This window comes from Phycicoccus sp., assembly GCF_035325325.1.
In the GTDB taxonomy this organism is placed as follows: Bacteria; Actinomycetota; Actinomycetes; order Actinomycetales; family Dermatophilaceae; genus Phycicoccus.
The window spans coordinates 1-54,379 of record NZ_DAOLAC010000027.1 but is presented as its reverse complement, the minus strand read 5'-3'; the positions used below and the strand labels follow the sequence as shown (position 1 = coordinate 54,379).

50 protein-coding genes and 2 riboswitches are annotated in these 54,379 nt (G+C 73.7%); of the genes, 34 read left to right on the top strand and 16 right to left on the bottom strand.

Annotation, left to right across the window (positions count from 1 at the left end; translation table 11 throughout):
• Positions 1-113: 113 nt before the first annotated feature.
• The gene (locus PKA89_RS14820) at positions 114-1,973 is read right to left on the bottom strand and encodes a DUF2075 domain-containing protein (protein WP_324420772.1); all 1,860 of its coding nucleotides are present in this window, start codon (positions 1,971-1,973) and stop codon (positions 114-116) included.
• Between the two features lie 138 nt (positions 1,974-2,111).
• Between PKA89_RS14820 and PKA89_RS14815 the strand changes: the two genes are divergently transcribed.
• On the top strand, positions 2,112-2,462 hold the full coding sequence (locus PKA89_RS14815; protein ID WP_324420770.1) for a nucleotide pyrophosphohydrolase: 351 nt from the start codon (positions 2,112-2,114) through the stop codon (positions 2,460-2,462).
• A 34-nt stretch (positions 2,463-2,496) separates the two neighbouring features.
• On the opposite strand, the gene PKA89_RS14810 is transcribed toward PKA89_RS14815, so the two are convergent.
• Positions 2,497-3,378, bottom strand: coding sequence for a nuclease-related domain-containing protein (locus PKA89_RS14810; RefSeq protein WP_324420768.1), 882 nt, complete (start codon positions 3,376-3,378; stop codon positions 2,497-2,499).
• Between the two features lie 448 nt (positions 3,379-3,826).
• On the opposite strand from PKA89_RS14810, the gene PKA89_RS14805 reads away from it, so the two are divergent.
• The 3 genes from PKA89_RS14805 to PKA89_RS14795 all read left to right on the top strand — a co-directional run bounded on the left by PKA89_RS14805 (position 3,827) and on the right by PKA89_RS14795 (position 5,869).
• Positions 3,827-4,597 carry a hypothetical protein gene (locus PKA89_RS14805; protein WP_324420766.1) on the top strand — a complete coding sequence of 257 codons (771 nt, stop codon included), beginning with the start codon at positions 3,827-3,829 and terminating at the stop codon, positions 4,595-4,597.
• Positions 4,594-5,061, top strand: coding sequence for a hypothetical protein (locus PKA89_RS14800; protein ID WP_324420764.1), 468 nt, complete (start codon positions 4,594-4,596; stop codon positions 5,059-5,061). The genes PKA89_RS14805 and PKA89_RS14800 overlap by 4 nt, the downstream gene beginning before the upstream one ends.
• A 145-nt stretch (positions 5,062-5,206) precedes the next feature.
• Complete coding sequence (locus tag PKA89_RS14795) at positions 5,207-5,869, top strand: hemerythrin domain-containing protein (RefSeq protein ID WP_324420762.1); 663 nt, start codon at positions 5,207-5,209, stop codon at positions 5,867-5,869.
• On the opposite strand, the gene PKA89_RS14790 is transcribed toward PKA89_RS14795, so the two are convergent.
• Positions 5,850-8,198 carry a helix-turn-helix domain-containing protein gene (locus PKA89_RS14790; protein WP_324420760.1) on the bottom strand — a complete coding sequence of 783 codons (2,349 nt, stop codon included), beginning with the start codon at positions 8,196-8,198 and terminating at the stop codon, positions 5,850-5,852. The genes PKA89_RS14795 and PKA89_RS14790 overlap by 20 nt on opposite strands.
• Before the next feature lie 137 nt (positions 8,199-8,335).
• On the opposite strand from PKA89_RS14790, the gene PKA89_RS14785 reads away from it, so the two are divergent.
• Complete coding sequence (locus tag PKA89_RS14785) at positions 8,336-8,728, top strand: DUF302 domain-containing protein (protein WP_324420758.1); 393 nt, start codon at positions 8,336-8,338, stop codon at positions 8,726-8,728.
• A gap of 59 nt (positions 8,729-8,787) precedes the next feature.
• Positions 8,788-10,467, top strand: a complete 1,680-nt coding sequence (locus tag PKA89_RS14780; RefSeq protein WP_324420756.1) for a long-chain-fatty-acid--CoA ligase — start codon at positions 8,788-8,790, stop codon at positions 10,465-10,467.
• On the opposite strand, the gene PKA89_RS14775 is transcribed toward PKA89_RS14780, so the two are convergent.
• From PKA89_RS14775 to PKA89_RS14760, 4 genes are all read right to left on the bottom strand, one after another.
• Positions 10,415-11,347: a CPBP family glutamic-type intramembrane protease gene (locus tag PKA89_RS14775; protein ID WP_324420755.1), complete on the bottom strand. Its 933-nt coding sequence runs from the start codon at positions 11,345-11,347 to the stop codon at positions 10,415-10,417. The genes PKA89_RS14780 and PKA89_RS14775 overlap by 53 nt on opposite strands.
• A 140-nt stretch (positions 11,348-11,487) precedes the next feature.
• Positions 11,488-12,177, bottom strand: a complete 690-nt coding sequence (locus tag PKA89_RS14770) for a response regulator transcription factor (protein ID WP_324420754.1) — start codon at positions 12,175-12,177, stop codon at positions 11,488-11,490.
• Positions 12,177-13,364: a histidine kinase gene (locus PKA89_RS14765; RefSeq protein ID WP_324420753.1), complete on the bottom strand. Its 1,188-nt coding sequence runs from the start codon at positions 13,362-13,364 to the stop codon at positions 12,177-12,179. The genes PKA89_RS14770 and PKA89_RS14765 overlap by 1 nt, the downstream gene beginning before the upstream one ends.
• A gap of 37 nt (positions 13,365-13,401) precedes the next feature.
• Positions 13,402-13,938, bottom strand: coding sequence for a hypothetical protein (locus tag PKA89_RS14760; protein WP_324420752.1), 537 nt, complete (start codon positions 13,936-13,938; stop codon positions 13,402-13,404).
• A gap of 186 nt (positions 13,939-14,124) precedes the next feature.
• Here PKA89_RS14760 and PKA89_RS14755 point away from each other — a divergent pair, with 186 nt between their 5' ends.
• Positions 14,125-15,135, top strand: a complete 1,011-nt coding sequence (locus PKA89_RS14755) for an aldo/keto reductase family protein (protein ID WP_324420751.1) — start codon at positions 14,125-14,127, stop codon at positions 15,133-15,135.
• Between the two features lie 32 nt (positions 15,136-15,167).
• Here PKA89_RS14755 and PKA89_RS14750 read toward each other — a convergent pair whose 3' ends face one another.
• The gene (locus PKA89_RS14750; RefSeq protein ID WP_324420750.1) at positions 15,168-16,145 is read right to left on the bottom strand and encodes a hypothetical protein; all 978 of its coding nucleotides are present in this window, start codon (positions 16,143-16,145) and stop codon (positions 15,168-15,170) included.
• A gap of 113 nt (positions 16,146-16,258) precedes the next feature.
• On the opposite strand from PKA89_RS14750, the gene PKA89_RS14745 reads away from it, so the two are divergent.
• The 3 genes from PKA89_RS14745 (at position 16,259) to PKA89_RS14735 (ending at position 18,251) form a co-directional block, all read left to right on the top strand.
• Positions 16,259-16,516 (top strand): type II toxin-antitoxin system VapB family antitoxin, encoded by a 258-nt coding sequence (locus tag PKA89_RS14745; protein WP_324420749.1) that lies wholly within the window; start codon positions 16,259-16,261, stop codon positions 16,514-16,516.
• A 163-nt stretch (positions 16,517-16,679) separates the two neighbouring features.
• Positions 16,680-16,964: a type II toxin-antitoxin system VapC family toxin gene (locus PKA89_RS14740; protein ID WP_324420748.1), complete on the top strand. Its 285-nt coding sequence runs from the start codon at positions 16,680-16,682 to the stop codon at positions 16,962-16,964.
• 45 nt (positions 16,965-17,009) lie between these two features.
• Complete coding sequence (locus PKA89_RS14735; RefSeq protein WP_324420747.1) at positions 17,010-18,251, top strand: DUF6880 family protein; 1,242 nt, start codon at positions 17,010-17,012, stop codon at positions 18,249-18,251.
• Between the two features lie 37 nt (positions 18,252-18,288).
• On the opposite strand, the gene PKA89_RS14730 is transcribed toward PKA89_RS14735, so the two are convergent.
• Positions 18,289-19,227 (bottom strand): hypothetical protein, encoded by a 939-nt coding sequence (locus tag PKA89_RS14730; RefSeq protein ID WP_324420746.1) that lies wholly within the window; start codon positions 19,225-19,227, stop codon positions 18,289-18,291.
• A 159-nt stretch (positions 19,228-19,386) separates the two neighbouring features.
• On the opposite strand from PKA89_RS14730, the gene PKA89_RS14725 reads away from it, so the two are divergent.
• Positions 19,387-20,946, top strand: a complete 1,560-nt coding sequence (locus PKA89_RS14725) for a DUF222 domain-containing protein (RefSeq protein WP_324420745.1) — start codon at positions 19,387-19,389, stop codon at positions 20,944-20,946.
• Between the two features lie 258 nt (positions 20,947-21,204).
• The gene (locus PKA89_RS14720; protein ID WP_324420744.1) at positions 21,205-21,939 is read left to right on the top strand and encodes an Ltp family lipoprotein; all 735 of its coding nucleotides are present in this window, start codon (positions 21,205-21,207) and stop codon (positions 21,937-21,939) included.
• Positions 21,940-22,049: 110 nt separating this feature from the next.
• Here the strand turns inward: PKA89_RS14720 and PKA89_RS14715 are convergent, their stop codons facing one another.
• Positions 22,050-22,637 carry a hypothetical protein gene (locus PKA89_RS14715; RefSeq protein ID WP_324420743.1) on the bottom strand — a complete coding sequence of 196 codons (588 nt, stop codon included), beginning with the start codon at positions 22,635-22,637 and terminating at the stop codon, positions 22,050-22,052.
• 171 nt (positions 22,638-22,808) lie between these two features.
• Between PKA89_RS14715 and PKA89_RS14710 the strand changes: the two genes are divergently transcribed.
• Positions 22,809-23,918, top strand: coding sequence for a nuclease-related domain-containing protein (locus PKA89_RS14710; protein WP_324420742.1), 1,110 nt, complete (start codon positions 22,809-22,811; stop codon positions 23,916-23,918).
• A gap of 32 nt (positions 23,919-23,950) precedes the next feature.
• Here the strand turns inward: PKA89_RS14710 and PKA89_RS14705 are convergent, their stop codons facing one another.
• Entirely contained in the window at positions 23,951-25,657 is a 1,707-nt protein-coding gene (locus tag PKA89_RS14705) for a SulP family inorganic anion transporter (protein WP_324420740.1), read from the bottom strand.
• Positions 25,658-25,906: 249 nt separating this feature from the next.
• Here PKA89_RS14705 and PKA89_RS14700 point away from each other — a divergent pair, with 249 nt between their 5' ends.
• From PKA89_RS14700 to PKA89_RS14690, 3 genes are all read left to right on the top strand, one after another.
• Complete coding sequence (locus PKA89_RS14700; protein ID WP_324420738.1) at positions 25,907-26,980, top strand: hypothetical protein; 1,074 nt, start codon at positions 25,907-25,909, stop codon at positions 26,978-26,980.
• Positions 26,980-27,330 (top strand): hypothetical protein, encoded by a 351-nt coding sequence (locus tag PKA89_RS14695; protein WP_324420736.1) that lies wholly within the window; start codon positions 26,980-26,982, stop codon positions 27,328-27,330. The genes PKA89_RS14700 and PKA89_RS14695 overlap by 1 nt, the downstream gene beginning before the upstream one ends.
• A gap of 1,166 nt (positions 27,331-28,496) precedes the next feature.
• Positions 28,497-29,003, top strand: coding sequence for a hypothetical protein (locus PKA89_RS14690; protein WP_324420734.1), 507 nt, complete (start codon positions 28,497-28,499; stop codon positions 29,001-29,003).
• Positions 29,004-29,048: 45 nt separating this feature from the next.
• Here the strand turns inward: PKA89_RS14690 and PKA89_RS14685 are convergent, their stop codons facing one another.
• Entirely contained in the window at positions 29,049-30,617 is a 1,569-nt protein-coding gene (locus tag PKA89_RS14685) for an OFA family MFS transporter (RefSeq protein WP_324420732.1), read from the bottom strand.
• A 286-nt stretch (positions 30,618-30,903) separates the two neighbouring features.
• Here PKA89_RS14685 and PKA89_RS14680 point away from each other — a divergent pair, with 286 nt between their 5' ends.
• The 4 genes from PKA89_RS14680 (at position 30,904) to rocD (ending at position 34,645) form a co-directional block, all read left to right on the top strand.
• Positions 30,904-31,632 (top strand): SprT-like domain-containing protein, encoded by a 729-nt coding sequence (locus PKA89_RS14680; RefSeq protein ID WP_324420730.1) that lies wholly within the window; start codon positions 30,904-30,906, stop codon positions 31,630-31,632.
• Positions 31,633-31,698: 66 nt separating this feature from the next.
• Complete coding sequence (locus PKA89_RS14675) at positions 31,699-32,856, top strand: patatin-like phospholipase family protein (protein ID WP_324420729.1); 1,158 nt, start codon at positions 31,699-31,701, stop codon at positions 32,854-32,856.
• A 103-nt stretch (positions 32,857-32,959) separates the two neighbouring features.
• Positions 32,960-33,343 (top strand): hypothetical protein, encoded by a 384-nt coding sequence (locus PKA89_RS14670; protein ID WP_324420727.1) that lies wholly within the window; start codon positions 32,960-32,962, stop codon positions 33,341-33,343.
• Positions 33,344-33,427: 84 nt separating this feature from the next.
• Entirely contained in the window at positions 33,428-34,645 is a 1,218-nt protein-coding gene (gene rocD / locus PKA89_RS14665; RefSeq protein ID WP_324420725.1) for an ornithine--oxo-acid transaminase, read from the top strand.
• Between the two features lie 58 nt (positions 34,646-34,703).
• Here rocD and PKA89_RS14660 read toward each other — a convergent pair whose 3' ends face one another.
• Positions 34,704-35,609, bottom strand: coding sequence for an alpha/beta fold hydrolase (locus tag PKA89_RS14660; RefSeq protein WP_324420723.1), 906 nt, complete (start codon positions 35,607-35,609; stop codon positions 34,704-34,706).
• 68 nt (positions 35,610-35,677) lie between these two features.
• Here PKA89_RS14660 and PKA89_RS14655 point away from each other — a divergent pair, with 68 nt between their 5' ends.
• Together PKA89_RS14655 and PKA89_RS14650 are read left to right on the top strand one after the other, a co-directional pair.
• Positions 35,678-36,040 (top strand): hypothetical protein, encoded by a 363-nt coding sequence (locus PKA89_RS14655; RefSeq protein ID WP_324420721.1) that lies wholly within the window; start codon positions 35,678-35,680, stop codon positions 36,038-36,040.
• Positions 36,033-36,530 (top strand): hypothetical protein, encoded by a 498-nt coding sequence (locus tag PKA89_RS14650; protein ID WP_324420719.1) that lies wholly within the window; start codon positions 36,033-36,035, stop codon positions 36,528-36,530. Before PKA89_RS14655 ends, PKA89_RS14650 begins: the two co-directional genes overlap by 8 nt.
• A 39-nt stretch (positions 36,531-36,569) precedes the next feature.
• Here PKA89_RS14650 and PKA89_RS14645 read toward each other — a convergent pair whose 3' ends face one another.
• Positions 36,570-37,004 (bottom strand): nitroreductase family deazaflavin-dependent oxidoreductase, encoded by a 435-nt coding sequence (locus tag PKA89_RS14645; protein WP_324420717.1) that lies wholly within the window; start codon positions 37,002-37,004, stop codon positions 36,570-36,572.
• A 13-nt stretch (positions 37,005-37,017) separates the two neighbouring features.
• Positions 37,018-38,067, bottom strand: coding sequence for an L-glyceraldehyde 3-phosphate reductase (gene mgrA, locus PKA89_RS14640; protein WP_324420715.1), 1,050 nt, complete (start codon positions 38,065-38,067; stop codon positions 37,018-37,020).
• A gap of 171 nt (positions 38,068-38,238) precedes the next feature.
• Positions 38,239-38,351: riboswitch (SAM riboswitch) on the top strand.
• An 83-nt stretch (positions 38,352-38,434) separates the two neighbouring features.
• Between mgrA and PKA89_RS14635 the strand changes: the two genes are divergently transcribed.
• The 6 genes from PKA89_RS14635 to PKA89_RS14610 all read left to right on the top strand — a co-directional run bounded on the left by PKA89_RS14635 (position 38,435) and on the right by PKA89_RS14610 (position 46,842).
• Positions 38,435-39,805 carry a bifunctional o-acetylhomoserine/o-acetylserine sulfhydrylase gene (locus PKA89_RS14635; protein ID WP_324420714.1) on the top strand — a complete coding sequence of 457 codons (1,371 nt, stop codon included), beginning with the start codon at positions 38,435-38,437 and terminating at the stop codon, positions 39,803-39,805.
• A 60-nt stretch (positions 39,806-39,865) separates the two neighbouring features.
• Positions 39,866-40,237, top strand: coding sequence for a nuclear transport factor 2 family protein (locus tag PKA89_RS14630; protein WP_324420712.1), 372 nt, complete (start codon positions 39,866-39,868; stop codon positions 40,235-40,237).
• A gap of 121 nt (positions 40,238-40,358) precedes the next feature.
• Positions 40,359-40,649, top strand: a complete 291-nt coding sequence (locus PKA89_RS14625; RefSeq protein ID WP_324420710.1) for a hypothetical protein — start codon at positions 40,359-40,361, stop codon at positions 40,647-40,649.
• A complete protein-coding gene (locus PKA89_RS14620) occupies positions 40,643-41,863 on the top strand; it encodes a putative T7SS-secreted protein (protein ID WP_324420709.1) in 1,221 nt (406 codons plus the stop codon). The genes PKA89_RS14625 and PKA89_RS14620 overlap by 7 nt, the downstream gene beginning before the upstream one ends.
• Before the next feature lie 21 nt (positions 41,864-41,884).
• Complete coding sequence (gene hrpA / locus PKA89_RS14615; RefSeq protein WP_324420707.1) at positions 41,885-45,742, top strand: ATP-dependent RNA helicase HrpA; 3,858 nt, start codon at positions 41,885-41,887, stop codon at positions 45,740-45,742.
• A 182-nt stretch (positions 45,743-45,924) separates the two neighbouring features.
• On the top strand, positions 45,925-46,842 hold the full coding sequence (locus PKA89_RS14610; RefSeq protein ID WP_324420705.1) for a PAC2 family protein: 918 nt from the start codon (positions 45,925-45,927) through the stop codon (positions 46,840-46,842).
• Positions 46,843-46,855: 13 nt separating this feature from the next.
• Here the strand turns inward: PKA89_RS14610 and PKA89_RS14605 are convergent, their stop codons facing one another.
• A complete protein-coding gene (locus tag PKA89_RS14605; protein WP_324420703.1) occupies positions 46,856-48,547 on the bottom strand; it encodes a DNA polymerase in 1,692 nt (563 codons plus the stop codon).
• A 138-nt stretch (positions 48,548-48,685) separates the two neighbouring features.
• Here PKA89_RS14605 and PKA89_RS14600 point away from each other — a divergent pair, with 138 nt between their 5' ends.
• The 6 genes from PKA89_RS14600 to PKA89_RS14575 all read left to right on the top strand — a co-directional run.
• Complete coding sequence (locus tag PKA89_RS14600; protein WP_324420701.1) at positions 48,686-49,423, top strand: EcsC family protein; 738 nt, start codon at positions 48,686-48,688, stop codon at positions 49,421-49,423.
• Between the two features lie 81 nt (positions 49,424-49,504).
• Complete coding sequence (locus PKA89_RS14595) at positions 49,505-49,885, top strand: YkvA family protein (protein ID WP_324420699.1); 381 nt, start codon at positions 49,505-49,507, stop codon at positions 49,883-49,885.
• 115 nt (positions 49,886-50,000) lie between these two features.
• Positions 50,001-51,077, top strand: a complete 1,077-nt coding sequence (locus tag PKA89_RS14590) for a DUF4192 domain-containing protein (protein ID WP_324420696.1) — start codon at positions 50,001-50,003, stop codon at positions 51,075-51,077.
• A 117-nt stretch (positions 51,078-51,194) separates the two neighbouring features.
• Positions 51,195-51,304, top strand: a riboswitch (SAM riboswitch).
• Between the two features lie 15 nt (positions 51,305-51,319).
• A complete protein-coding gene (locus tag PKA89_RS14585) occupies positions 51,320-52,477 on the top strand; it encodes a homoserine O-acetyltransferase (protein ID WP_324420694.1) in 1,158 nt (385 codons plus the stop codon).
• A gap of 29 nt (positions 52,478-52,506) precedes the next feature.
• Positions 52,507-52,896 carry a universal stress protein gene (locus PKA89_RS14580; RefSeq protein WP_324420692.1) on the top strand — a complete coding sequence of 130 codons (390 nt, stop codon included), beginning with the start codon at positions 52,507-52,509 and terminating at the stop codon, positions 52,894-52,896.
• A gap of 360 nt (positions 52,897-53,256) precedes the next feature.
• Positions 53,257-54,379: sigma-70 family RNA polymerase sigma factor (locus PKA89_RS14575; protein ID WP_324420690.1), on the top strand; the 1,123-nt coding region annotated here is incomplete at its 3' end.

The window sequence follows — 54,379 nt, the reverse complement described above, 5'->3', positions numbered from 1 at the left end:
CTCACGCGGCCTGAAACACCACACCGGAAGTGACAACCAGACCTTCAGCAGTCCCAAACCCGGGACTGCTGAAGGTTCCGTGTGATGTCTGCCGCGGTGTGCGGCGCTCGTTCCTAGATGAGGTCGTTGAGCCGTTCTTGCGTGCGGGGGTCGGTGGAGTAGAGGACAACGCCGCGCATGCCTCGCGTCAAGAGCACCTTGTAGACGTTGCGGACCAGCCGGTCGAAGTCGTCATCACTGACCTTGGTGCGGTTCCTGAAATCGGGATCCCTGTTGGCAGATCGGACCGAGACCCAGCGGTCGTCACGCCACACAAGGTCGGGGCCGATGATCACACCCGCGTAGTCGTACTCGAAGCCCTGCGCGGTGTAGATGCAGCCGACCTGACCAAAGCCCGCGGGGTCTGACGCCCACAGTGCGGCCGCCGGGGCGCCGCCTACGGATCGATCGCCCTTGAGGTTCCAGGGGCGGGCCCAATCACCGATGCGCACGTCCGGGACCAGAGTCCCGTCACTGTGTGGGTCGCTCCACGGCCAGCAGTAGCCGGCTGCCATCCGGGCCGAGTAGCCAGCCTCGAGTTTCAAGCGAAGGTAGGCCTCCATCTCATGCGGGTCGTCGGCGACCGAGACCTCAAAGTTGGGCTCGTTGCCCCAGGTGGTTGCGCCGCCGGGCTCGAGCTCGAGGAGCCGCTGGACCCACGTGACGTACTCCTGCGAACCGCCACAACGGAACTGAGCATCGAGGTTGATTTCGACCACGTCGATGCCTCTCGAAGCCGCGTGGCCGCGGATGTCCTCAACCGTGCCGAGCTCGCCCGGGCGGACGACTTGGTGCTGGTCGAGGAGAAAGATGGGGACCCTCGCGGCGTCGAGGAGCTCCTCGACCTGGGGACGGCCGGTGCGATGCTCGGCCCTCGTCCATCGGGACGCCGACGTCTCGCGGATGCGGTGTGCCTCGTCCAAGATCAGAGCGTCGAGGTCGTTGGGCACCGCGGCCATGAACGAGTTGAAGTACTGGAACATCTTCTGCACCCGCGGAGCCCGTCGTCCGGCGACCTTGCGCAGAGTCTGCGTGAACGAGCGCGACCCCGTGGCGTGCAGGACCGAGCGGCCCTGTCGAGAGAGCTCGCCCAACAGCGACAGCGCGATCACGCTCTTCCCGCTCCCCGGACCACCGGAGACGATGACGGCCGTCTTGGTGTTGCTCCGGCGTGCTCGCTCCACCGCGTGCAGGACGTAGTTGTAGGCGTCGCGCTGCTCGTCCAGCAGGGTGAACATCTCGCGCTGCTGGACCTCCTCCGCGGCGAGCGCCAGAAGCTGCTTCGACGGCGCGATTCGGCTGTTCATCAGATTGTCGGCGGCTTCCGCTCCGTTTGAGCGGGGGGCAAAGCGGCTCTTGAGGAAGTCCTGGAACTCGCCACGACGCTGCCCGGTGAACACCCGCCCGTGGGCGTCGCCCGGGAGGCGGAAGAGGTCGTCGACGCCCGAGTCGGTCGCGTTGTGGAGGTAGGCGGCTCCAGCAACCGAGCCCGGATCGTCCGCGAGGGTCGTGGTGAAGCCGAGCAGGTAGTCGCAGTAGTCCCTGACCTGGAGGGCAGGGTGCGTCACAGGCCGTCCGTAGTACTCCTCGATCGTGACCAGGGTGTCGCTGTCTTCGAACCGGGTTGCGTGGCTCCACTGCTTCATTTCGACGACGAGGTACGAGTACCCACCGGTCTCCGGGTGCTTCCCTGCGAGGACAACATCCGCGCGCTTGCTCGTGAGCGGGAGCTGGTATTCGATGAGCATCTCCACGCCGCCCAAGTCGGCATCCAGGAGATCGGCGCGAAGCGCGGGGAGGCTGCGCTCCCAGGACCGGCGCTCGGCCGGGCTGGGCGACTGTCCGGTGCGAATCGCCATCTGCTCAGCAAGCATCTCGCTCAGGCGGTGCTCGACCGCAGAGAAGCCGGTGACAGACGTCCGGTACAGCGTCACGAAGAAGAACCCCAGGCAGCACGAAGTAGACCGTGCGGGTGGGGGCTTGTCCTGACGCGGAAGCCCGTCGGGCCGCTGTTACGGGTGAGACTCTAACGGGCGCGTTGCGGATTCGGGGGAAGCGGCATACTCGCGGTCGTGTCAGACCTCCAGGCCATTCGCGATGCTGCCCGTGCGTTCCGTGAGGAGCGCGACTGGGAGAAGTTCCAGGACCCCAAGTCCGTGATGCTCGCGCTGGTGGGGGAGGTGGGTGAACTGGCCGAGCTCATGCAGTGGCTCCCGGCGGACGACGCGCGTGTGAGGCTGGGGGAGGAGCCGTTGCGAACTAAGGTGTCGGACGAGATGTCGGACGTGCTGATCTACCTTGTGACGCTTGCGGACAAGCTCGACGTGGATCTGGCAGCAGCCGCACTATCCAAGATCGAGAAGTCTGCGAAGAAGCACCCTTCCAGCGCTGTTCGTGGGGTCGCCCCGACCCACGTCACGTAGCCTCCGCCCAGCCGACGCAGTGCGACAGGGGGTGTCAAGTCATCGAGGGAAGCGTGGTGGAGATGATGCGCGCGACCTCGAGGCGGCGGGCGTCATCCAGCGGACCGTCGAGCGCGGACAGGGTCGACAGGCCCTTGAGCCCGCGGAGCCGCACCCCGTTGACGCGGCGGTTCCTCTCCCACATCGGAAGGATGCCGTCGACGAAGCAGAGCACCGGGATCACCGGGGTGCCCTCCGCAGGCGTACCGGCGAGGGCGTCGACGACGACGTCGCGCTGGCCGAGCATCGCGGTGATCAGGGCATCGCGCTTGCGGCCATTCACCTTGAGCGTCTCGACGCTCGGGCCGAACAGCCCTCCGGACCGCTCGACCGACACGTCGGCGTTCTTGTAGAACTTCGCGTCGATGACGAACACGCCGCTCGCCCCGACGAACAGTTGGTCGATGTTCGACCGCTTGCCCGGGACCCGCCGGTCGTGCAGGGCGAACCCGAGGCCGGACTCCGTGCACGTCAGGAGGGCTTGGGCCACCCGGGCCTCACCCGCCGCGCCGACCTTCCAGGCGTGCGTCGTCTGTCGCCCGTCCGGGTAGAAGAAGCCGTTGAGGGCACGCCAGATCGCGCTGCGTTGCTGCCGCGCCGCCTCGTCCTTGGCCTTGCGGCGCTCGTACTCCTTAAGGGCGGCGGCGCCGGCGGTCCCCACGTCGAGGGCGGGCTCGTCCGGCTGCGGGTCAGCCACCGGGAGTGCAGGCGGTGCGGGCAGTGCATCCCCACGCGCCGCCTCGTGGCACGGGAGGCACGTCACCGTCTTCGTGCTGCGGGTGTACGCGCCGCGCTCACCGGCTCCGACCGCGTTGCCGCACTGGCAGGTCGCGGCGTAGCGCAGGCGCATCACCTTCGTCTCGGGCGGGGCGGTCATGGTCCGTCTTCCTGGTGGTCGAGTGGAGCGGTCAGATGCCGGGCACGCACGGCCCGTTGCCGAGGACCGACAATGCCGCCGTGTCGGGGCGACCGCGGCTCGGTCGTGACGGCGCGATGCCGTCCGGGCTCCCAGGCGCGTGGGTCGTGGCGCGACGAGTGTCCGCCCGGCCAGAGCACCTGCTCCGGGTCCAGATTCGTCAGGTCGAGGCGGTCGAGCTCCTCGAGCTTGCGCAGCATCTCGGGCTGTCGACGACCCGGCCCACCCGTGAGCGCGTCCATCCGCGCGCGAAGTCCCCCGTTCGGCACGCGGTCAACCTAGGAGCCGACCAGTGCGCGTCTCCGCAGGTCAGGCGCCAAACCGGCCGAACGGCTGAATCTCGCCCCGGGGCTTGGAGCTTGTCGGACCTGCCCTCTAGCGTTCCGACGCAGTGTCACAGCGATGGGGGATGACGGTGGGAACCTTCCCGTTCGGCGCACCGGTGCGCGACCTGGCGATGGGTGTGCCTCTGCGAGAGGTGTCGACGATCGTCGTCGGCGCCTATCCGTCGGCGGTCCACGTCGAGTGGACACCACCCGAGGGGCGGGCCCGACGGGTCGTGGCGCTGCCGGTCGACAACGAGCCCTACCCGTTCTGGGACGGCTCAGGCATGGACCACTTCGTCGAGCGCTGGCGCAGCGAGTACTTCCGGGCCGAGTGGGGGTCGGTGCGCCCGTCGCGCCTCAACGGGTCGTCCGGGCGGCAGCTCCACGCCCGCTGGCTGGCACCTCTCGGTTTGGCTCCCGACGACTACTTCGTCACCGACTGCCTGCCCACCTCGATGATGAGCCATGGCGTCGAGGGGGTCGTCACGGGGGAGGGTGTCTATGCCGTGCTGGCCGAGGTGCTGGGTCTCCCGACCGTGGACATGGAGCCGCACCCCTCCGAGAATGCCATCGTCAGGGCGGCCGAGGGCCAGCACGACCGGCTCCGCCGGCAGGTCGAGGCGTCCGGGGCGTCGACCATCGTCACGCTCGGCAACGCGGCGGCCCGCGTGGTGGCGGCGCTCAGTGGTCAGCGCGGTGGCGCCCTGGACGGGGCTGGTTACGAGACACCTCGGTCGGCGACAATCGGCGGCCGCACACTGGTGTGGCATGCCCTCGTCCACCCGGCCGTCCGCGCCCCGTGGGTCGAGCGCCACGACAGCTGGGTCCGCGCCCGGACGAAGGAGACCGCATGAGCAACGCCCCGGCCGGCTGGTACACACAGCCGGATGGCACCCAGCGCTGGTGGACCGGCTCGTCCTGGTCCGAGGTGTCGGCACCCGGTACCGACACCGTGGTCCACGGCCAGGTGGTCCAGGCGTACGCCGGGCCTCCCGCCGGCCCGATGACCCATCCGGTGCAGCCCGGCCAGCCGGCACCCCTCGTCGCCGGACCATACGGCTACGCGCCCGCGGTCCGCGTCGCGCCGAAGAGCCCAGGCGTCGCCGTCATCGCCTCTTTCTTCCTGCCCGGCCTCGGCCAGTTCATCAACGGGCAGGCCGGCAAGGGCGTCGCGTTCCTGCTGACGTACCTCGTCAGCTTCGTCCTGCTCTTCGTCTTCATCGGGTTCATCACCCTGCCGGCGGTCTGGATCTGGTCGATGGTCGACGCCTACTCGAGCGCGCAGGCCTGGAACGCGCGGCACGGCATCCTCAGCTGAATCAGCGCCGCGCGGCTCGCCCGCGTGGTCTACGGCGACAGGTGCGCCCGAGCGTGGACGCAGCGTGGGGGTGCTGTGGGTGGGGCGCGGCGGCGCCGGTCGGGAGGCTGGGGGTACATCCAGCACCCCCCACCGAGGAGCCACCATGACCATCACGACCCACACCGACGAGCGCCCCTGGACCCAGGAGATGGTCGTCGTCCACCGCGCCTTCCGCCGGGAGTTCCCCGCGGCCGCCGCGATGGTGCGGCGCACCGCCGAGGGCGACACGAAGCGCGCGAAGGTCGTCGCCGACCACATCCGCCTCGGCCTGGCCGGGCTGCACATGCACCACACCGGCGAGGACGCCCTGCTCTGGCCGCTGCTGCTCGAGCGGGCCGCCCCGTCCACCGGCCTCGTCGAGACGATGCAGGCCCAGCACCACGGCGTCGACGAGCGCACCGAGGCCATGCTCCCGGCGCTCGACGCGTGGCAGGCCGCCCCGACGCGGGCCACCGGGGAGCACCTCGCCGGCCTCATCGACGGCTTCGCCGCAGCGCTGTTCGAGCACCTCGACCTCGAGGAGCGCGAGATCCTCCCGCTCGCGGCCCGGTACGTCACCGCCGCCGAGTGGAACCAGCTGGCCAACCACGGCAAGGACTCGATGAAGGGAAGCGAGCTGCCCATCATGTTCGGCCTCGTCCTCGAGGAGGCCACCCCCGAGGAGCGGGCGCGGCTGCTCGCCAACCTGCCGGTGCCGGTCCGGCTGATCCTGCGGACGGTCGGCGCGTGGCAGTTCGCGCGCTACGTCAAGCGCGTGCGCGGCTGAGGACGGCGGCCGCCCGGGCCCGGATCTCGGCGTCGCCAGCCACCCGGCCGAGCTCCCACTCGCGGGTGAACGACTCCTCGTCGAGCGCCTGCCGCGTGGCGTCGAGCCCACGGTCGGACAGGGCGCGCGAGACCGGGAAGGTGTGGGCGACGGCGTCGACCGCCGAGACGTCCGCCGCCGCGCCGAAGAGCCAGGCGGCGCTGGCCGGGTCACCCACCCGCAGCGCCAGCGCCGCCAGGGCCGGGAGGGTGTAGCCGAGCGGCCAGCTCAGCCGGCCCTCCAGGCCGAGGTCGAGCGCCTCGCCGAGCAGGGCGGCGGTCCCCGCCTCGTCCCCGAGCAGCTCGGTGAGGGTCGCCTGCAGGTTGAGCGAGGTGGCCAGCGAGAACGGGTTGCCGAGCGAGCGAGCCCCCTCGACGACCAGGTCGAGGAGGCCGGCGGCAGCCTCGAGGTCGCCCGACACCAGCGCGGCCTGGGCCTGCCCGAACCTCGCGTGCACCGCGACCCACGGGCGGCCGGCGGCGACACCCTGGTCCCACCCGCTCCGGAGCATTTCCTCGGCGGAGGCGGGGTCACCCGAGAAGACGGCGCCGAACCCCGCGAGGATGAGGGTCTCGGCGGTGAGGCCGGGGTCGTCGACCCGGCCCGCGAGGGTGACCGCCGGCCCCGACTCCGCGCGCAGCCGCGCCACGTCACCGGTGAACAGCAGGAGCCCGAGGCGACCGGTGAGCCCGACGAGGCGCGCCCCGTCGGAGGCGCCGTCGTCGACCCGCTCCAGCCAGGCGAGGCCCTCACGGGCGTGGCCGCGCAGCGCGAGGTAGAGCCACAGGCTGCCGGCCAGCTCCGCGGCGTCCCCGGCCCGGTCGAGCTCGAGGAGCCGTAGGTACGCCGAGCGCAGGTTGGCGTGGTCGGCCTCCAGCCGGTCGAGCGCGGCGACCAGCCCGGGCCCCTGGAGCACGACGTGCGCGGCCACCGCCCGCTCGTGGAAGTGCGCGGCGTGCCGGTCGGCGGTGGTCGTCGCCTCCCCGCGCGCGTGCAACCGGCGCATCGCGTACTGCCGCACCGGTTCGAGCAGCCGGAAGCGCGGCTGGTCATCCGGTGCGGGGACCCGCAGCACGAGCGACTGCTCGACCAGCACCCCGAGCGCCGGCACGACGTCCTCCCCGCCGACGACCGCCTCGACGGAGTCGAGCGAGAAGCCGCCGCTGAAGACCGCCAGCCGCTCGAACAGCCCGACCTCCTCCGGCTCGAGGAGGTCGGTGCTCCAGTCGAGCACCGCGCTCATCGTCCGGTGCCGCTCCGGCAGGTCGCGCGGCCCGGCACCGGGGCCGGATGCCTCCAGCCGCGCGAGCAGCGTCGTGGGGGAGAGGAGCCGCAGCCCCGGTGCCGCCAGCTCGAGGGCCAGCGGCAGCCCGTCGAGGTGGCGGGCGATGGCCGCTAGCGCCGGGGCGTCGGGGCCGGTGACGGCGGTCGGAGCCCCGGCCGCGGCAGCGCGGTCGAGGAGCAGCGCGACGGCGGGGGAGCCGGCCACGGCATCGACGTCGTCGGTGCTCGGCGTCGTGAGCGGGGCCAGCACCATCTCGTGCTCGGCCCGGACGCGCAGCGGCGCGCGGCTCGTGGCCACGACGACGAGGTCGGCGCAGCGCGCGACGAGCTCGGCGAGGACGGGGGCGGCGCCGGTGACCTGCTCCAGGTTGTCGAGCACGAGCAGCACCCGCAGCCCCTGGAGGTGGGCGACGAGGGCGTCGAGCGGGGCGGTCTCGACCGCCTCGGGCAGCCCCAGGGTGGCGATGACCTTGGGGACGACGAGGGCCGGCTCGCGCACCGCGGCGAGGTCGACGGCGTGGGCGCCACCGGGGAAGGAGGCCTCCTCGCGGTGCAGCAGCTCGATGGCCAGGCGGGTCTTGCCCACCCCTCCAGGCCCGGTGAGGGTGACCAGCCGCCGGGTGCCGGACCGGACGAGAGTGCGGAGCGCGTCGAGCTCGGTGTCGCGGCCGATGAGAAGGGTGGCCGGCACCGGGGGCGAGCCGGCCGGTGGCTCGACGCGCTCGGCGGGGGACGCCGGTGCCGGCAGGCGCGTCGAGGCGGTGGGCTCGCGCGGGGGCACCGCGGCGACGAGGGTGGCGCGGTCGTCTTCGCCCAGGCCGAGCCCGTCGGCGAGGGAGCGGACGGTGTGCGGGTAGGGGCGGCGCCGCTCCCCGCGCTCGAGGGCGCCGACGGCCTTGGCGGTCAACCCGGCCCGCTCGGCGAGCTCCTCCTGGGTCAGCGACCGAGCGTCCCGCAGCCGGCGCAGCACGGTGGCGAAGTCGCCCGGTGCCCTGCCCGCGTCCACGGGGCAGACGCTAGCCCGTCGGGTGGGCCGCGACGGCGCTCCCGCCCTGGCGCGCCGGGTGGGGGTGGCCCCTCGATACCCCTCCGGGTGTGTGAGACGGTGGAGGGACCGCAGCCCCCACCGACCGAGGAGGACCCATGACCTACACGATCACGGCATCCGTCGAGCGCCCCTTCGACGAGGTGCTCGAGGCCACCCGCGCCGCGCTCGCCGACCAAGGGTTCGGCGTGCTCACCGAGATCGACCTCGCGGCGACGCTCAAGGCCAAGATCGACGCCGACATCCCGGCGCAGGTCATCCTCGGCGCCTGCCGGCCGCCGCTCGCGCTCGCCGCGACCCGGGCGGAGCCGTCCATCGGGGTGCTGCTGCCCTGCAACGTCGTGGTCCGCGCGGGGGAGGGCGGCGCGACCCTGGTCGAGGCCATGGACCCGGACGCGATGGTCACCGTCACCGGCAACTCCGCTCTGCAGGATGTCGCCACGGACGCCGGCCGCCGGCTGCGCGCAGCCCTGGAGACCCTCGTCGGCTGAGGACTAGGGTCGGGAGTGGACCGGCTCCCGGCCGGGCCGTCACGAGGACGGTGCACCCGATGAGCGACCACGCCTGGACCGCGCGCTACGCCCCGGGGGTCGTCGCGACCGTCGAGGTGCCGGAGCACTCGCTCGTCGACCTGCTCGACGCCTCCGTCGAGCGGTTCGCCGACCACGTCGCCCTCGACTTCTACGGGGCGACCGTCACCTACGCCGAGCTCGGCGACCGGGTCGCTCGGGCAGCCCAGGCCCTCCGGGGGCTCGGGGTGGCCGCGGGCGACCGGGTGGCCCTGGTGCTGCCCAACTGCCCGCAGCACGTCGTCGCGTTCTACGCGGTCCTGCGGCTCGGGGCGGTGGTCGTCGAGCACAACCCGCTCTACACGCCCGAGGAGCTGCAGGTGCAGCTGGCCGACCACGGCGCGACGGTGGCGGTGGTGTGGGACAAGGCTGTTCCGACGGTCGAGCAGGTGGCGGCCCAGACCGCGGTACGCACCATCGTCGCGGTCGACCTGACGAGCGCGCTGCCCCGGCTCAAGCGCCTGCTCCTGCGGCTCCCGGTGCCCTCGGCCCGGGCCACCCGTGCGGCGATGAGCGCTCCCGCACCCGGCCACCCACGCTGGGAGGCCCTCGTCGACGCCGCCACGCCGCTGGAGCCGACCTGGCCGCGTCCGGCCCACACCGACGTCGCGCTCCTGCAGTACACCGGCGGCACGACGGGCACGCCGAAGGGGGCGATCCTCACCCACCGCAACCTGCTGGCCAACGCCCTCCAGGGCCGGGCGTGGGTCCCCGGGCTCGTCGACGGCGAGGAGACCATCTACGCGGTGCTGCCCCTCTTCCACGCCTACGGGCTCACCCTGTGCCTGACCTTCGCGATGGGCATCGGCGCCCGGCTCGTCCTCTTCCCGCGCTTCGACGTCGACCAGCTCCTCGAGGCGATGCGCCGGCAGCCGGCGACCTTCCTCCCGGCCGTGCCACCCATCTACCAGCAGCTGGCCACCGCCGCACGGGACCGCGGCGTGTCCCTGCGCAGCATCCGGTGCGGCATCTCGGGGGCGATGGCGCTCCCGCCGGAGACGGTCGAGCTGTGGGAGGAGGTCTCCGGCGGGCTGCTGGTCGAGGGCTACGGGATGACCGAGGCCTCACCGATCGCCCTCGGCAACCCGGTGTCGGCCGACCGCCGGCCGGGCACGGTCGGGGTCCCGTTCCCCTCGACCGAGATGCGCGTCGTCGACCCGGAGCAGCCGGACGTGGACCGCCCGCAGGGCGAGCGCGGCGAGCTGCTCGTGCGCGGCCCCCAGGTGTTCTCCGGCTACTGGAACCAGCCCGAGGAGACCGCGCGCGTGCTGCTGCCGGGTGGCTGGCTGCGGACCGGTGACGTGGTCGTCGTCGACGAGGACCACTTCGTCACCATCGTCGACCGGATCAAGGAGCTCATCATCACCGGCGGCTTCAACGTCTACCCCTCGGAGGTGGAGGCGGCGCTGCGCACGGTGCCGGGCGTGGCGGATGCCGCCGCGGTGGGGCTGCCGCTGGACGGCGGCGGCGAGGAGGTCGTGGCCGCCGTCGTCGCGGCGCCGGGCGTCGACCTCGACCCGGACGCCGTGCGCCAGGCCAGCCGCGAGCACCTGGCCGCGTACAAGGTGCCGCGGCGGGTGGTCCTCGTCGACGAGCTGCCGCGCTCGCTCATCGGGAAGGTGCTGCACCGGCAGGTGCGCGACGCGCTGCTCTTCCGGTGACTCCGGTGACTCCCCTGACCTCGGCGACCACGGCGACCACGGCGGCGGGCACGAGGGTGACGACGGCCGCCGTCCAGATGAGCGCGTGGTCGGGGCCGACGACCCCGGTGTAGGTCATCGTCGCGTTGAACGCCGCGTGGAAGACGGCGGCGACGAGCACCGTGCCGCGGGTGGCGTCGACGAAGGCGGTCATGAGGACGCGGGTCGGCACGATGAGCAGGAGGAACGCGGCGAACGGCAGACCGGCGTCCTTCTCGCCCGGCACATGGAGCAGCGGCAGGTGCCACAGCCCCCACACGAGCCCGAGCAGGACGCTCGCGGCCAGCGGCTGCAGCCGGGCCTGGAGGCGGGGGAGCAGCAGGCCGGTCGAGCCCGCCTCCGCGGTGAGGAGGAACAGGCCCACGGCGTAGACGAGGTAGACCAGGCACCCGCCGAGGCTCATCGTCTCGCCGAGGTGCAGCGGCCGGCCGAGGGCCACCGAGACGCCGACCGTCGCGGCACCGATGAGCAGCGGGACGAGGACCGCGACCGGGTACACCCACACCGGCCCGGGCCGGCGGACGATGCGCCGCACGAGGTCGGCGAGGCCGGCCCGGCCGCCGAGCGCCAGGGCGGCGACGACGACCGACGGCGTGAGCACCCACAGCGCGATGCCCTGCGGCAGGCGCCATCCGATGACGTCGTGGGCCTGCGCGATCGCCGAGCCCCAGACCAGCCAGGGCAGGAGGAACATCGCGACGGCCGCGACGAGCAGGTGGCGGGGGCGGGAGGTGGCGGTGACGACGCCGGTGACCGGCTCGGCGACGGGCTCGGCGACGGGCTCGGTGGGGGAGGGCAACGGCGTGGGCGACGGTGTGTGCGTGGGGCGGAGGGCGGTCATGACGGGCCTTTCGGCCGGGAGGGGTGGGGGAGCGCTGCGCTGCGTCCACTCTCGCCGTGTGCCGCCGCCGCGCCGTCGGCGCACGGGTTGAACCCGCCGCCACGGCGTCTCCACCCGGGGGTGGAGACGGCCGGGAGCCGTCAGTCCCGCGGCGCCATCCCGGTCCGGTAGGCGTAGGCGACGAGCGCGGCGCGGTCACGGCAGCCGGTCTTGGCGAGCAGGTGGTTGACGTGCGTCTTGACCGTCGCCTCCGAGACGAACAGCCGCTCGGCCACCTCGGTGTTGGACAGCCCGCGGGCGATCTCGGTGAGCACCTCGCGCTCCCGGGCGGTCAGCGACGGGTCGACGGCGGTGGCGTTCGACGCCACCCCCGATGCCGTGCCGGCGGGGCGTCCGGACGCCAGCGCCTCGAGGAGCCGGCGCTGCACGGACGGGTCGAGCTGCGCGTCACCGGCCGCCACCGACAGCACGGCCGCCCGGATGTCCTCCGCGCCGGCGTCCTTGGTGAGGTAGCCGCGCGCCCCGGCCTGCAGCGCCCCGAAGACCCACTCGTCGTCGGCGTACGTCGTGAGGACGACGACCCGGGCGCGGGCCCCGGCCGCCGTGAGCCGGCGGGTCGCCTCGACGCCGTCGACGGTCGGCATCCCGAGGTCCATGAGGACGACGTCGGGGTCGGTGGCCTCGACCTGGCGCACGGCGTCGGCGCCGTCGACCGCGCTGCCGACCACTTCGATGCCGTCGAGCAGCCCGAGCATCATCGTCAGCCCGTCGCGGACGACCTTCTGGTCGTCGGCGACGAGCACACGCACGGGTGCGCCCGGCTGGTCCATCAGGAGGTCCCTTCGTCGGTGTACGGCATGGTCAGGTGCACCCGCCAGCCGGTGTCGGCGGGCCCGGCCTCCAGCCGCCCGCCCGCGAGGGCCGCTCGCTCGGCGAGACCGGTCAGCCCGAAGCCGCCGGACGGCAGCCCCGTGGGCCGGCCGCCGGAGTCGACGACCTCCACCTCCGCCGCGCGCTCGCCCCACCGGAGGGTGACGGTGGTGGGCGCGCCCTGAGCGTGCTTGGCGACGTTGGCGAGGGCCTCCTGCGCCGCCCGGTAGACCGGCAGTCCACGCTCCGGCGCCAGCGGAACGGGTTCGCCCACAACGGTGTAGGTGACGGGGGCACCGGTGGCCAGGCGCGCCTGCTCGACGAGCTCGGGCACCTGCTCGGTTCCGGGCAGGGCCTCGCCGCGCAGCGTCGCCACGGCGCGCTTCGCTCCGGACATCCCGCTGCGCGCCAGCCCCTGGGCGTTGCCGATCTGCTCGACGAGCCGGGCGTCGGCGCCGGTGTGGGCCGCGAGCAGCCGGGCCCCCTCGAGCTGGACCGCGAGCCCGGAGAGGGTGTGGGCGAGAACGTCGTGCAGCTCGCGGGCGATCCGGCCGCGCTCGGCGAGGACGGCGGCCTCCTCGCGCGCCATCCGGGTCTCCTCCTGCAGGCGCAGCAGCTCGCGGGCCCGCTCGTGGGCGTCCCGGTTGGCCCCGGCGAACGCCGCGGCGGCGAGGAGGAACGCGCCGCCGATCGCCACGTCGAGCCCGGCGCTCGCCGGGGTCGCGGAGGTGCTCGCCTCGGCCCACGTCCCGGCGGCGATGACGACCGCACCGGCGAGGAGGGCCGTGCGGCGCGGGAGCCGCATCCCGAGCCCGGCCGCGGCCATGAACGGGAGGATGTAGGCCGGGCCGCTCGGGTCGAGCCGGTCGACGGCCGCCCCGAGCAGCCCGGCACCGACGAGCAGCGCGAGAAGGAGCCGCTCGTCGGTGACCCGGGTGCTCAGCGACCCGAGCCACAGCGCGAGGGCCAGGACGGTCATCAGGGCGACGGCGACGCCCCGGCCCCCGGGCGGCAGGCCGCCGACCAGGGTGGCGACGGCGACGAACGCGGCGGCCACCCATCCGGCGAGGACCATCACCCGGCGCAGGTCGGCCGGCCGGGCGTCGCCGACGGGGCGGGCGTCGGCGACGGGGTCGGATGGCGGCACGGCGCTCCTCGGACGGGCTCGACGGGACGGCGACGGCTCAACGGTAGAGCGTGACCGGGCCGGACGTGCTCGCCGCCGGCCGCTCCTCGGAGAGGCGCAGGGCGCGCAGCCCGGTGACGGCGAGCCGGGCGACGACCATGGCCAGCGCCATGAGGACGAACGCGGCGGTCCAGGCATCCGCCCCGGTGATGAGGTGGTCGCGCGAGAACTGCCCGATGGCGCGGGGGAACCAGTGGTCGGCGCCGTAGGCGAACAGCACGCGCCCCCCGATGACGACGAGCCACAGCGCGGCGAACGCGGCACCCGCGGTGGCGAGGACGCGGTCGCCCTCGCGGCGGACCCGGACGGTGAACGCGGCGAGCGCGCCGAGGGCGACGCCGACGGCGAGGCCGGCCAGCTCGAGCCGTCCGTCGTTGCCGAGGGTGGGCGCGTCCTTGAGGTAGCCCCAGCCCGCGACCGCGACGACGAACAGCGGCAGGGTGATCCGCCGGCGGGTCAGGGCGCGGGTGCCGAGGTTGCTCGAGAGGATCCAGGCGAGGAGGAGGAGGTTGAGGAGGTCCTGGCCGGTGGACATGGGGGGGGCTCCGGTGGGGTGGGGGGGAGTGGACGTCACCACTGTCCGGTCGGTGGCGCCCCGGCCGCGTCGAGCCCCGGGTTGATCATCCGCCGGAGCCGCCTCCACCCTGGGGTTGAGGCGGCCGCTCGGCCCGCCCCGACCCTGCCGGGTCCGGCGGTCGGCGGCGCGCCTACGGTGGGGGGGATGGACTACCGCTACCTCGGCAACAGTGGACTCAAGATCTCCGAGATCACCTACGGCAACTGGCTGACGCACGGTTCGCAGGTCGAGAACGACGTCGCGACCCAGTGCGTGCGTGCCGCGCTCGATGCGGGCATCAGCACCTTCGACACCGCCGACGTCTACGCCAACACCAAGGCGGAAACGGTTCTCGGAGAGGCGCTCAAGGGTGAGCGGCGCGAGAGCCTCGAGATCTTCACCAAGGTGTACTGGCCCACCGGCCCGGGCGGGAAGAACGACACCGGCCTGTCGCGCAAGCACATCATGGAGTCGATCAACGGCTCGCTGCAGCGCCTCCAGACCGACTACGTCGACCTCTACCAGGCCCACCGCTACGACACCGAGACCCCGCTCGAGGAGACGATGACGGCCTTCGCCGACGTCGTGCGCCAGGGCAAGGCGCTCTACATCGGCGTCAGCGAGTGGACCGCCGAGCAGATCCGCGAGGGCCACCGCCTCGCCAAGGAGCTCAACATCCAGCTCATCTCGAGCCAGCCGCAGTACTCGATGCTGTGGCGCGTCATCGAGGGCGAGGTCGTCCCGACGTGCGAGGAGCTCGGCATCAGCCAGATCGTGTGGAGCCCCATCGCGCAGGGCGTCCTCACCGGCAAGTACGTGCCCGGCCAGCAGCCGCCGGAGGGCTCGCGCGCCGCCGACGAGAAGGGCGGCGCCGACATGATCAAGCGGTTCATGAACGACGACGTCCTCGGGCGGGTGCAGGACCTCAAGCCGGTCGCCGACGACGCCGGCCTGACGATGGCGCAGCTCGCCGTCGCCTGGGTGCTGCAGAACGACAACGTCGCGGCGGCGCTCGTCGGGGCGTCGCGTCCGGACCAGGTCGGCGAGAACGTCAAGGCCGCCGGGGTCACGCTCGAGCCGGAGCTGATGCAGCGGATCGACGACGTGCTCGGTGACGTCGTGGAGCGCGACCCGGGCAAGACGGCCGAGACCGCGCCGAAGACCCGCGTCGCCTGACGCGGGAGCGGAGACGGAACGACGCGGCCGGGTCAGAGGGGTCGGAGGCGACGAAGGCCATCACGGCCGACCGGACGCGTCGCGGCCGGCGGCTCCCAGCCGAGGTCCCCGGCGCCGAGGTCCTCGGCGAACGGCGAGCGCCAGCAGAGGTGCCCGAGGGCCAGGATCGCGTACTGGTCGTCGGACATCCCGTAGTGACGCGCACGCCGGGAGATCTCACCGGCCAGCGCCTCGGGCATCCCGGTGATGGAGAAGCTCACGCACGCGCCGGCGCCCCAGGCGGCGGCATCGCGCAGGTGGTGGTCCTGGGCGCACTGCCGCACGGCGATGTAGTGCAGCTCGTCGAGCGGCCTCGTGGGGCGGCGCAGCAGGTCGGGGTCCTCGACCAGTGCGGTCGCGACGGCGGTCGTCAGGTCGTACGGCCGCTCGGCGAGGTCGTCCTCGGTCCACCACATCGGCGTGCGGTAGTGGCGGCTCAGGGCCCGCCGCACCGCACCCTCGTCCCGTGCCGTCAGGAGGTCGTCGTCCTCCACCGGTGACACCGCGACCCGTCCACCCGTCAGGGTGAGCGACACGAGCGACCCGGGTGGCAGCGCCGGCAGCCACCCCGGGGGTCCGACGATCGTGTCGTGGCCGAAGGCACCCTTGGCCAGCGGCTCGTTCGACGTGAGACAGAGACCCTCTGCGTCCATCCACGTCAGCAGCGGCGCGAGGGCGAGCGAGGTCCAGAGATCTCGCCGTGAGCCGTCGGAGTGGGCGATGCGGGCCGTGAGGACCGAGCCCTCGAGCAGGTCGACGAGCCGGATGACCGAGCCGTCGGGACGTCCGACGAGCAGGTGGCTGCGCTGGACGAGCATCTCGACGAGGCGGGCATCCACGGTGCGACTGCGGAACCGGCGCCGCATCCGGTTCGCCACCTCGTGAGCGGGGAGCGGGCCGTCGGCCAGGGCGAGCAGCGCCGTGCTCTCGAGGTCGCGGTCGGTGGGGGAGATGTCGGCGGGCTCGGTCATCGGGGGGTCCTCCAGTCTGGTGGTCTCCGTCCACCCTGCCCGTTTCCGACGCCCCGCGTTCCGCGTCATCCACAGGAGGGTAGACATCCACTGTCGGGGGGTAGAACGGCACCATGAGCCTCAACATCAAGAAGCCGCGGGTCCACGACCTGGCCCGTGAGGCCGCGCGGCGGACGGGGCTGTCGCAGACGAGCGTCATCGAAGTGGCGCTCGAGCAGTACCTCGAGTCGCTGACGAGCCCGGACGACGACGTGGCACGGCGCGTGCGCATCGACGCGATCCTCACCGACATCGACCGGTCACTCACGGACGAGGACCGCGAGGCCATCCGGAGCCTCGACCTGTACGACGAGCGCGGGCTGCCCGCGTGATCGTCGACACCTCGGCTCTCGTCGCCATCGTCACGAACGAGCCGGAGCGCGACGCCTTCGTGGCGGCTCTCGTCGGCGATGCGCACCCGCGCATCTCCGTGGCCACGCTCCTGGACACGCACATCGTCATCGACAGCCGCCGGTCACCCGTTGTGACCGCAGGGTGGATGACCTGGTCGCCCGCCTCGGGCTGGTCGTCGAGCCGGTCACTGCCGAGCAGGGTGCCATCGCGCGCGCGGCCCACCGCGACTACGGCAGGGGGAGCGGGCCTCCGGCGAGGCTGGATTTCGGTGACTGCTTCGCCCACGCGCTGGCCCGGGCGACGGGAGATCCGATCCTGTTCAAGGGTGATGACTTCGGCCGCACCGACCTGACCCCGCAGTGCCCACCGGCTGACACCCGGCGAGCCCACGCCACGACCACCCCGTCGGGCTGGGGCAGCAGTTGATGCGGACAGCTCCTTTCCCCGGTCGCCGGCTGAGACGATGGGACCGTGAGCGAGCTCGGCGACCGTGTCCTGCCCCTCATCCGCACGCGGACTGATCTGTCCCGCTACCGCGCCGCGAACGCCCATGGCGTGCAGATGCACGAGGCCGTCGACGTTCTCGAGAGGGCCGCCGAGACGGCCGATCCGGCCGAGGTGTTGTCGGTGACCGAGAAGGCCATCGCGTCGGCCCTGCGGGTCGTCATGCGGGCCGACGACTCGGCCGGCATCATCGGGGACACCTGCCGGCGCCTCGTCGACCTCCACCCGGTGGTCGCGACCACGGCCTCGGTGCCGTCGGAGCGGCTGGTGGAGTGGATGATCCGCTTCCAGTTCGCGCAGGAGTGCGACTTCTTCACCCTCGACCCGGTGGCCTACGCGTCGGCCCTCGGGGAGCTCGGGATGCGGAGGTACCGCGCCCGACTGGACGAGATCCGCGCCGGGTTGGGTGCCGAGCCGGGAGCTGGGGACTCGTGGCAGTCGCCGCACGCGGGCGAGTGGTTCACCCTGGCGTGGAACGCGCAGCGGCTCGCCGTCCACGACCGGGACGCGGAGGCCGTCATCCGCACTCACCTGCGCGACGGCGGGGTCCCCGCCTGGTACCACGAGACGGCCGAGGCCCTCGAGGAGATCGGCGACCATGCTCTGGCGCTCGACTACGTGCAGCAGGCGGTCGAGCACCCGATGGGCGGACACCAGGCCATCCAAGCGGCCGAGTACTGGTGCGAGCTGCTGGCCCGCCACGCCCCCCAGGGCCTGCCGGCCGCGAGGCTCGAGGTGTTCCGTCGCTGGCCCTCGTCGTCGACGGCGGCGCGGCTGCGCGCGGTCGCGGGCGAGGAATGGGCCGCGCTCGAGGGGGCCGTCATGGAACGGCTCTCGGCCTCGCCACGCGACGCCGTGCTCTTCGTGCTGCTCACCCTGGAGGACGTTCGGCGAGCCCGGGACCTCGCCGAGCAGCTGCTCCTCGACGATGCCGACGCGTGGGAACGCCTCGCCCGGGCGTACGAGAGGATCGACCCGCTCGCGGTGCTCCCGGTCCTCGCCCGGCTCGTCGACACCGAACTGGAGACCCCGGACGCTCAGCACTACCGCACTGCCGCCCGGCGTCTCGCGCGGATGCGACGCCTCGCCGCCGGCACCGAACGCGCGGGGGAGGTCGACGACGTGATCCGCGCGGTTCGGCACGAGCACCGCCGAAGGCCACGACTCCAGCTCGAGCTCGACCGTGCGGGACTGCCCCGCTCCGACTGAGACGGGGACGTCCGAGGGCGAGCCCGGGCGACCGGACTCACCGCATGCAGGGTCCGTTGCCGAGCCTCGCGAAGACGTAGCGGTCGCCGGGGCCGAGCTCCTGCTGACCCGAGGAGGCGTGCATCAGCTCGCCGCGGTCCTCGGCGTGCTGCGCTCCGATGACGTGGCCCAGCTCGTGCAGGACGACCGCGCGTGCCATTGCCCGGCCGCTCGCGGTGTCGAGCCGTGGCCCGAGCGCGGGGGTGTCGAGCTCGATCGCGCCGGTCACGTACGACCGGTTGCCGCCCTTGCGTCCGAAGGCGAGCGGGCCGCCGAGCCCGACGACGCCACCGGTCAGTCGCGGGGTCTCGGTGGGGTCGCTCCACGAGACGAGGACCGGCGCGAACCGCGCGGAGTACTGCGGGATGCTCATCGCGCGACCGGGGTTCGGCTTCTCGTCGGTGTAGCCGTCGAAGACGAACGCGAGGCCGCTCGCCTCCGACATGGCGATCGTGGCGTCGGCGACGACGTCGCGGCCGGCGTCCCCGAGCCCGGCCGGGTCGTGGATGACGTAGTGGATCGGCTGGCACGGGTCGAAGGTCACCGGCTCGCCGGTCGGCTGCGTCATCATGAAGCCGTAGTGGCGGGGGCCAGGGTCGTCGGGGACCGCGACGGCGGGCCGGATCCGCCCGCCCTTCGGAGGCTGGGCGGGGGCGGCGTCGACACCGGTGCGGAAACGCGGGTCGCCGTTGACGAGGTAGTCGACCCAGCCGGATGCGGTGGGCCACACCGCCTTCCCGCCGACGAGGACGGCGAGCAGGGCCAGCGTGATGCTGAGGTTGCGGCCGCTCGGCGACCGTGGTGGTCGGCTGCTGCGCAGGACTCGGGCCTCGGACCGGGAGGTCGGGGCGAGGTCCCCCATCCCGGCGACGAGGCGCGCGAACTCGCGCTCGTCGTGGGACGCATCGGCGTCGTCTCGGTTCCCCCCGGGCAGCACCCGCACACCGTAGGCGGCGGTCGGCCCGGCGTCCGGGGGTTCGGCGAGATCGCCGACCGAACGGGGGAGTCGGGTGGTCGTCGGCTGGGTGCCGGGGTGTCGGGTGCGCGCGTTTCCGCAGGTCGGAGGACTGTCGGGGGTCGCGTCTAGTGTCAGTGCATGGACCAGTCGACCACCCCTCTCGCGGAACGTCGTTCCGTGATGGAGCGTGCGTCCGACGCCCTGTCCGGAGTGGCAGACGTCCTCCACCAGGCATCCGGTGCCCAGCTGGCCGAGCTCATGACGCTCGTCGACGTCCTGGCGGCGCGGGCCGCGGCAGCGCGCGTGTCCGTCACGGCGGAGGCGCTCGTCCGGGGGGAGGTCGCCGAGAGCGGCGCGAACGCCCACGCCTGGGTCCTCGACCACGCGCCGTCCCTGCGCCAGGGTGGGGCCTCGCACGTGGCGGTGATGGCGACGCACCTCGCCGACGGGCGCAGGAGCGGGGTCGATCCGGTCACCCTCGACCCGGGCTCGCCACGCGGGATGGTCGCCGCCGGGGTCGTCGACGGCTCCGTGACGCCGGCGCTGGCCACCGCCGTGCTCCGCGAGGTCGAGCGCCTCGAGCCGCACCTCACCGAGGAAGCGGCGCCCACCGTGGCCGGGGCCCTGCTCGACCTCGGGGTGCAGTGGGGTCCGTCGATGATGCGGCGGCTGCGGCCCCGCCTCCTCGCGCAGTACGGACGTGCGGGCGTGCTCGACGACCTCCACGACCGGCTGGCGTCCTCGGCCCGGCTCTCGGCGCCGTCGGTCGAGTCCGGCGACCTCACCGAGTACCAGCTCCTGATGACGCCGGAACAGGCAGCGGCGCTCGAGGCGGCGATCGGTCCGCTCAGCGCGCCGGCCCCGAACGAGGAGACCGGTGAGCGCGACCTGCGCTCGGCCGGACAGCGTCGGGTCGAGGCGCTCACCGAGGTGTGTCGACGCTCGTCGGCCCTCGACGCCGACGGCCGCGGGTCCGAGGGCGCCGCGGCGAGCTCGGCGGCGCTGCACGTCACCGTCTCGCTCACCGACCTCGAGGCGCGCACCGGCTGTGGCGAGGTGATGGGCACCACCGCGTCCGGCACCGTCCTCTCGCCCGAGGTGCTGCGCCGCATCGCCTGCGAGGCCGCCCTCATCCCGTCCGTGCTCGGCACCGCGGGCGAGGAGGTCGACCTCGGCCGCGTGGTCCGGCTCTTCACCCGGGCGCAACGGCGCCGGCTCTGGCGGCGCGACGGAGGCTGTACCTACCCGGGATGCACCGCCCCGGCGGCGTGGTCGAAGGCGCACCACGTCGTGCACTGGGCCGACGGCGGCGTCACCGACGTCGACAACGCCGCCCTCCTGTGCCAGCGACATCACACGTACGTCCACCAGAGACGGCTGGTCGCCGAGGTGCGCCACCGCCCGGACGAGCGCGGTCGGTACGTCGTCTGGGACCTCACGTCCGGCAGCTACGACCGACATCTCGAGCGCCTGCGAGCCGAGCAGGCCCGGCACGACCCGCCACCCATGACCGACGAGCGGCTGCGTTCGCTGCTCGACGCCCTCATCGACGACGATCACGACGAACGCCGTTGGGCCGAGGCCGAGCTCGCCTGGTCGATGGACGACGAGCCCTGGTCCGAGGACCTGACGGGAGATGTGTACGGCGAGTTCTCCATCGACCCGACGGAGACGCTCGACCTCGCGCCCTCGGCCTGAGCGGCGGTCGTCGTCGCGGTCGTGGTGTGCCTGCGTCGGCAGCAGCCGATGGGCTCCACACCTCGCCGCTGGAGCAGTCACGGAATGGTGCACGCCGTTCGACGCGGGGGACATCGGTCGTTCGGTCGTGGTTCGTCCCGCTTGGACATCCACGAGGGCGAGCGGGTCATACGGTCGATGCGTCCGCGAGGGGGAAGCGAGTGGACGCCCGGCGGTGCCCTCTGCACGTCCGGGAGATCGCATCGAAGGAGCCAGAACATGACGAACTCACCAGCCGGCTGGTACCCACAGGACGACGGCCGACAGCGCTACTGGGACGGCCAGAAGTGGACCGAGCACTTCGCCCCCGGCGCCCCGCAGCAGACCTCGGGTCCGACCGTTCCCACCGCGGCGATGATGACCGCCGGCGGATCCGCGGCCCCGCGTCCGTGGTTCAAGAAGAAGCGCGTCATCATCCCGGCGGGTCTGGTGGGCCTCGTCATCTTCGCCTCCGCTCTGGGTGCGGCCGGCTCAGACGATCCGAAGACTCCCACGGCTCTCGACAAGCCGACGACGTCCTCCTCCGCCTCGACGCCGTCGACTGCATCACCAACTGCTGCAGCCACGTCCGCGGCTCCGTCGCCGTCCCAGACGTCCACGCCCACCCCGACGGTCAAGACCGCGGCGCCGAAGCCGACCGTCACCAAGCCTGCCGCACCGACGCTCACCGTGGCGCAGGAGAACGCCAAGGGCAGGGCCGAGTCGTACCTCGAGATGACCGGGTTCAGTCAGAAGGGCCTCATCGAGCAGCTGAAGTTCGAGGGGTATGCCACCAAGGACATCACCGCAGCACTGGCCACCATGACCGTGAACTGGAACGCGGAAGCGGCCGAGAAGGCGCGCAGCTACATGGACATGACCCACTTCTCGCGCAAGGGCCTCATCGAGCAGCTCGTCTTCGAGGGGTTCACCTCGAAGCAGGCCGCATACGGTGCCAAGGCCGTGGGCCTCTGAGAGGTCCCGGTCAGGTCGCGAGGCGGATCAACCCGACCATGCCGAGAGGCCCCGGTCCGTGAGGACCGGGGCCTTCGGGCGCTGACGTCGCGCGAGGGGGTGTAGCGGCGTCAGGCGGTCGCCGGGATCTTCTCGATCGCCGGAGCCTCGACCAGGCTGACCCGGCGGGCGTGCACCAGGCCGAGGGCGCCGAGGACGAACATCACCGCGGAGCCGATGAAGGCGGCGACGGCGGCGTACATCGCGATGGTGCCGAGGGTGGCGAAGGCGTAGGCGTTGAGGAGCATGCCCCGCAGCGTCGTGCCCATGAAGAGGGTCTGACGCAGCTGGCCGAGGTCCTGGGTGGCCTTCGCGGTCGGGTCGGCCTTGAGGGCGGCCATGTACTCACCGGAGACCTGCGAGTACGTCTTGCCGTTGGCCTGCTCGTCCATGTGAGCCTGGATGTAGTAGTCGGCGTAGGCCTTGGCCTGCGCACCGGTGGTCAGCTCCTGCCCGGCGTACTGGGTGAGCTGGGCCTTCATCTCGGGCGTGGTGAGCGCGGCCGCCGCGGGCATCGTGATCTGCTGCGCCGCGAGCTGGTCGTGCACGTTGGAGGTGGCGAACGACGAGGCCCAGGTGAGGAGCGCCCCGGCCACGAGGAGGACCAGCGCCACGATGAGTCCGGTCCAGGAGATGAGCTTGTCGAATGCCTTACGCATGGTCTTCGCGTCCTTCCGGTGGGCCGATCCTGTCGACCCGGGTTTTTGTCGGGTGGTCTTGCAACTCAGAAACTACTACTACGTGTAGTAGTTGAACAATCTCGGACGGTGTCTGCTGCGTCACGTTGACCGGACGGGGGATGACCTACGCCGTTCGCCGGACGACGCACGATGGGGGCGGTTAGCCTCGCGGTCGCGAGCGTGGGGGCGCCGCCGACAGCGGACGGAGGCAGCACGTTGGGGGAGTCGGGCGGGAGCGCCGAGCGCATGGCGCAGCGGCTGGCCGCAAGCGGGGACGCCGCGGCGGGAGCGTGGGCGGCGGGTGCCGCCGGGGAACGGCGGGTGGCTGCCGCCCTGGAGACCCTGCCGCCGGACCACCTCGTCCTCCACGACCGGCTGCTCCTGCCCGGCCTCTCGGAGTCCAACCTCGACCACGTGGTCGTCGGCCCCTCCGGGGTGCTGCTCGTGGACGCCAAGAACTGGGCCGGCAACGTGACCGAGTACCAGGGCGCCCTCATCCAGCACCGCCGGCAACCGGACGGGTCCTGGACGCACACCGCGAGGCACCGTGAGCTGGCCGCGGTCCACGGGATGAGCCGCACGATGGCCGGTCGGCTGGGGCTGCCGGTCACGCCGGTGCTCTGTCTGGCCGGCACACGGGCGCACCGGTTCGGCCCACCGCAGACCGTGCGCGGCATCTGGGTCGTCCCCCTGCCGTCGCTGGCCGGGTGGATCACTGCTCGCGCCCCCACGACGAGCACGCTGGAGCTCGAGTGGGCCAAGACCCTCGTCACCACCGAGTTCCCGTCGACGACGACCGACGAGCTGCTGCTCGCCGCGATCGGTCGCGACCTGCGCCAGCGCACCCGGACGACCCCCCACCGCCGACGCGTGGCCGTGCCGACCCGTCCCGCCGGCCGACCGTCGGCACCCACGGGCCCGCCGGCCCCTCCCGTCGCCCCGGCACCGTCGGTGACGCGCCGCCAGATGGGGGACGCACGACGGGCCGCGGACCGGCGTCGACGCAACCGACGGCTACGACGGCGTGGTGCCGCGCTGGTGCTCCTCGCCTCCGTGTCCCTCGGGATCTCGACCGGCGCCCTGGCGTCCTGGGGCGAGTCGGCGACCGGCTGGATCAATGGCAGCGCGGTGGTCGACCCGAGCGACGAGCCCGGCACCTCCCCGGCCCCGCACCCCTCGGCGACGCACCCGTCGGCGACGCACCCGTCGGCGACGCACCCGTCGGCGACGCATCCGTCGGCGACGCCGACCCGTCGCTGACCGTCCCGGTCGCACCACGGTTGCCCGTGCCCTCAGGCGGCCTCACCCTCGTTGCCGCCGTCACGCGCTGCCTTGACCCCAGCGGCGATGGAGTGCCACAGGTGCTGTGGCCCGAGCTCGTCGAGCACGCCGGCCCGCCGGAGCACCCGCCGCACGGCGGCGAGCACGCGGACGAGGTGGACGTCGACGCCGCGGCGGCGGAGCATCCGGACGAGGTGGCCGAGCCGGTCGCAGGTCGTGGAGTCCATCTGGTTGGTGGCCTCGAGGTCGAGGACGAGGGTCGTCCCACCGTCCCGGGCGAGCCGCGCGAGGGTCATCCGCTCGACCTCGGCGAGCACCGTGGAGGCGTTGGCCCAGAACAGCGGTCCATCGGGGCGGATCACGATGACCCCTGCGTAGGTGCGGCGGGTGGGGTCCGAGGTGAGCGAGCCCCACGCCGCCTTCTCGGTGTCGACCCGGCCCATCTCGTCGACGCGCACCTGCACCGAGCGGTAGACGAGGCCGAGGATGGACTGCGCGACCGCGACGAGGAGCCCGTTGAGCGGCCCGAACGCAAGGACCCCCACGAGCGCGACGACCGCGGCGACGAAGTCGTTGCGCCGCAGCCGGGAGTAGCGGCGGAACGCGGATGGCCGCACGAGCCCCCACACGGCGTGGACGACGATCGCCGAGAGCACGGTGCGCGGCAGGTCGGCGAGCAGCCCCGTCGCCGCGACGAGGAAGGCGAGCGTGACGACGGCGGCGGTGATGCCACTGACCTGGGTCCAGGCCCCGGCCCGGGCGTTCGCGGCCGTCTTCGACAGCGAGCCGCCGACCCCCATCCCGCCGAAGAGTCCGGAGGCCAGGTCGGCGGCGCCGTGGGCGACGAGCTCGCGGTCGTCGGTGCGCACGTCGACCTCCTCGGCCGAGAAGAGCCGGACGGCGGCCAGCCCCTCGGCGATGCCGACCGCCGCGATCGCCAGCCCTCCGGTGACGACGCCGCCGATGACGTGCAGGTCGACGGTCGGCAGCGCCGGGACGGGCAGCCCGCTCGGCACGACCCCGACGACGCTGACCCCGCGCCCGGCGAGGTCGGCCTGCGCGGCGAGGAGCACCCCGCCGACGAGGACGAGCAGCGACCACGGCACTCGCGGGGCGAGCCGCTGCCCGGCGAAGAGGACGACCAGGGCGCCGGCGCCGACCGACAGGGTGAGCGCATCGAAGTCGACGATGCTCCGCAGGAGGATGAGGAGGCGTTCGGGGAGGGAGCCGGTCGGTGACGGCAGCCCGGCCAGCGCCGGAACCTCGCCGACGACGATGAGGACGACGAGCCCCGCGACGAACCCGGTGACGATCGGCTCGCTGAGGAACTGGGCCACCCAGCCGAGCCGCATCAGGCCGGCTGCCACGAGGACGACGCCGGCGACGACGGCCAGGGCGGAGGTCAGCCCGACCGCGAGGGCGGGGTCGCCGCCGGAGAGCACCCGGACGATGGACCCCGAGAGCACGGACACCGTCGACACCGGCCCGACGAAGAGGACGCGGGAGGACCCGAAGAAGGCGTAGGCGAGCAGCGCCGGCGGGAGCGTGTAGAGGCCGACCTGGACCGGCACCCCGGCGACCGCCGCGTACCCGAGCGACTGCGGCACCGCGAGGGCGGCGACGAGCAGGCCGGCGAGGACGTCGCCGGAGAGATGGCGGCGTTGGTAGTGCCGCAGCGTCCGGAGGTTCTCCGGGACCACCGAGGGCGGGACGCGCACGGCCCCAGTCTGCTCCTGTCAGGACTCGGTCAAGAGCAGGTTCGGATCCCGTCGTCCGAACGGGTTCACGACCCCGGCCGAGCCGTCCATCGGGTGTCCGGTCAGCCGTCCTCGACCGTTCGGTGGAGCCTGACAACGGTGTCGGTAAAGGGTCCTGCCGACCTTGGTAAAGGGTTGGTCAAGTCGCCCGTCAACCCTCTTCTGCGTCAGTAATTTTCGAGCAGCAGCAGGGAGAGTCGGAGGAGTCAGGTGAGCACCACAGTCGACACCGCGTACGGTGCGAGCGTCCGCGTTCCGAGCCCGGCGTTCCGGGCGACGTTCGCGCCCAGGACGTCCGCGTCGACGAGCGCCGTGCCGACCCCGGGCGACCCCCTGGGTTCGGTCCTCGGCGGAGTGACCGAGTACGCCGCGCCCGTCGAGCGCCCGGTGGCGCGTCTCGCGTCCACCACCGCGACGGCGACCCAGGCCGCCCTCGCCGAGTCGATCCTCGATGCCGAGGACGCCCTCACCTCCGTCCACCGGGCGTGGTTCGCGCCCGCCCGCCGCCCGCAGGCCCCGCGCCCCGAGTGGGTCGACGAGACGACCATCCGCGCCCGCCACATCGAGGCGGCGCTGCGTGGGGTGCCGTGGTTCGACCTGCCGAACCGCCGTCGCGCCGCGAAGGCTGCGCAGCGTGCTGCGCACACCGACATCGACGTCGCCCGTCGTGCCGCCGAGGAGCGGGTGCAGGCCGAGGAGGCCCGCATCGACGCCTGGTGGAACAACCTGTGCGCCAACGACCCCCAGACGGTCACCGAGTACGTCAACGGCGTCTTCGCCGCCGACGCCGGTTCGCGGGCCACGGCCCTCGGGACGCGGGGAGCGGCCATCGAGGTCGCGGTCCTCGCGCCGGGCGAGCACGTCCTGCCCGCCGAGCAGGTCCGGATGGCCGCCGACCGGTCGCTGACGATCCGCCGCGCCTCCGCCTCGCACCGCGCCGAGCTCTACCGCCAGCACGTCGCCGGTCTCGTCGTGGCCACGGCCCGCCGCGCCCTCGCCGCGTCGCCGGGCGCCGACTCGGTGACCGTGCACGTCCTGCGCTCGACCTGCACCGGGCCGTTCGACGACGTGTCGCTGCTGGCCGTCGCCGACATCGCCCGCGACGACCTGCAGCGGGCCGACTTCGGCCTCGACGCGGTGTCGCTGCTCGGGCGGATCGGTCGTCGGGTGCGCCTCGGCGTGGCCGGCGCCGAGTCCGCGATGGAGCCGCTGCCCCTGGACGTCGTCCCGGGCCTCGCGCAGCGCCTCGAGCGCCGCTGCAGCACGCACCGCGCGTCCGCCTGATGCGGTTCGTCGCGCCCCCCACCTGGCCGCCGATGCCGGAGGGGTGGCTGCCCGACCCCGGATGGAAGCCGGAGCCGGGATGGCCCGCCGCGCCCCGGGGCTGGCAGTTCTGGCGCAACGACTACGGGGTCGCGGTGCCCGGGCCCGAGGGGCTCTACGGGACCAAGCCGCGACTCCTCACCGGCCACGGGATCGTCCTCGCCGTGGCCACCGGGCTCCTGGGCTTCTACGTCGGGGTGGGAGGGGGCTTCGGCGCACACGCCCAGGACACGGCCCCGGCGCGGACGGTCGTGTCCACGCCGGGGCCCACACCGAGTGCCTCGCCCTCGGTCAGCCCGTCGGCGCCGTAGCCCGCTCACGCGCGGGGCGGGTGGCCCCTGGTGGTTCTCGTGGTTCTCGTGGTGCGCCGTGGCCGGACCTGTGGACAACTCGGGTGGCGGTTCGGCGGGTTGTGGCTACGGTGATTCTGCGGGGTTGCCGAGGGGGCGCCCGGAGAGGGAGGCATGGCACGGGCGGTGCGGGTGACGCGGGCGGCGCGGGGCGTGCGGTGGACGGCCGTCATGGGGATGCTCGGCGCGGTCGCTCTCGCCGGGTGCGACTCCGGCGGCGACGACCCCGTCGTGTCCCCGACGCCCACAGCCTCGTCGACGAGCGCCTCGCCGTCGGCCAGCTCGAGTCCGTCGCCGACGCCCAGCTCCACCGGTCCCGACATCCCCGCCGCCGCCCGGGCGCACACTCCCGCCGGGGCTGAAGCGTTTCTTCGCTTCTACTTCGACCAGATCAACGTCGCTTACATGAAACCGCAACCGCGACTGCTCAGTTCCTTGAGCACGCCCGATTGCGAGTTTTGCAGGAGGTCCGAGGCGACAGCGGCAGAGTTGGCGAAGGCGCGCCAGCGTTACTCGACGAGACCCGTTTCCGTGAAGACGGCCAGCTCCTTTGGCGGAGCGCCGGCGGGCGGTCAGTACCTACATCTGGTGTTCGTTCAGCACGGGGCGAAGGTAGTCGACAGTGCCGGTGTCGTTGTCGACACGGACTCGAGGCTCACGGCGGAGGCGAACGCGGCTCTGCGTTGGGAGGCAGGGGCATGGAAGTTGCAGGGGATCGAAAAGGGATGAATCGTCGCGGCTGGATGTGGAGAGTCGCGCTTGTCGCGTTGCTGATATGTAGTGCGCCGTCAGCGTACGCAGACGGTGGCGACGGAATTTTTGGCAACTTGTCTGACGAGGGCACAGTCGTCCATACATTGTCCGCAAGCGAAATGGCGGACCTGTCGAAGAGCTACTTCAGAGAAGCTGCCGCCACTGGACCCTTCTATGATTTCGCCGCGGTTTCCGCATGCGGATCTGCCCGTCCCGGTGAGTTGGGTTCCGATGATCTTTGTCCGGCGTCCTGGGGCCTCTGCCGCATCGCCTCTGGCGGCGGCGACGGTCCAGCGCTCAACGTGTGGCGCAGGGAGGTCGAGAGAGATGGGACCCCTGTGGCAGGTGCTTCGGGAGAGTGGCAGCAGGTCGCGTTGACCTGCTACCCGGAACGGGTCCCGGGCAACAGCAACGCCCTGACCATGGCGATGATCCAGCACGTCTTCCACGACACCGACTTCACGGTGCCCACCGTGAACATCCAACCCGAGGGCGATGTCACGCTCGTCAACCTGCCCACCTACTTCCAGGTGCAGTTCCCGGAGGCGGGCTTCGGCCCCGACGAGGTCGACACGCCGGACCCGGCCCGGCTGCTCGGCCACCACATCGAGGTCCGACCACGCCTCAAGTCCGTCACCTACCACCTCGGGGAGCGGACCATCGGCCCGACGCAGGACCTCGGCGGCCCGTACCCGAACGGCACCGTCGTCCAGACCTACACCCGTCCCGGCTCCCACCAGGTGCGCGTCGACATCGTCTACACCGGCCAGTTCCGCGTCGGCGGCAGCGGCTGGATCGACATCCCCGGAGAGGTCGACCTCCAGGGGACGCCGGTCATCCTGACCGTCCGCGAGGCCAAGTCGCGCCTCTACACCGGCTGAGGGCGGGGCCGGACAACCCGACCCCGCCCCCGGGCACCGTGAGCCTCAGGCGAACAGCTTGGCCGCCGTGACGAGCGTCTGCCACACGCCGTAGGCGAGCAGCAGCAGCACCACGCCCCACGACAGGTAGACCCGCAGCGAGCCACCGCGTGCCACCGACCCCTCGGCCTCACCGTCGGCGAAGTCGCGCGCCGCCTCGGTGGCCCGTCCCTCGGGCTCGTGGAAGCGCGACGCGACCGGCTTGACGAGCAGGTTGGCCACGAACCCGACGACCAGCACCCCGACCATCGTGAACAGCGCCGGTCGGTAGTCCGCGGCCGTCAGCTTGCCCGGCGTGCCCGCGGCATCGAGGAAGCCGTTGATGATGAGCGGCCCGGCGACGCCCGCGGCCGACCACGCCGTGAGCAGCCGTCCGTGGATCGCCCCGACCTGGAAGGTGCCGAAGAGGTCGCGCAGGTAGGCCGGCACCGTCGCGAACCCACCGCCGTAGAAGCTGATGATGATCGCCGCGACGAGCACGAAGATCGCCGTCGACGTCGAACCGGCCAGTGCGAGAAGCAGATAGAGCACGATGCCGACGCCGAGGTAGACCATGTAGATCGGCTTGCGACCGATCCGGTCCGACGTCGACGACCACACGAACCGCCCCGCCATGTTGAAGAGCGACAGCAGTCCGACGAACCCGCCGGCCGCCGCGACCGCCACCGAGGACTTGCCGTCCGACCCGCGGAAGAAGTCCTGGATCATCGGGGCGGCCTGCTCGAGGATGCCGATGCCGGCGGTGACGTTGCAGAAGAGGACGACCCACAGCAGCCAGAACTGCGGCGTCCGGATGGCGTTGGCCGCGGACACGCTGCGGTCGGTGACGAGCGCCTTCTGCGAGACCGTCGACGGGTCGAAGCCGGCCGGCTTCCAGCCCGGCGCCGGCACGCGCACGTTGGTGACGCCGATCATCATGATGAGGAAGTAGATGACACCGAGGCTGACGAAGAGCATCGTCAGCGCGTGCCCAGTGGCGAGCGAGCTGGCGACGGACGGGTCGTAGTCCGGATCGTAGAACCTCAGGAGCTGCCGGGAGAGGGGTGAGGCGACCATCGCCCCGCCGCCGAAGCCCATGATCGCCATGCCGGTCGCGAGGCCGGGACGGTCCGGGAACCACTTGATGAGCGTCGAGACCGGCGAGATGTAGCCGATGCCCAGGCCGATGCCGCCGATGACGCCGTAGCCGAGGTAGACCAGCCACAGCTGCGAGGTGGCCATCCCGACGGCGCCGACGAAGAACCCCAGGGCCCAGGCGCACGCGGCCGCGAACATCGCCTTGCGCGGCCCGACGCGGTCGACCCACGTGCCGAGCACCGCTGCCGCCAGACCGAGCATGACGATGGCGATGGAGAACACGATGCCCACCGCGGTGAGCGAGCTGTCGAAGTGCGCGACCATCGAGGCCTTGTAGACGCTCGTCGCGTACACCTGCCCGATGCACAGGTGGATGGCGAGCGCCGCCGGCGGGATGAGCCACCGGTTGTAATTGTGCGGCGCGACGGTGTGGTGCCGGTCGAGGAGCGAGAGCAACCCGCCGGAGGGCGCGCCGCGTTCGTCGGTGGTGGTGGCCATGCTGTCCCCTTCGCAACGTCCCGGCGCCCCGTTGCGCCTCGGGTGCGCCCGTCGCCGGGCGCACCGGGTCAGAGAGTAGGCACGCCGACGAGCGCGCGGGGTCCGCGCGACCGAGGAATCCGGTGGGTGTCACGGCTGGTCGGGCGGGTGGATGTCCCGTCGTCCACAGGCGGCGACCGGCAGCGCGGTCGTCCACAGACGGCACGTCCGGCGCGGTGTGGTGCCGTCCAGCTGTCGGTGGCCCTGCCTAGGCTCGTCGTGACGAGATGAGCAGCAGGAGGTGGCGATGGAGGTCCAGCAGGCCCTGGCGATGGGACGTCGGCTGGTGCGCGAGCACGGTCTCGACGGATGGACCGTCGTTGCCGACAGCGCCAAGACGCGAGCCGGCGTCTGCCGTTTCGCGCGCCGCCAGATCGGCATCAGCGGCCCGCTGACGACGCTGCACTCCGAGTCCGAGGTCCGCGACACCCTGCTCCACGAGATCGCACACGCCCTCGTCGGCCCCGAGCACGGGCACGACGCGGTCTGGCGGGAGACGGCCGTCCGCATCGGGTGCTCGGGCGAGCGCTGCGTCCCCGCGGACGCACCCCGGGTCCCGGGCGACTGGGTCGGCCGGTGCCCCGCGGGCCACGAGCGCAGCCGGCACCGGGCGCCGACGCGGGTCATGTCGTGCGGCCGCTGCTCGCGCACCTTCGACCCGCAGCACCTGTTCTCGTGGACCTTCCGCGGCCGCCGGGCGTCACTGCCGCCCGCGTACCTCGCCGAGCTCGCCGTGCTACGGTCGTCGGGGTCGGGGTCGGGGTCGGGGTCGGTACCGGGGTCGATGTCGGTTCGAGCCACGGTGCGGCCGCCCGGGCTCGGTGAGCTCGTCGACATCGCGGCCGGTCCGTGGCAGGGGATGACGGGCGAGGTAGAGCTCGTCGGCGCCGTCCGGTGCCAGGTCCGTGTCGGCGACGAGCTGGTCAGCCTGCCGCTCGAGGCCATCCGGCCCGCGGAGGCCGGGCGGGTCGCCTGACGGCGATGAGGACGTCCACGGCACCCGCGCGTGACCCGCCCGGGAAGAGAGCCGACAATGGCGGTCGTGACCGAGCAGCATCCGGACGAAGCGGCCCCCACCGACGCCTCCGCCGACGACCAGCGCGACTTGGGCCCCGTGGTGGACGTCGGCCTCGACGACCAGCGCGACCTCGACCGCATGGTGGACGTCGGCCTCGACGACCAGGGCGACCTCGGCCCCGAGGTGGACGCCGGCCTCGACGACCAGGGCGACCTCGGCCCCGAGGTGGACGCCGGTCTCGGGGACCAGTCCGACGCCGACCTCAGCGCCGACCACGCGCTCGAGGGCAGCACCCGCGTCGCCGACCCGACGAGCGCCGTGTTCGCCGACTGGCAGGCACCGCACGAGGGCCTCGAACGAGCCCTCGTCCTGGCCGGCGGCGGCGCCACGGGCATCGCCTGGGAGGCCGGCATCATCCTCGGCCTGCGCGACGAGGGCGTCGACGTGCGCACCGCCGACACGATGGTCGGCACCTCGGCCGGGTCGATCGTCGCCGCCCACCTGCGGCTCGGCACCGACGAGGGCAACGCGTTCACCCGCATCCGGGAGGGCGCGCCGCTGTCGAGCTACGGCCGCCTCGGAGCCTCCGACGCCGGTCGCTACGTGCGCTCGCAGCTGGCGAACGACCGGCGGGGTGGCCGCGCCGTCGTCTCCCGGGCCGCCCTCGAGGCGATGACCCCGAGCGAGGAGGAGTGGCTGGAGACGGTGGGCCTGGGACTCGTCGGCAAGGACTGGCCGGCCGGGCGGCTGCTCGTCACCGCGGTCGACGCCGAGACCGGCACCTCGGTCGTGTTCGACGGCAGCGGGGGAGTGCCCCTCGACCGCGCCGTCGCCGCGAGCTGCGCCGTGCCGGGGGTCTTCCCGGCCGTCGAGGTCGCCGGGCGGCGCTACGTCGACGGCGGCCTGCGCACCATCGCCAACGCCGACCTGGCCCGCGGCCACCGGCGCGTCCTCGTGCTCTCCCCGTACCCCGTGGGCCCGCACCTGCGCGACCTGCCCCGGATGCAGCTGCGCGCGCTGCGCCCGGAGAGCCGCACGGCGCTCGTCGTCCCGGACGCCAAGGACCTCTGGGCGATGGGTGCCAACCCCCTCGACATGACCCGCGGCGCCGCGACCTTCGAGGCCGCGCGCACCCACGGGCGTCGGATCGCGCCGCGGATCAGTGAGGTCTGGGACGGCTGAGCGCCGCTCCGAGCGCTCACCCGCACGTATCAGCGGGACGAGCCCGCTCCTCCTTCCCGGGTGACGGTCACACCGGTCGTCCGCTCCCGCCCCGGAGGTCGCCGTGTCCGCGCTGCGCTCACTGCCCCTGCTGCACGTCCCCGAGTCCTGGCCACTGCCGGTCGTCGCCCTCGCGGCGATGGCGGTGCTCGCCGGGCTCGACCTGCTCGGTGCCGTCGCCGCCAAGCACTGGGCCGAGGACGGCAGCCTCGTCGCGCTCGGTGGCGGCCTCGCCTCCTTCGTCGTCCTCTTCTGGGTCTACGCCTCGTCCCTGCGCTACGCCGAGCTGGCGGTCGTGACGATGGGCTGGATCGTCATGCTCCAGGTCGGGATCCTCCTCGTCGACCGGATGCACTTCGGCTCGACGCTGCCGACCGGCAAGCTCGTCGCCGTCGTCATCGCGCTCGCCGCCCAGGCCTACCTCGTCCTCGCGCCGTCGGCGCCCTGACCGGGCGCGGGCGAGCGGACCCGACGCACCTCCCCGGGCGCGGGCCCGGCGCTCGGTAGTGTCACCGGCGAAGGAGGTTCGACGATGACGTCCGAGGAGCCCGTGCTCGACACCCGCGCCCACATCGCCCTGACCGAGCACTACGCCGCGCACAACTACCACCCGCTGCCCGTCGTGCTGAGCCACGGGGAGGGCGCTTGGGTCACCGACGTCGAGGGCCGTCGCTACCTCGACTGCCTCGCCGGCTACTCGGCCCTCAACTTCGGCCACGGCCACCCGCGGCTGCTGGCCCGGGCCCACGCCCAGCTCGACCGGCTCACGCTCACGAGCCGCGCCTTCCTCAACGACCAGCTCGGCCCGTTCGCCGAGGCCCTGGCCCGGCTCACCGGCCACGAGATGGTCCTCCCGATGAACACGGGCGCGGAGGCCGTCGAGACCGCCATCAAGGTCTCGCGCAAGTGGGGCTACCGGGTCAAGGGTGTGCCGGAGGACTCCGCGAGCATCGTCGTCATGGAGGGCAACTTCCACGGCCGCACGACGACCATCGTCAGCTTCTCGGACGACAAGGTCGCGCGGGACGAGTACGGCCCCTACACACCGGGGTTCCGCACCGTGCGCTACGGCGACGCCGACGCGCTGCGGGCCGCCGTCGACGACACGACGGTGGCCGTCCTCCTCGAGCCGATCCAGGGGGAGGGCGGCGTCCTCATCCCGCCCGACGGCTACCTGCGCGACGTCCGCGCCGTCTGCGACGAGGCCGGTGCCCTCATGGTCGCCGACGAGGTCCAGTCCGGGCTGGGCCGCACGGGGCGCACCTTCGCCTGCGAGCACGAGGACGTCCAGCCCGACGTCTACGTCCTCGGCAAGGCCCTCGGCGGCGGCCTCTACCCGGTCTCCGCCATCGCTGCCGACCACGCCGTCCTCGACGTCATCACCCCCGGCTCGCACGGATCGACCTTCGGTGGCAACCCGCTGGCAGCGGCCATCGGCCACGAAGTGGTCCAGATGCTCGAGGAGGGCGAGTTCCAGTCATGGGCAACTCGATCCGGAGCGCTGCTCGCGGACGGGCTGCGCCCTCTCGTCGGCCACGGGCTCGACGCCGTGCGGATCCGCGGGCTCTGGGCGGGGCTCGACGTCTCGCCCGGCGGGCCGAGCGGCCGCGAGCTGTGCGAGCGCCTGCTCGAGCGCGGCATCCTCGCCAAGGACACGCACGGCTCCACCATCCGGCTCGCCCCGCCACTCGTCGTCACCGACGACGAGGTGCGGATGCTCGTCGACGCCGTCACGGACGTCCTCGCCTGACCCCCAGCCCGCCGGGCCGCCGAGCCGACCGCAGACCGGCATCGGTCCGGACTGCGCCTCAGCCCTGCGCCGGCACCTCGGCCGCCCGCGCGGCGTTCTGCGCGATGGCGTCGACGATCTCCTCGCGGCGCGAGCGCGGCAGGTCGTGCCCCATGTCCGGGAACATGAGCAGCCGCGACCCCGGCACGGCGCGGGCGGTGGCGATGCCTCCGCTCGGCCCGACGAGGCGGTCCGCGAGGCCGTGCACGACGAGGGTCGGGACGCGCACCTCGCGCAGCCGCGCCGTGCGGTCCGGGCTCTCGAGGATGGCGAGCAGCTGGCGCACGGTGCCGATCGGGCTGACGCTGCGGCGCACCGCGGTCCGGACCATCGCCGTCATCTCGTCCTCGTCGAAGAGCGGGCCCGAGATGCGTCGCCACCCCTCGACCCCGAGCCGCACCGCCTCGTCCTCGTCGGAGGGTCGCGGCTGGGTCAGCGACAGCGCCATCGTCGGCAGCAGCGTCGGATGCACGCGCCCGTGCCGCCGGCTGCCGGTGTTCGACATGATCGAGGTGAGGCTGAGGACGCGCTCGGGGTGGTCGATGGTCAGCTGCTGGGCGATCATCCCGCCCATCGAGGCGCCGACGACGTGCGCGGCGGCGATGCCGAGGTGGTCGAGGAGTGCGCGGGCGTCCTCGGCCATGTCCGACAGGAGGTAGTCGGCGCCGCCGGAGCCGGGGCGCAGGAAGCTGCGGACGACCGCCGCGCGGGCCGGCGCGGGGCCGTCGGTGAAGCTGGAGAGCCCGATGTCGCGGTTGTCGTGCCGGACCACCCGGAAGCCGCGCTCGACGAGCGAGGCGACGAAGTCGGTCGGCCAGCCGACGAGCTGGGTGCCGAGGCCCATGACGAGCAGCATCGGGATGCCGTCGTCCGGGCCGTCGACCTCGTAGGCGATCTCCACGTCACCGAGCTGCGCCGTAGCCATGACCGCAGTGTCGCACCCGTCCACGCCCCGCCGGGGAGCGCCCACCGTGCGCGTCTAGCATGGCGGGCGTGATCGCACCGCTGACGTACGTCGTCGTGGGCCTCGCCGTGGTCCTGTGCGTCGCCGCGGTCTGGTACGCCGTCCGCGACCGGCTCATCGACGACCGGCTGCTCGTCGTCGCGGCCCTCGTCGAGGTCGGGCTGCTCGCCCTCCTCGTCGCGGGCCTCGCCGACCTCGGTCACATCACGGACGACGCCGAGAAGGCGACGTTCGTCGCGTACCTCGTCAGCCTGCCGGTCATCCCCGTCGGTACCTCGTTCCTCGCGATCAAGGAGAAGTCGCGCTGGGCGATGGGCTCGATCGCGGTCGGCGCGTTCGCCGTCGGGGTGATGGCCGCCCGCCTCGCGCAGATCTGGATGTCCTATGGCTGATTCCCGCCCCGACCGCAGCCCAGAGGCCCCCCGGGACCGCCGCGCGCTCGGCGGCCCCGGCGTGCTCCTCGTCGTCGTCTACGGGGTGCTGGCGCTCGCCGCCACCGGTCGCTCGGTCCTCCAGATCAGCGAGTACTTCGACCGGGCGCCCCTGGCCTACCTGCTGTCGGCGTTCGCCGCGGTCGTCTACGTCCTCGCCACCTGGTGCCTCGCCCGCGGCGGGTCGTGGGTGCGCGTCGGCATCGTCGCCTGTGCGGTCGAGCTCGTCGGCGTCCTCGTCGTCGGCCTCGCCTCCTACTTCGTGCCGTCGGCGTTCCCGGACAAGACCGTCTGGTCGCACCTCGGCGCGGGCTACGGCTACGTTCCGCTCGTCCTGCCGGTCCTCGGGCTGCTGTGGTTCCGGCGGGTCGAGCGCGGTGCCCGGGCCGTGCCGGCGACGCACCCGGCGCCGTCGTCCGGCGACGAGGGCACCGCCGCCTCGCCCGAGTGACGGACGGTCGTCCCGCACGGCGCGACGACGAGCCTGGGGTCAGCCGTCGCGACGCTCGAGGACCAGCACCGGGATGAGCCGGTCGGTCTTCTCCTGGTAGTCGGCGTAGGGCGGGTAGGCCGCCACGCAGCGCTCCCACCACTCCTCGCGCTCGGTGCCGGTGATCTCGCGGGCGCGGGCCGGCCACGACTCGGTGCCGTCCTGGAGGGTGATGTCGGGGTCGGCGAGCAGGTTGCCGTACCAGGCGGGGTGCTCGGGAGCGCCGCCCTTGCTCGCGACGGCCGCGTACGTGCCCTCGTGCTCGACCCGCATCAGGGGCACCTTGCGCAGCGCCCCGGTCTTCCGGCCGCGCATCGTCAGCATGACGACGGGGCGGTCCATGACCTTCACCGAGCGGGTGTCACCCGTCCTCTCGATCGTCTCGACCTGGTCGCGGACCCAGCCGGTGGGGGAGGGGATGTAGTTCTCGCTCATGCCAGGGTCCAACTCACTTGTCGCTCGAGGTCTTCCACAGGTTGATGCCGGCGTCCCGGGCGTGCTTGTCGATCTGCGCCAGCTCGTCCTTCGTGAACCGCAGCTTCTTCACCGCGTCGAGGCTGTCGTCGAGCTGGGCGACCGAGCTCGCGCCGACGAGGACCGAGGTCACCCGCGGGTCGCGCAGCGCCCACGCCAGCGCCATCTGGGCGAGCGACTGGCCGCGCGCCCTCGCCATCCGGTCGAGGGCCCGGACGTGCTTGAGCGCGGAGTCCGTGAGCAGCGACGGGTCGAGCGACTTGCCCTGTGCCGCACGCGAACCCTCGGGGATGCCCTTGAGGTACTTGTTCGTCAGCATCCCCTGGGCGAGCGGGGAGAACGCGATGCAGCCGACCCCGGTCTCGCCGAGCGCGTCGAGCAGGCCCTCCTCCTCGATCCACCGGTTGAGCATCGAGTACGAGGGCTGGTGGATGAGCAGCGGCGTGCCCATCGAGCGGAGGATCTCGACCGCCTCGCGCGTGCGCTGCGCCGAGTACGACGAGATGCCGACGTAGAGCGCCTTGCCCGCCCGGACGAGGGAGTCGAGGGCGCCCAGGGTCTCCTCGAGCGGAGTCGTCTCGTCGAAGCGGTGGCTGTAGAAGATGTCGACGTGGTCCAAGCCCATCCGCCGCAGCGACTGGTCGCACGACGCGGTGATGTACTTCCGGGAGCCGCCGCCCTGGCCGTACGGGCCGGGCCACATGTCGTAGCCGGCCTTGGAGCTGATGACGAGCTCGTCGCGGTACGGGCGGAAGTCGCGGGCGAAGAGCGTGCCGAAGTTGCGCTCGGCGGCTCCGTAGGGCGGCCCGTAGTTGTTCGCGAGGTCGAAGTGCGTCACACCGCGGTCGAAGGCGCGACGGAGGATGGCCTGCTGGCGCCCGAGCGGCACGTCGTCACCGAAGTTGTGCCACAGGCCGAGCGAGATCGCGGGCAGGTCGAGGCCGGAGCGGCCGGTGCGGCGGTAGGGCATCCCGGCGCGGTAACGGTTCGCGGCGGCCTTGTACTCGTCGGCGTGGAAGGTCATGGCCCCGATCCTTCCCGACTTCTTGCGAATCACCCACCTCCGGGCCCGCCCTTTCGGCCGCGGCGGGTGGGTTTTCCGCAATGGGTCGGGACAGGGCGGGGGTGCCCGGAGGATGAGACGGGGCGGGGGCGATGGTGGCCGGCGCCGGCCGGCGTGCCTATCCTGTCGGCAGGTCATGAGCGCCAGCGCCAAGCCCCGGCTCGCTGGCCGGCAACCCTCCTCCGCGGTGGGGTGCCCCGGGTGAGGACCTGGCGTGCGGCGCCCGTCGCACGCAAGCGCGGGAGCACCCCCGGTACCCCCGCCGAGTACACGTCCGCGTGCGCCCGGCCGAACGTCGGGCCCACCACCGAAAGTGGGAGCCAAGCAGATGACCGACCCGTCCCAGTGGGGATTCGAGACCCGACAGGTCCACTCCGGCCAGCAGCCGGACACCGCGACCGGGGCTCGTGCCCTGCCGATCTACCAGACCACGTCGTACGTCTTCAACGACACCGCGCACGCCGAGAACCTCTTCGCGCTGCGGGAGTTCGGCAACATCTACACGCGCATCATGAACCCGACCCAGGATGCCGTCGAGCAGCGCATCGCGGCGCTCGAGGGAGGTGTCGGCGCGCTGCTCGTGGCCTCCGGCCAGGCCGCTACCACCCTCGGCCTGCTCAACGTCGCCGAGGCCGGGGACCACATCGTCTCCAGCGCGGCCCTCTACGGCGGCACGGTCAACCTCCTGAAGTACACGTTCGCCAAGCTCGGCGTCGAGGTGACCTTCGTCGAGGACCACACCGACCCGCAGGCCTGGCGCGACGCCGTCCGTCCGAACACCAAGGCCTTCTTCGGCGAGACGATCGCCAACCCCAAGGCCGAGGTCCTCGACATCGAGGCGGTCGCCGCGGTCGCGCACGAGGCGGGGGTGCCACTCGTCGTCGACAACACGATCGCCACGCCGTACCTCGTCAACCCGCTGCAGTGGGGCGCCGACGTCGTCATCCACTCGGCGACCAAGTACCTCGGCGGGCACGGCACGTCGATCGCCGGCGTCATCGTCGACGGCGGCACCTTCGACTACACCCAGGACCCGGAGCGCTTCCCGAACTACAACACCCCGGACGAGAGCTACCACGGCCTGCGCTTCGGCCCGGACCTCGGCGTCGGCAGCCCGTTCGGCGCGAACCTGTCCTACATCCTCAAGGCCCGGGTGCAGCTGCTGCGCGACCTCGGGTCGGCGATCAGCCCGTTCAACGCCTTCCTCATCGGCCAGGGCCTCGAGACGCTCAGCCTGCGGGTCGAGCGGCACATCGAGAACGCCCGCGCCGTGGCGCAGTACCTCGAGCAGCACCCGCAGGTCGAGTCGGTCCGGTGGGCCTCGCTCGACTCCAGCCCGGGCAAGGCGCTCGCGGACAAGTACGCGCCCAAGGGCGCCGGTGCGGTGCTCGCGTTCGAGATCGCCGGCGGGGTGGAGGCCGGGCGACGCTTCGTCGAGGGCCTGTCACTGCACAGCCACGTCGCGAACATCGGCGACGTGCGCTCGCTGGCCATCCACCCGGCGTCGACCACCCACAGCCAGGGCGGCGACGCCGACCGGCTCGCCGCCGGCGTGACGCCCGGGCTGGTCCGGCTCGCGGTCGGCATCGAGACGATCGCCGACATCCTCGCCGACCTCGACGCCGGGTTCGCCGCCGCGCTGGGTTCCGGCGACGCGGGGGACGCCGCCCCCGAGCTGGTCGGCGCGACGCAGGCCTGACCTCGCAGCGGTCCGGCGCCGGGAGCCCCTCCCGGCGCCGGACCGGGCTACGGTCGAGCGATGGACGAGAGCCTGACCGAGACCCTGCTCGACCTCGAGCGCCGGGGGTGGGACTCCCTCTGCGACGGCACCGGGGCGAAGCTCTACGGCGACCTGATGACCGACGACGGCGTCATGGTGCTCGCGCACGGCGCCGTGCTCGACCGCGCGGAGGTCGTCGCCTCGCTCGCCGACGCCCCACCGTGGGACGACTACGCGATCGACGACGTGCGCGTCGTGGCGCTCGGCGCCGACGCGGCCTCGCTCGTCTACCGCGGGACCGCCCGGCGGGAGGGCGCGGACCCGTTCGTCGGCGCGATGACCAGCACGTACGTGCGGGTCGCCGGTGCGTGGCGCCTCGCGGTGTACACCCAGACCGTCGTCCCGGACTGACCCGACCGACCCGTCCAGACCGTCCCGACCGACCCGACCCGGCCGACCTGAGCGACCCGGCGGCGCGGGGGCCTGTGGAAAACCCGACGGCCGGATGCCCCGAGCGGCCTAGCGTCCAGGCATGACGAGCTACCGGGTCGACGCCGAGACGGTCCTCGAGGTGGGGGCCGGCCTCGTCGACCTCGCCGAGGGGCTGGCGACGATGGGCGACCCGCGCGCCGACCGCTGGGCGTTCGGGCCGGGCTCCTCCGGCGCCGCCGCCGAGGAGCTGCTCGGCGGGTGGCGCCTCGCCCGGCTGCGGCTCGCGGAGGCGCTCACCGTCCTCGGGGAGTCCGCGGCGCAGGCCGGCGGGGCGTACCTCGACACCGACGCCGGGGTCTCCCGGGGGCTCGGGGGTGGGCCCACGTGGTGATGCTGCTCCGGCCGGTCGAGGGCTCGGGGGAGGGGGTGCGCCGGGTCGCCGACGCCGTCGAGGCCACCGGTCGCCGCCTCGCCGACGCCGCCTCGACGCTCACCCGGCTGCGGGCCGGTGCGGTCTGGGACGGCCCGGCCGGGGAGGCCTTCTCGCAGCGGATGGCCTCGGCGCCGACCGTCCTCGACCGCGCCGCCGACCGCTTCCTCGGCGCGGCCCGGCCGATGCGCGAGCTCGCGGCCGTCCTCGACGACGCCCAGGCGGTGGCCCAGCAGGCCGTCGACGCGCACGACGAGGCCTGGGAGTGGTACCGCGTCCTCGAGGAGCGCGCCGTCGTGCTCGTCGGACGCGGCGTCGCCGAGACCTCGCCCGAGCTCCTCGCGGTGCGTCACGCCCAGCAGGAGCAGATGGCCGAGGTCGCCCGGGCCGAGGCGCGGCACGCCGCAGCGTTGGACGGGCTCCGGGCGGCCGACGCCCGGTGCACGGCCGCCCTGCGGGCGCTCGCCGACGACGACCTCGTCGACCCCTGGCTCTACCGCGGACTGCGCACCACCAGCTCGGTCGGCCACGGGGTGGGGTACCTCGCGATGCTGCCCGCCCGGGTCGCGCCGGAGTGCGCCGTCGCCGGGCTCGTCGGGGAGGGGGTCGGCACGCTCGCCGACGGTGCCCTGCTCGTCGGCTACGGCGAGGGCGGCTGGCGCGAGCTGGGGGTCTCGGCCGGGGCCTGGGCGCTCGGCGCCACCGGGCAGACGATGCGCCGGGGCGCGACGGCGGGTACGGTCCTGCGGGCCGACGGCGGCGTCGCCGCCCGCACCCTCACCACGCAGGAGCGCCTCTTGGCCGGCGCGGCCACCACCGCCCGCGAGCGGGTCGCCGCCGCCCGGGCCCGGTTCGCCCCCCTCCCGTCCGGCGGCACGCCGAGCGCCCTCGTCGGCGGCCCGGCGGTCCGTGCGCCCGGCTCGCGCGGGCTCACGGGGGCCGCGGGCGGTGGCGTGCGTGCCGTCCGCCGCCGGGTCGCGTCGGCCCGCACCGGCCTGCGGATGGTCGGGGCCGGCGGCCCGCAGACGGTCCGGATGTACGCGGCCGGTGTCAGCCTCGGCGCCGGCGGCCGGCTGCTGCCGCACGTCGTCCCCGAGCCGCCGGCCCTCCGGCCGCAGCGGCCGGCCTCCCTGACGGGAGCGGACCGGGTGGAAACGCGGACGACCTCGTGGTGAGCCCGACCTATCCTGTCGGCCATGCCCGCCCGACCCGACACCGCGACCGCGGCGCTCGACCCGGCGGAGCTGCACTACCCCGAGCACCTCCCGGTCGTCGCCCGCCGCGAGGACATCCTCGAGGCCCTGCGCGAGCACCAGGTCGTCGTCATCGCCGGCGAGACCGGGTCGGGCAAGACCACCCAGCTGCCGAAGATGTGCCTCGAGCTGGGCCGCGGCGCCGACGGCCGCCAGGTCGGGCACACCCAGCCCCGCCGCATCGCCGCGCGCTCGGTCGCCGAGCGGATCGCCGAGGAGATGCAGGTCGAGCTCGGCGGCCTCGTCGGGTACCAGGTGCGGTTCGGCGACCACAGCAGCGACGCCACCCGGGTCAAGGTGATGACCGACGGCATCCTCCTCTCGGAGCTGCAGCGCGACCGCGACCTGCGCCGCTACGACACGATCGTCATCGACGAGGCGCACGAGCGCAGCCTCAACATCGACTTCATCCTCGGCTACCTCAAGCAGCTGCTGCCCCGCCGGCCCGACCTCAAGGTCGTCGTCACCTCGGCGACCATCGACCCCGACCGCTTCGCCCGGCACTTCGCCACCGACGAACGCGGCGAGGTGGTCCGCGAGGTGCCGGTGCTCGAGGTCTCCGGGCGCACCTTCCCGGTCGAGGTCCGCTACCGCCCGCTCGTCACCCTCGACCCCGACGGCCGCCACGTCGTCGACGAGCGCGACCAGGTGACCGGTGTCGTCGAGGCCGTCGAGGAGCTGTGGACCGAGGAGCCACCGGCGCCGGACGCCACCGACATCCTCGTGTTCTTCTCCGGGGAGCGGGAGATCCGCGACGCCGCCGAGGCCCTCACCGCGCTTCGGCTGCCCGGCACCGAGGTGCTGCCGCTCTTCGCCCGGCTCTCCGCGGCCGAGCAGCACCGGGTCTTCCGGCGCACCGGCGGACGGCGCATCGTCCTCGCGACCAACGTCGCCGAGACCTCGCTCACCGTGCCCGGCATCGGCTACGTCGTCGACACCGGGACCGCCCGCATCTCCCGGTACAGCCAGCGCACGAAGGTGCAGCGGCTGCCCATCGAGCCGGTCAGCCGGGCCAGCGCCGCCCAGCGCGCCGGCCGCTGCGGCCGCGTGGCGCCGGGCGTCTGCATCCGGCTGTACTCGGAGGAGGACCTCGAGGCCCGCGACGAGTTCACCGAGCCGGAGATCCAGCGCACCTCGCTCGCGGCGGTCATCCTCCAGATGACTTCGCTCGGGCTCGGCGACGTCGCCCGCTTCCCGTTCGTCGACCCGCCGGACGCCCGCCAGGTCGCCGACGGCGTCCGGCTGCTCGAGGAGCTGGGCGCGTTCTCCGCCGAGGAGCGGGGCCCGGGCCGGCACCGCGGTCGCGGCCGGCGGCTGACCGGCACGGGGCGAACCCTCGCCCGGATGCCGCTCGACCCCCGACTCGCCCGGATGGTCGTCGAGGCCGGCCGGCTCGGCTGCACCCGCGAGGTGCTCGTCCTCGTCGCAGCGCTGTCCATCCAGGACCCGCGCGAGCGGCCGGTCGACAAGGAGGCCCAGGCCGACCAGCAGCACGCCCGCTTCACGGACGAGCGGTCCGACTTCGCCGCACTGCTCAACCTCTGGCGCTACCTCAAGCAGCAGCAGAAGGACCTGTCGCACAGCGCGTTCCGCCGGATGTGCAAGAACGAGTACCTGCACTACCTGCGCATCCGCGAGTGGCAGGACCTCCACGCGCAGCTGCGCCGAGCCGCCCGGCAGGCCCGGATCGACCCCGACCTCGCGACCGCCGTCAAGGACGCCGACCCCGACTGGGACACCGTGCACCGCGCCCTGCTCGCCGGTCTGCTGTCGCACGTCGGGGTCCGGGACGAGGTCAAGCGCGAGTACCTCGGGGCGCGCGGCGCCCGGTTCGGCATCAGCCCCGGCTCCACCCTGTTCCGGCGCCGGCCCGAGTACGTCATGGCCGCCGAGCTCGTCGAGACCTCCCGGCTCTGGGCGCGCACCGTCGCCTCGATCGAGCCGGAGTGGGCCGAGGAGGCCGGCGCGCACGTCGTCGCGCGCACGGTGAGCGAGCCCCGCTGGAGCCGCAGCGCGGGGGCCGCCGTCGCCACCGAGAGGGTGACCCTCTACGGGGTGCCGCTCGTCACCGACCGCACCGTGCAGTACGCCCGCATCGACCCGGTGGCCGCGCGCGAGATCTTCCTCCGGTCGGCCTTCGTCGAGGGCGACTGGGACCCGCGGCACGACTTCTGGCGGCGCAACCAGCGCACCCTCGAGCGGGTCGCCGAGCTCGAGGAGCGGGCCCGCCGGCGTGACATCGTCGTCGACGACGAGGTGGTGTTCGCGTTCTACGACAGCCGGATCCCGCCCGACGTCGTGACGGAACGGCACTTCGACCGGTGGTGGCGCGGCGAGCGACGGCGCCGTCCCGACCTCCTCGACCTCACCGAGGACGTGCTCACGTCCGAGGCGGGGGAAGGGGTGACCGCGAACGACTACCCGCGCACCTGGCGGCAGGGCGACCTCGAGCTCGACGTCACCTACCAGTTCGCGCCCGGCCAGGCCGCCGACGGAGTCACCGTCCACGTCCCGGTCGCCGTGCTCAACCGGGTCTCGGCCGACGGGTTCGACTGGCAGGTGCCCGGGCTGCGCGACGACCTCGCCGTCGCCCTCGTCCGGTCGCTGCCCAAGGCCACCCGGCGCCACTTCGTGCCCGCGCCCGACCACGCGGCCGCCGCCCTGCGCGAGATGGACCCGTCGCGCGGCCCGATGGTCGAGGAGCTCGCGCGGGCCCTCCACGCGCGCACCGGGGTCCGCGTCGACCCGTCCGAGTTCGACCTCGCCCGCGTCCCCGACCACCTGCGCGTCACCTTCGCCGTCGAGCGCCCCGGCCGCCGGGGCCCGCAGGTCGTCGCCTCGGGCAAGGACCTCGAGGCCCTGCGGGAACGGTCGGGCGGAGCGGTCCGCGAGGGGATGGCCCGCGCCGGGGCGTCGATCGAGCGCACCGGGCTGACCACCTGGGACGTCGGCACCGTGCCCGAGACCTTCGAGGGCCGGGCCGGCGGTCTCGCGGTCGTCGGCTTCCCGGCCCTCGTCGACGAGGGCACCTCGGTCGCGCTCCGGGTGCTCCCCGACGCCGGGTCGGCCGCCGCCGCCCACCGCGCCGGCGTGCGCCGTCTCCTCCTGCTCGGCACCACCGCGCCGTGGAAGCGGGTCCTCGCCCGGCTGACCAACGCCCAGAAGCTCGCGCTCGCCGACAACCCGCACGGGTCGGTGCCCGCGCTGCTCCAGGACTGCCTCGACGCCGCCGTCGACGACCTCGTCGCCGAGCACGTCACCGGCCCGGTCCGCACCCCGGAGGCCTTCGAGGCCGCGCTCGCCGCCGTGCGCACCCACGCGGCCACCCGGGTCCTCACCGTCGTCGAGGCCGTCGAGCCGGTGCTCGTCCTCGCGGCGCGGGTGCGGCGCACGCTCGAGGCGCTCGAGGGCGGGGCCGCGGCCCGGGCGACCGCCGCCGCGCGGGCGGACGTCCGTGCCCAGCTCGACGGGCTCGTCCGGCCCGGCTTCGTCGCCGCCACCGGGGTGCGCCGGCTGCGCGACCTCGAGCGCTACCTGCGGGCCGCCGAGCACCGGCTCGAGCGGGCGGCGACCAACCCCCGCGAGCCGGTCCTCCAGGAGCAGGTCGACGCCGTCGAGTCCGCCTACGCCGACCTCCTCGAGACCCTGCCGGCGGTGCGCCGCGGGGCGCCCGAGGTCGCCGACATCGCGTGGATGGTCGAGGAGCTGCGGGTCAGCCTCTTCGCCCAGACCCTCGGCACCAACGGCCCGATCTCCGAGAAGCGGGTGCGCCGGGCGATCGCCGAGGTCGCCGCCGGCTGAGGGCCCACGGCTCCCACCCGACCTCGTGCGACCTCGGTGCACGTCGCCAAGGCCGCGCCCACGTCGACGTGCCCGGAACCCGCACGACGTGGGGCCCGGCCGGGAATCCGGGGCCCGCGCCGGACGTTCCACCACATCGACGCACCATCGTCACGACGCACGACCCGTGAAAGGCTCCTCCCGTGCAGAACCCCACCGACCTCTACCGCCTCGAGACCCCCGTCGACGCCTCGCGTCCGGGCGTGCTCCTCGTGCTGCTCGGCGGGTTCATCGACGCCGGCCAGCTCCAGGAGACCCTCGGGACCCACCTCCTCGAGACCGGCGACCCCGAGGTGGTCGCGTCCTTCGACGTCGACCAGCTCCTCGACTACCGCGGCCGCCGGCCGGCCATGGTCTTCGACACGAGCCGCTGGGCCGAGTACGACGACCCCGCGATGCTCCTGCACCGGCTCACCGACCGCGACGGCCAGACCTACTACCTCCTGACCGGTCCCGAGCCCGACTACCAGTGGGAGCGCACGGTCGAGGCCATCCGCGAGCTCGCCGACCGGCTCGGCGTCACCCTCGTGGTCACGACCCACGGCATCCCGATGGGCGTGCCGCACACCCGGCCGGTCGGGATGACGGCGCACGCGACCGACGACGCCCTCATCGGCGAGGCCCGGTCCCCGTTCGGGCGGGTGCAGGTGCCGGCGTCGATCGGTGCGCTCCTCGAGCTGCGGCTCGGCGAGGCGGGCCGGCAGGCGCTCGGCTTCGCCGTCCACGTCCCGCACTACCTGGCGAACGCCGAGTGGGCGGAGGGCGCCCTCGCGTCGCTCACCGCCATCACCGACGCCACGGGGCTCAACCTCCCGAACGACGAGCTCGTCGAGCGGGCCCGGGTCAACCAGCAGGCCATCGCCGCCGAGGTCGCGAACAGCGACGAGGCGCGCCAGGTCATCACGGCGCTCGAGCAGCAGTACGACGCGTTCGTCGAGGGCCAGGCCCGCCCGAGCCTGCTCGCCACCGAGACCTCGCAGATCCCGTCCGCCGACGAGCTCGGGGCCGAGTTCGAGCACTTCCTCCGCTCCGTGAACGACGACGAGGACGAGCAGGCCTGAGCCGCCGCGGAGGTCAGTCCTTGGCCTCCGACCACCGGCGCACGACCGAGGTGTCGGCGACGAAGCGCACCGGCGCACCGCCGGACCAGCGTCGCGCGGCGTCGGTCAGCGCGTCGTCCACCCGGCGCACCGCCTCCGCGGCGGCCTCCTCCGGCACGTGGAGCAGCAGCTCGTCGTGGAGGCAGAGGACGACCGAGGCGCCGAGGTCGCGCACCGTCGCCCGGACGGTGGCCGCCCACGCCTTGAACAGCTCGGCGGCCGACCCCTGGATCACGGCGTTGCGGGCGAACCGCCCTCGTGCGGCGTCGAGCTGCGGGTCGGCACCCGGCGGGCGGGCCGCGAGGAAGCGCCCGGTCGGGACCAGCCGGCCGCCGTACGTGCGCAGCGGCTCCCCTCGGCGACCGCTGTCGTAGGCACGGTCGAGCAGCCCCATCGCCACGGGGTAGGCCGCCTCCAGCCCCTTGAGCGCCTCCCCGGCGGCGCCGCTGCGCTGCCCGTACATCGCGGCGAGCACGGCGATCTTCGCGACCGCCCGCTCCGCGCCGAGCCGCTGGGCGACCGGCGCGTAGAGGTCGTCGGCCCGGGTCGCCGCGGCGAACGTGGCGTCACCGCTGACCACCGCGAGGACCCGCGGCTCGACCTGCCCGAGGTCGGCCCGGACGAGGACGTGCCCGGGGTGCGCGGCGACGCCGGGACGCAGGGCCGCCGGCAGGTTGTGCAGGCCGTTCTCGGCGGTCATCCGCCCGGCGGCGCCGTCGCAGGCGGTCCAGCGCCCCCGCAGGCGGTCGTCCGGACCGACGTGCGTGTCGAGCCAGCGGTACCCGTACGTCGTCGCGATCCGCTCGTCGCGACGCCAGACGAGGAGCGCGTCGACGACGGGGTGCACCTCGCGGTAGGCCTCGAGGACCCACTTGCGCGTGGACGGCACGTCGACCCCGACCGCGGCGAGCATCTCCTTGACCTGGGCGGGGTTGCGCAGGTCGGTCGACTCGCGGCCGGGAACGTGCCGCAGGACCGTGGCGTCGCGGGCCCGCCGCGCGGCGGCCGTCTCGGCCTCCGTCACCGTCCGGGGCCCGGCGGCCGCGGCGACGAGCTCCTCGGTGCGGGCGCGGTCGAGGGGCAGTCCGTCACGCTCGAGCTCGAGGCACAGCAGGGCGGCCGCCGACTCCGAGGCGACGGTCGCGGCGAGGCGCGGTGAGACGGCGGCTGCCTGGTCGAGCTGGCGGCGGGCGACCTCGAGCGCGGCGCGCGCCCAGGCGGCGAGGTGGGCGGGCTCCTCGAGCCAGCGCACGTGGTCGGCGCGCAGGTGGCCGGCGCGGTCGACGAGGACGTCGTCCGGGGGCAGGTCGGCGGCGCCGACGAGGTCGAAGAGGTCACCCCCCGGGGGAGTGGGCACGGTGTCGGGGGACAGCCCGTGCGCGGCCGCCCAGGCGAGCGCGGGCGGCGCGTCCCATCCGCCGTGGAGGAGCCGGTGGGCCTCGGCGACGTCCCACGCCCGGGCCAGGTGCACCCGGGCCGCCACCGCCGGGCGGGCCGCCGCATCGGCGGACCACCACACCCAGCGCGGCCGGTGCTCGCGTTCGAGGCCGGCGACGTGGGGGAGGACCTGCTCGACCGGGCCGACGACGGCGTCGTCGCCGTGCAGCACGGCGGCGTGCGTGCCCCCGGTGCCCGCGACGAGCACCGCCACCTCGCCCGACAGCATGGCGCCGAGCGTACGGGCCGGCACCGTCGGAGGAGGCCGACCCCGGGGCCCCGCAGGTCAGGGGGCTGCGTGGCAGGATGGCGGGAGCCGGACCCGCGCGGGCACGACCGCCCGCCCCGGCCGACCGGGAGGACCACCGTGGGACTGCTCGACCGAGGCCGCCGCACGAAGGACGCGGTCCAGGACACGCGCTCCGCGCTCGAGCGAGCGGCCGAGTCCCCACAGGACGACGGCGTGCTGGGCAGGCAGGCCGTCCGGGTCGTCGACCAGATCCTCGACGTCGGCATCGACGGCAAGGGCCCCTTCGACTCCGCGGCCAAGGTCGCCGAGGCCGCGCTGCGGTCCGCCGGCGGCGACCGCGAGAAGGCGGTGTCGGCGGTCGTCGCCTCGCACTCGCGCCTCGCCGGGGCCGAGGGCTTCGTCACCGGCCTCGGCGGCTTCGTCACCCTGCCGGTCGCGTTGCCCGCCAACGTCGTCGCGTTCTATGCATTGGCCACCCGGATGACCGCCGCCATCGCGAGCCTGCGCGGCCACGACATCGCCCAGCCCCAGGTGCGGGCCGCCGTCCTGCTCATCCTCGCGGGCGCGGACGCCGACGACCTCCTCGCCAAGGCCGGCGTGTCCGCGCCGGTCGGTGGGCTGGCCAACCTCGCCGCGCAGCGGCTCCCCGGTCCGGCGGCGATGGTCGTCAAGAAGGGCGTGTTCTTCAAGCTCGTCGCGAGCACCGGCAAGGGCGTGCTGTCGCGGTTCGGCCGGGGCGTGCCGCTCGTCGGCGGGGTCGTCGGCGCGGGCGTCGACGTCGTCCTGCTGCGCCGCCTCGCCGTCGACGCCCGGCGCGAGTTCCCGGCCGTCGCGGGGCGCATCGACCCGGCCTGACCGCGCACCCGGGAACCCCCGGCGCCGCCCGACCGTCGAGAGAGCGGGACCCCGGACCCGCCACCCCAGGAGGAGAACACCATGGCCAAGGCCCGCACCCTCGCCTACGTCGGCGCGCTCGGCCGGGCGGTGCGCCTCGCGACCAGGCCCGGTGGGCCGTCGCTCGGCGACCGTGCCGCCGCCGTGCCCCGCCTCGTCAAGGCCGTGCGCTCGGGGGAGTACACCGGCACCTCGGTCGGGCGCCTCGCGCTCGTCGCCGCCGGAGCGGCCTACGTCGTCTCGCCCGTCGACCTGCTGCCCGAGGGCATCCTCGGCGTCCTCGGCCTCGCCGACGACGCGATGGTCCTCGGCTGGGTCGCGACGACCCTCGTCGAGGAGACCGAGAAGTTCCTCGCCTGGGAGCGCGAGCAGGGGCGTGGCCCGCACCCGGCGGACACCGTGCCGTCCGACGTCGTCGGCTGAGGCCCACCCACCGGCCCGCGGGGGCCTCGTCCACAGGGCACCGAACCGGCCGTCGTCGTCCACAGATCCGGTCTCTGCTGTTCCACCGGGGCCGGCGCCCGGCGAGCGTGGGCGGATGAGCCAGAAGATCAGTGTCCGCGGGCCCGACCAGCTCCTCACGGTCCTGCCCTACCAGCTCGGCTACCACCCCCGGCGCAGCGTCGTCGCCGTGGCCCTCGCCGACCGGCGGGTCCACTTCGTCGCGCGCGTCGACATCCCCCCGGACCCGTACGTCCCGGAGACGGTGGCGGCCCTCGTCGGCCCGCTCCGGCGTGAGGCCTCGGGTCCGGTCCACCTCGTCGGCTACGAGGACACCCCCGATGCCAGCGGCCCCCTGCTGCTCGCGCTCGTCGAGGAGCTCGAGTCGGGAGGCACCGAGGTCGCCGAGGTGTTCGTCGTCCGCGACGGGCGCCGGTACTCACCGACGTGCTCGCGGCCCTGCTGCCCACCCGAGGGCGTCGCCCTGCCCCCGCCGGAGGCGGTCCCGGCCGTCGCCGAGCTCGTGGCGCTCGGCCGCGCCCCGCTCGCCGACCGTGACGCCGTCGCCGGGCTGGTCGAGGCCCACGACCCGGTCGCGGGGGAGGTCGGCCGGCGGCTGGGCGTCACGACCGGCCCGCCGCGCCGCCGTCGGGAGACGGTCCGGGCCTGGGCCGCGCTCCTGGACCGGGAGCAGGTCGAGCGGGGCGACTCCCCGCGCCCCGACCTCGTCGCCCGGGCCGTCGCCGGGCTCCGGGACGTCACCGTCCGCGACACCGTCATCGCGTGGCTGGCACCGGGCGTCATCCCCCGTGACGCCCTCGACCCCGTCGTGCTCACCCTCTGCGAGCGGTGGCTGCCCCGGTGGGGCGGGATGGGCCGGTGGGGGGCGCCGGACCGCGAGGCGGGCGAGCGAGACGCCGTGCTCGCGCGGCTGCTCGCCCTGTGCCGCTGCGTCCCCGACGACCGCCCCGACGACGCGGCGGCGGTGTGCACGACCGCCGCCCACGTCGCGTGGGCCGGTGGCGACGGGGCGGTGACGCGCTCGGCGCTCGACCGCGCGCTCCGGGTCGAGCCGGGGTACCGCCTCGCCCGCCTGCTCGCCCGGCTGGTCGAGCACGGGCTGCGCCTCGACCGGCCACCGGCCAGCCCGGGCGCCCTCGAGCGTGCGGGATGAGCGTCGACCGGGGCATTCGCGGAGGCACGGCGGGAGCCACTCGGGGTGCGGCGAGCGGCCGTTCGAGGAGCGGACGTCGCCCCGCGGGCCCAAGGGAGCGCAGGTACCATCGGGGCAGGTCATGAGTCCCAGTGCCAAACCCCGGTTTGCTGGGCGGCAACCCTCCTCGCGGTGGGGTGCCCCGGGTGATGACCCGGCCACGACACCCGTCGCGGCAAGCGCGAGTTCCGAGGAGTCCTGCGATGACCGCCACCCCGACCCGGTCGACCGGTGCCGTCTGGCGCCCCGGCGACCCCGTCGGCGACCGGCGCTTCGCCCACGTCGGCGACCTGCCGCTGGAGCGCGGCGGGGTGCTGCCGGGGGTGACGATCGCCTACGAGACGTGGGGAACCCTCTCGCCGGCCGGCGACAACGCGGTCCTCGTCGAGCACGCCCTGACCGGTGACAGCCACGTCGTCGGGGAGGCGGGGGACGGGCACCCGACCGCCGGCTGGTGGCCGGGCCTCGTCGGGCCGGGTGCCCCGCTCGACACGGACCGGTGGTTCGTCGTCGCGGCGAACGTGGTCGGCGGCTGCCAGGGCAGCACGGGGCCGTCGTCCCTCGCCCCGGACGGCCGGCCGTGGGGCGGACGCTTCCCGTTCGTCACGATCCGCGACCAGGTCGCCGCGGAGGTCGCGCTCGCCGACGCCCTGGGGATCGAGGCGTGGCAGCTCGTCCTCGGCGGGTCGATGGGCGGCATGCGCGTCCTCGAGTGGGCGGTCACCCACCCCGCGCGGGTCGAGCGGGCACTCGTCCTCGCCTCGACCGCGGCCTCGACGGCCGACCAGGTCGCCTGGTGCCAGCCGCAGCTCCTCGCGATCCGGCACGACCCGGACTACCAGGGCGGTGACTACTACGACACGGGGCGGGCGCCGCTCACCGGGCTCGGCATCGCCCGGCGGATCGCGCACACCACCTACCGGCACGAGGGAGAGCTCGACGAGCGGTTCGGGCGACGGGCTCGCGCGGGGGAGGACCCCCTCGGTGGCGGCGGCCGCTACGACGTCGAGAGCTACCTCGACCACCACGCCACGAAGCTCGCGCGACGGTTCGACCCGAACAGCTATCTCGTTCTCTCCGAGGCGATGAACAGCCACGACATCGGGCGTGGGCGCGGAGGAGTGGCGGCCGCCCTCCAGCGCTTCGAGGGGTTGCTGCACGTGGTCGGTGTCACCACCGACCGGCTCTACCCGCTGCGACTGTCCGAGGAGATGGTTCGCCTGCGGCCGGGGACCGGGCTCACCGTCATCGACTCCGCCCACGGGCACGACGGCTTCCTCGTCGAGGTCGACCGGGTCGGCGCGGTCATCACCGACGTGCTCCGCACGGATCCGGTGTCCGGCTACGGTACGGTCAACTGACAGCGACACCCGCGGCCGAGGAGGACATCGTGACGATCGTCGTTGGCTTCGTTCCGACGAAGGAGGGGCGGGCTGCCCTGACCCGCGCGGTCGAGGAGGCGAAGGGCCGCGGAACTCGGCTCGTCGTCATCAACTCGCACCGTGGGGGCCTCGATGCCGACACCGCGCGAGTGGCCGAGGAGGAGCTGCGCCGGGCCACCGACGAGGTGGTCGCCGCCGGAGCCGAGGTCGAGGTCCGTCAGCTCGTGCGGGGCAACGAGCCCGCCGAGGACCTCATCGCCGTCGCCAACGAGACCGGGGCCGACCTCATCGTCATCGGCCTGCGCCGCCGCACGCCGGTCGGCAAGCTGATCCTCGGGTCGAACGCCCAGCGGATCCTGCTCGACGCCCCGTGCGCCGTGCTCGCCGTCAAGGGCTGATCCCCCACACCGGTCCGTCGCGGTCCGGGCGCGCCGTAGCGGTCGGTCCGGGTCCAGGACGGCCGAGCCGTCGTCCGTTCGCTGCACCGGCCGAGCCGCTGCGCCGGTACGTCGCACCGGCCCTGTGCCGCTGTGCCGCACCGTCCGCCGCCCGGTCCACCGGGGCGCGGACGGTCCCCGTGCGCCGGTCCGATGTGCTCGGAGGCGCCGCGGAAAGTTATAATGGTAGGACGCACCTGGCCCGGGGGTCCTCGAGCCGCACGAGCCGGGGCGTCACCCCGGACCCTCATCGCCGCAAGCTCGGGACCTTCGCGTCCCGGTTCCGCGGTCCTCCGCGACGAAAGGTAGTCGGTGTCGCCTGTGTCCACGAAGTCCCCGCAGCCGAGCGCACTCCCCCCGGAGTTCTCCCACCAGGCCCTCCAGAACCTCGTGCGCCAGGGGAGCACCACCGGCTCGGTGACCGGGCAGCAGGTGGCCGAGGCCATGCGCGCCGCCGACGTCACCCCGAGCCGGGGCCGGGTCGTGCTGCGCGCGCTCGGTGACCAGGGCATCGAGGTACGCCACGACGACGCCGCCGGGGTGGCCGCGGCCGCGACGCGCACGGCGAAGAAGACCTCGACCGCGACGACCAAGAAGGCGGCCGCGAAGCCCGCCGCCAAGAAGGCGACGACCACGGAGTCCGCGCCGGCCAAGAAGGCCGCGTCGAGCACGACGCGCAAGGCCGCCTCGGCGGCCGCCGGTGGCGCCGCCACGAAGACGGCCAAGGCCGCGCCGGCCGCGAAGCCCGCCGCGAAGAAGACGGCCACGAGGAAGGCCACCGCCGGCGACGACGCGCCCGAGGACCTCCCGGAGGAGGAGATCGAGGACGGCGACCTCGAGGTCGACGACAGCGCCGCCGAGCAGGCGGCCGCGTCGGGCGAGGACGACACCGAGGACGAGTCCACCGGGACGGCCGCGAAGAAGGACGGCGAGACCGAGGACGCCGGCTTCGTCATGAGCAACGACGACGAGGACGCGCCCGCCCAGCAGGTCGTCACCGCCGGCGCGACCGCCGACCCGGTCAAGGACTACCTCAAGCAGATCGGCAAGGTCGCTCTCCTCAACGCCGAGCAGGAGGTCGAGCTCGCCAAGCGCATCGAGGCCGGCCTGTTCGCCGAGGAGAAGCTCAACTCCGGCGACAAGCTCGACATGAAGCTCAAGCGCGAGCTGTGGTGGATCGCCCAGGACGGCAAGAAGGCCAAGAACCACCTCCTCGAGGCCAACCTGCGCCTCGTCGTCAGCCTCGCCAAGCGCTACACCGGGCGCGGGATGCTCTTCCTCGACCTCATCCAGGAGGGCAACCTCGGCCTCATCCGCGCGGTCGAGAAGTTCGACTACACCAAGGGCTACAAGTTCTCGACCTACGCGACGTGGTGGATCCGCCAGGCCATCACCCGCGCGATGGCCGACCAGGCCCGCACCATCCGCATCCCGGTGCACATGG

Bases quoted from the DNA above. Each gene is read 5' to 3' on its own strand.
- PKA89_RS14625 (WP_324420710.1), top strand. From the start codon at position 40,359: ATGACGAGCTACCGGGTCGACGCCGAGACGGTCCTCGAGGTGGGGGCC.
- PKA89_RS14725 (WP_324420745.1), top strand. From the start codon at position 19,387: ATGGACCAGTCGACCACCCCTCTCGCGGAACGTCGTTCCGTGATGGAG.
- PKA89_RS14755 (WP_324420751.1), top strand. From the start codon at position 14,125: ATGGACTACCGCTACCTCGGCAACAGTGGACTCAAGATCTCCGAGATC.
- PKA89_RS14775 (WP_324420755.1), bottom strand. From the start codon at position 11,347: ATGACCGCCCTCCGCCCCACGCACACACCGTCGCCCACGCCGTTGCCC.
- PKA89_RS14630 (WP_324420712.1), top strand. From the start codon at position 39,866: ATGGACGAGAGCCTGACCGAGACCCTGCTCGACCTCGAGCGCCGGGGG.
- PKA89_RS14590 (WP_324420696.1), top strand. From the start codon at position 50,001: ATGAGCCAGAAGATCAGTGTCCGCGGGCCCGACCAGCTCCTCACGGTC.
- PKA89_RS14645 (WP_324420717.1), bottom strand. From the start codon at position 37,004: ATGAGCGAGAACTACATCCCCTCCCCCACCGGCTGGGTCCGCGACCAG.
- PKA89_RS14720 (WP_324420744.1), top strand. From the start codon at position 21,205: ATGACGAACTCACCAGCCGGCTGGTACCCACAGGACGACGGCCGACAG.
- PKA89_RS14660 (WP_324420723.1), bottom strand. From the start codon at position 35,609: ATGGCTACGGCGCAGCTCGGTGACGTGGAGATCGCCTACGAGGTCGAC.
- rocD (WP_324420725.1), top strand. From the start codon at position 33,428: ATGACGTCCGAGGAGCCCGTGCTCGACACCCGCGCCCACATCGCCCTG.
- mgrA (WP_324420715.1), bottom strand. From the start codon at position 38,067: ATGACCTTCCACGCCGACGAGTACAAGGCCGCCGCGAACCGTTACCGC.
- PKA89_RS14695 (WP_324420736.1), top strand. From the start codon at position 26,980: ATGCGGTTCGTCGCGCCCCCCACCTGGCCGCCGATGCCGGAGGGGTGG.
- PKA89_RS14585 (WP_324420694.1), top strand. From the start codon at position 51,320: ATGACCGCCACCCCGACCCGGTCGACCGGTGCCGTCTGGCGCCCCGGC.
- PKA89_RS14680 (WP_324420730.1), top strand. From the start codon at position 30,904: ATGGAGGTCCAGCAGGCCCTGGCGATGGGACGTCGGCTGGTGCGCGAG.
- PKA89_RS14785 (WP_324420758.1), top strand. From the start codon at position 8,336: ATGACCTACACGATCACGGCATCCGTCGAGCGCCCCTTCGACGAGGTG.
- PKA89_RS14810 (WP_324420768.1), bottom strand. From the start codon at position 3,378: ATGACCGCCCCGCCCGAGACGAAGGTGATGCGCCTGCGCTACGCCGCG.
- PKA89_RS14800 (WP_324420764.1), top strand. From the start codon at position 4,594: ATGAGCAACGCCCCGGCCGGCTGGTACACACAGCCGGATGGCACCCAG.
- PKA89_RS14795 (WP_324420762.1), top strand. From the start codon at position 5,207: ATGACCATCACGACCCACACCGACGAGCGCCCCTGGACCCAGGAGATG.
- PKA89_RS14605 (WP_324420703.1), bottom strand. From the start codon at position 48,547: ATGCTGTCGGGCGAGGTGGCGGTGCTCGTCGCGGGCACCGGGGGCACG.
- PKA89_RS14805 (WP_324420766.1), top strand. From the start codon at position 3,827: ATGACGGTGGGAACCTTCCCGTTCGGCGCACCGGTGCGCGACCTGGCG.
- PKA89_RS14780 (WP_324420756.1), top strand. From the start codon at position 8,788: ATGAGCGACCACGCCTGGACCGCGCGCTACGCCCCGGGGGTCGTCGCG.
- PKA89_RS14770 (WP_324420754.1), bottom strand. From the start codon at position 12,177: ATGGACCAGCCGGGCGCACCCGTGCGTGTGCTCGTCGCCGACGACCAG.
- PKA89_RS14650 (WP_324420719.1), top strand. From the start codon at position 36,033: ATGGCTGATTCCCGCCCCGACCGCAGCCCAGAGGCCCCCCGGGACCGC.
- PKA89_RS14710 (WP_324420742.1), top strand. From the start codon at position 22,809: ATGGGGGCGGTTAGCCTCGCGGTCGCGAGCGTGGGGGCGCCGCCGACA.
- PKA89_RS14760 (WP_324420752.1), bottom strand. From the start codon at position 13,938: ATGTCCACCGGCCAGGACCTCCTCAACCTCCTCCTCCTCGCCTGGATC.
- PKA89_RS14750 (WP_324420750.1), bottom strand. From the start codon at position 16,145: ATGACCGAGCCCGCCGACATCTCCCCCACCGACCGCGACCTCGAGAGC.
- PKA89_RS14595 (WP_324420699.1), top strand. From the start codon at position 49,505: ATGGCCAAGGCCCGCACCCTCGCCTACGTCGGCGCGCTCGGCCGGGCG.
- hrpA (WP_324420707.1), top strand. From the start codon at position 41,885: ATGCCCGCCCGACCCGACACCGCGACCGCGGCGCTCGACCCGGCGGAG.
- PKA89_RS14715 (WP_324420743.1), bottom strand. From the start codon at position 22,637: ATGCGTAAGGCATTCGACAAGCTCATCTCCTGGACCGGACTCATCGTG.
- PKA89_RS14635 (WP_324420714.1), top strand. From the start codon at position 38,435: ATGACCGACCCGTCCCAGTGGGGATTCGAGACCCGACAGGTCCACTCC.
- PKA89_RS14685 (WP_324420732.1), bottom strand. From the start codon at position 30,617: ATGGCCACCACCACCGACGAACGCGGCGCGCCCTCCGGCGGGTTGCTC.
- PKA89_RS14745 (WP_324420749.1), top strand. From the start codon at position 16,259: ATGAGCCTCAACATCAAGAAGCCGCGGGTCCACGACCTGGCCCGTGAG.